Here is a 57,671-nt window from a genome sequence, read left to right as displayed (position 1 = left end):
GGGCCGCGATTGACGTCGAGGCGCATCACCGTGAGCCGCCGGCTGCCGTCATCGGCGGATCGCGCGACATCAGCTGTGTCGTCGGTGGAAGCGTCATCGACGACGACGACCTCCGCCACTTCCGGTTCGCGCAACGCGGACGCGATGGCGACAGCGATTGTCGCTGCCGCGTTTTTTGCCGCGATGATCACACAGACCTCGGATTTCGTCATCGACATGGTCTTGCCTCTCGTACCGGTGATATCGATTTGCCCTCGCCCCATACTCGTTCGACGCCCGATAGAATTGCCATCAGCGCCCAATCTGTCTTCATTCAGCGATTGCCTGGCCGTTCAAAGATGCGGCGGCTGATGTCGGCGGACGCCGCCCAGCCGGCTTCGGCCAGATAGCGGACCGGCGCGCGGCCGCACAGTTCCCACAGCACCGTTCGCCGCTGCGGCCAGCGCAGCGACGGCAGCCACGGCGCTATGACCATGCTGAGCAGATCCTCGTTGCCGATGCGCGACAGGATCCGGGTCGCGCGCTGCGACAGCAGCGTGCCGGCGCCGCCAAGTAGCACATCGGCGGTGCGCAGGCCAAGCAGCAGCGTGTCATCCAGGCCCTGCGCGGCTGCGGCATCAAGCACACGCTGCTGATCCATCTCGTCGAGGCGGCTGGCGCTGGCTCTGATATCGCAGACGTAGCCCGCACAGGGTTCCCGGTTGAAAAGCGCCTTGGCGACACTGATGCAGGACAAAAGCAAAGTGTCTGCGATCGAGGTGAACGGCACTACCCCGCCGGCGATTTCGACCTGCCGTTTGCGCCGGAGAAACCCGTCCGCGTCACGCGGGCTCGGTGAGCCGGGCTGCTGGAGGCGGTAGTGAAGATCGACCGTGGACGGCCTCGGCCCGTCGCCGCGGGTCATATGCTGTTCACCGAGGAAGCGGACCCACCAGACGGAGCGCGACTTGCCCGATACCTCGTAGCCGATTGTGCGAAGCGCATCACGCGCCCTGAAAAACTCGGCCGGCGAAACCAGGATGTCGACATCGCCCGAGGGCTTCATGAAGTGGTCGTCATAGAGCAACTGCTGCTGGAACGGACCCTTCAGAAAGACGAAATCGATGAGGCTGGCACGCAGCACGTCATGGATCGCCATCGAATCCATGATGCAGGACGCGTTCATCGAAACTGTTCTCCTGCGGTAGGTTTCGAGCCACTGGAAAAGCTCCGGCGGCCTTTCCTGTGCGGGTGCGCGCGACAGAACCTTGAGGACAAAGGTCGCGACCTTGTTCAGCCTGGTAATGTCGGCAACGTTGGCACCGCCAAGGCCAGGCATCGACACGTCGCCCGCGGTGGCGCGCGGCCCGGCGAAATACAACCGCAGGCAAGCCTGCACATAGGCCACCTCGCCGGCACAGTCGGCGGTGCGCAACCGTTCGTATGAACCATCCGGCAAGGCCACTTAGCGCACAGTCTCCCAAAGAAAGCGGTTTGCGCGATGCTTATGCTGCAACTGCGAAGCAAGCATCACCAAAAACCTCGATGCCGTAAAGCCTTTCCTTCTGCAGGGCTCAATTCTACAACCATCGCGTTTATCGACATCGGCTGAGAGGTAGTGAAAAACGCAGTTGAAACATCCCCCACCAACGCGTCTTCAATCCATCCTAAGCAAGGTTTGCCAAATAAGACTCTCCGCATTAGTAACGCCTAAAAAAGAGTCGCCTAATAGAACATTATGCAAGCAAAATCAAATTCTTAAGGAATCGACGTCGCCATGACCGTTGTGCCCAAGGAATCAGATCGAAAGAAGTCAGGTTTTAGGCATGGCTCACACATATGGTGACGCCCGCAACCCGTAATTGATTAACGCTTGGTAAATCAGGCTTGACTCATACATGCTGCCATGCAGCTATTGCACTGCAGCATGTACGTGCTGACGGCACTCGACAGGCCGCTTCCAGTCCTTATCGGAGAGTAAAATGGAACAGAATGTTGAAAAGCATGAATACGAAACGCCAAGTCTGACGGTGCATGGTTCGATTGAAACCATCACCCAGGGCGGCGGCGGCAACACGGCGATCGACGCATCGTTTCCCGCGCACACGCCGATCGGCGACCTGACGTTCTCCTGAACCTATCGCAGTTTTCCGGAGTGACGACGTTGGGACTCTGGATCCAAAAAAATAAGAGAGTCGGGGGCAAAGCCTCCGACTCCATTTTCATTGCCTGGAACTGCCCGTGCGCATCGTAAGCGAGGTTTTGGGATGAACTGGAAGCTGTCCGGCCACGATTTGGCCGACCACGATTTGGTGAGTGCGACCAAGGATGCCGTGGCTTGCGAGTTCGGCAATGGCCTGGCGCTGCTGAATCTCAAATCCAACATCTACTACAGCCTGAACGGCGTCGGTGCCTTTATCTGGGAGCTGATCCAGGAACCCAGGTCGATCGCCGACATCCGCGGCGCCGTGCTCGCGCGCTACACTGTCGACCAGGAGCGCTGTCAGGCAGATGTCGACGCATTGCTGAAGGGCCTGGCGGACAACGGGCTTGCGAGGCTGCATCATGAGGCACTTGTCTAAGCCGGTTCCGCACAAGGCCATGGTTTTGCGGCGGGAATCCGCGATGGAAACAAGCCCCAGGCAGACGAAGCGGCGGGGAAGCCGGCGCAGTCTGTTCAGGGTTTTCTCCCTGAGCGGCGCGGAAATGATCTTCCTTGGCCGCTGCCTGCTGGTGGTCGCGGCGGTTCGGCTGGGATTGACGCTGCTCTCCTACCACCGCATTCGCAGCCTGGTGACGCGGTTCGACGCGCATCGATGCGCCTCGATGGGCGAACTGCGGCGTGTCGCCTGGGGCGTTGCCGCCGCGGCCCGTTTCGTCCCTTGTGCCACGTGCCTGACCCAGGCGCTTTCGGGTCAATACATTCTCGCCCGCCAGGGCAATGAATCGAGGATACGCATAGGCATCGAACGCGGCACGGGCGAGCAACTGAAAGCACATGCCTGGCTGGTCAGCGACAACCATATCGTGCTTGGCGGATCGATCGACGGTTTCGCGCATCTCGTCGATCACGGCAGCCGATGAGCGGCGTCGCCGGAATTCTGCTGCGACAAGGACATCCACTGGGACACCCACCGGCGGTTGCGACGGCCGACATCCAGCAGATGCTGACCCGCATGCGACATCGCGGCCCTGACGGCAGTTCGTGGTGGCTGGACGCCAACATCGCGCTTGGCCACGCCTGGCTCAACACCACGGATGAAGCCGGGCCCGGTCCGCTGACGATCGCTGGCGGCAGGCTCGCCATCACCGCCGATTGCCGGCTGGACAACCGCGAGGAACTGCTGGCCAGGCTCGGCATCCGCGACCCGTCGGTCGCAGACGCGATCGTGCTGATGCGGGCCTATCTGCGCTGGGGCGAAGCCTGCACGGAGCATCTGCAAGGCGACTTCGCCTTCGCCATCTGGGACGGCGAGCGGCAATCGCTGTTTTGCGCGCGCGATCATTTCGGCGTCAAGCCGTTCTACTACCACGCGGCGGACCGACGGTTTGTCTTTGCGTCCGAGATCGGGCCGATCCTAGGCGTCGAGGGGGTCGGGGCGCGCGCCAGCGAGCACCAGATCTCCGGTTTTCTGGCCGGGCTTCCCGATGACCCGCAGTCCACTCCCTACAGCGATGTATTCAGCCTGCCGGCCCGCCACAGCCTCACCGTCACCGCGCAACAGGTGATGCTGCGCCGCTACTGGCAGATCGAGCCGTCGGCGCGGCCCTTGCGGTCGGATGCATCGGAGGAATTCGCCCACCTGTTCTCGCAATCGGTGCGCAACCGCATGCGGGGGACCTCGTCGGTCGGCGCGATGCTGAGCGGCGGCCTCGATTCCTCGTCGATCGCCTGTGTCGCCGGCCTGCAGAATGCCGCCGCACGCAGACCGAAGCTGCCCACCTTCTCGCTGATTTTCGAGAAGGGCTCGTCGATGGATGAGCGGCCCTTCATCGATGCCGTCCTCGACCAGCAGCAGTTTGACCCGACGCTGATACCGGTGGGCAACTATGCGCCATTCGCCGAATTCGAACGTGTGCTGGAAGAACAGCACGGAACGTTCCTGGCACCGGGCCTGACGCTCACCCGCGGCATCTACCGGACGGCCGGCGCCAAGGGCATCAAGGTGCTGCTGGACGGCCATGGCGGCGACGAGGTCGTTTCCCAAGGCCACGGCCATCTGCACGAGCTTGCCAATGCCGGCAGATGGATGGATCTGTGGCGCGAGGTGCGCAGCGCCTCCAACACCTATGGCGACAGCACGCTTGGCCTGTATTTCCAGTTCCTGACCCTCTACGGGCCGGCCTGGCGCATCGCCAGGCTGAGACATCTGGCCAACCGTGCCCTGAACAAGGTCCGCAAGCCGACGCAAGCGCCGCGCGGCCGAAGCTGGCGCGACCTGATCAATCCGGACCTGGCCAGGCGCACCGAGCTGGTCGACCGGTTCCATCGGGCCGGCTACATGCCGCCCGGCGTCCAGGCCAGCGACGCCTTGAGCCATCGCTGGATCCTGTCAAACGGATATGTCCCGCATGCTTTCGAGGTTCTCGACAAGGCCGCGGCCAATTTCGGCGTCGAGCCACGCTACCCCTTCTGGGACAAGCCGCTGGTCGAGTTCTGCCTGGCGCTACCGGGTGAGGAGAAGCTGGGCCACGGCTTTGGCCGCTATGTGCTGCGCCGCGCCATGCAAGACGTTCTGCCTGCGGCGGTGCAGTGGCGGCGCGACAAGATCGATTTCACCGCAAATCTCGTCAACGGCATGCTGCGCAACCATCGCGACCTCCTCGAACAGCTGCTGGTCTCGGATGCGAGCCGCATCGCGCCCTACGTCAATCTGCCTCAGGTGAGTGCTGCCTATGCGCGGCTGCTGCGCCAGCCCGATCAGGCAGCACCCCTGGATGTCCAGTATGTCTGGCGCTCGGCCTCGCTGTCGCTCTGGCTACGGCAGCTCCAGCACAGCGGGAGCCCAGCATGATGCCCCGCAACGAGCCGCTCGCCGCACACAGCGACGATCCCCGTCCGCATGGCCGGGTCGTGCGGGAACGCCGCTTCTACCGGGCCTATGGCCTGACCATCGCGTCCGAGGTGACGTTGCCCGAACTGGAGCCGGCGGCGCCGGGCGCGGCGGATGTCGTGATCGCCGTCGGCGCGATCGGCCTGCCAAAGCCCTCGGCCGCGACCGACTTCCGCTTCGAGCCGGACCGGCAATATCTGGCCTGGCATGCCGTCGGCGCGTTCCTGATCAGCGATGGCCGCCGCATCGACATCGAACCGGCGCCGGGCGTCGACGACACGCTGATCGCGTTTCCGCTCTTGGGTCCGGTCATGGCGCTGCTGCTGCACCGGCGGGGTCTGCTCGTCCTGCATGCCAGCGCCATTGCCATCGCCGGCACGAGTGCCATCTTCATGGGCGACAAGGGTGCCGGCAAGTCGACGACGGCAAGCGCGATGATCCGGGCCGGACATCAACTGCTTACCGATGACGTGGTGGCGCTGGACCTCGCCGATCCGGGTGAGCCGATGATCGTTCCGGGATTTCCGCAGATCAAGCTGGCGGCCGACGCGGCGGCGGCGATCTCGCTCGGGGAAGCGGACGTGCGGCCGCAAGTGCATCCGGCGATCGACAAGATGCAGCATCGCCTGAACGGCGGCTTTTCCGGCGACAAGGTGCCGGCGACCAGGATCTATATTCTCGAGCGCGGCGAAGGGGCCGATATCACGCCCTTGCCCGCCATCGCCGCCCTGCCGGCCATCATCAAATTCTCCTATGTGACGCGTTTCGGCCGCGCGGCCCTACCCGACGATTTCGCGGCGGCGCATCTTCGGCAATGTTCATGGATCGCTAACCATGTCGGCGTGTGCCGGCTGGAAGTTCCGACGGGCCTGGACAGGATCGGCGAAGCCGTGGACCTGATCGAAAGGGATCTGGCGGCTGGCAGTCGGCGGTCGTGAGCGCAATCATGTCGAAGTCCCCGATCCTTCGCCTGTCGCTGTTTCGAGACATTGCCGCATTCGGCGCCGCCATTGCCCAGATCGGTGGCCGGCGCGCCTGGACGGCACTGATCTTCCTTATCCTGGGCAGCCTGACCGAGGGTATCTCCATCCTGCTGCTCATCCCGCTGCTGCATCTGGTCGGACGCGCCGACCAGGATTTCGCGGTCAAGCTGCCGAACAATGATTTCGTGCGCTGGCTGGTGCCGGACGGCACGTTGCAACTGACCACGGTGCTCTGTGCACTCGTCGGGCTTGTTGCCGTGCAGGCGGCGTTCAACCGCTTCAAGTCGGTCTACATGGCCAAACTGCTGTTCGACTTCATCAACCGCGTGCGCATGAACCTGTTCGAGAGCATCGGCAAGGCGCGCTGGGGCGTTTTTACGCGCATGCGGAGTTCCGACCTCGATCATGCCCTGACCGGCGACATCGACCGCGTCCAGGGTGCTGCCTTCTCACTGTTGATGCTGGTGCAGATCGCCGTGCTTCTGGCCGGCTATCTGCTGATTTCCATGTTCATCTCACCGGTCATGACACTGTTTGCCATCGTCATCGGCATCCTGATGTTCGTGGCGCTGCAGCCCTTCCGGACGCGGGCCACTGCCTTTGGCCGGGTGCTGACCGCCAACCGTCAGGATCAGTACCGGACGGTCTCGGAATTTCTCGGCGGCATCAAGGTGGCCAAGAGCCTGAACGTCGAAGCCAGCTATTTCGCGCAACTTCAGTCGACACTGGAAAAGATGAAGACCGACAATGTCGACTATGTGCGCAACAGCACCATCGGCACCGCGGTGTTCCAGGTGGCGAGCGTCGTGGGCCTGAGCCTGTTCATCTATGTGGCGCTGGTCCGCTTCAACCTGTCGCTGGCCGAGATCGTCGTCTTGCTCTTGGTCTTCATGCGCATAGCGCCGCGCTTCATGGACATGCAGACGCAGGCTCAGCAGGTACTGATCAATCTGCCCGCCTACACGTCGATGCGCAGCCTGCAGGCACGGTTCGACGCCGAACGCGAGCCAGACGAAGCGGGAGCCGGGGAAGGCGACAAGCTGTCGCTCACCACCGGGCTCAACGTAGGGGACGTTTCGTTCTTCTATGGCGACGACCCCGTCAGGACGGTGGTCACCGGCATCACCTTCGGCCTGCCTGCAGGCAAGGTCACCGCGCTGATCGGCCCCTCCGGATCTGGCAAGAGCACGATCGCCGACATGCTGCTTGGCCTGCTTGAGCCGAGCGCCGGCAAGATGCTGGTCGACGGTGTCGAGATCGATGCGGGCAATCGCCGGCGTTGGCGCGACCAGGTGGCCTATGTGCCGCAGGACGTGTTCCTGCTGCATGACACGATCGCGGCGAACCTGCGCCTTGCCGCGCCGCAGGCCAGCGATGACGAGCTATGGACCGCGCTGCGCTCGGCGCACGCCGGCGAGTTCGTCGAACGGCTCGACCTCGGGCTCGATACGGTGGTCGGCGACCGCGGCGCGCGGCTCTCGGGCGGCGAACGCCAGCGCATCGCGCTTGCGCGCGCGCTGCTGCGCAAGCCGTCGCTGCTCATCCTGGACGAGGCCACCAGCGCCCTCGACTGGCAGAACCAGTCGCTGATTGCCAGGTCGATAGATGGATTGCGCGGTACGATGACGATCCTGACCATTGCGCACCGGCCGTCGATGATCGCCTTCGCCGACTGGGTGGTTGCGATGGAAAACGGCCGTGTCGTCGAGGTCGGCCAATATCAGCGGCTGAAAGAAAAAACCGGTAGCCGGTTGTCGAGGATGCTGTCGGGGGAACAGTCGGAACCCCAACCCGCCAACGTCGCCTGACGCCGGTCGGGCGCTGGTTAGTGCAGGCTGCGCCTGGCGCTGCCCAGCTTCTCGCCTTCGGCGACCTCGGGCGCATTCAGTTTTCGCTCAGCGTCACGAGCCATGTCAGCCCGCGTCGGCGCGCTCCTGGCGATCATGGCATAGATGAGCACGAAATAGCCCGCCTGAATGACCACGGCGCATATGATCACGCGCACCAGTATTGTGCCTATCGACGCGCCGCCCAGCCACGACCAGCAAACGACGATCGCCAAAGCGAAAATCATCCCGAGGATGAATTTTGGAAGTGCCATACCCAACAGCCCATAAACCGGCTCGGGTACATTTAACGATTGCCCCACCCGAGCGCCGTCCCTTGTCATGTGGGCTTGTTAAGGTCGCCCACTCTCGACCGGTTGCTTCCGGCCTTTGATACCTGTCGCTACTCTGACAGGTATAATTTGCAATTCTATTAAGGCGAGCAGTAGGCGGCAAGGGCAACTGCGGATATTTTTGATCGAGCTTTTGCAATCGACTCTGCCATGGTGCAATGCACGCGACCGGATTCAAGCCGATCTCCGGCCATCCGCAGCTTTCAGTAAAATAGGCAATATTAGTAGTATTTTATACGGTTTGTTCCAAGTATCATGGCATGCTAAAGCACTAAAGTTCGCCGCGCCCTGGCAGATAGGTAGGGCTGCCTAAAAATCGCCCTAAAAAGGTCCTTATTTTTTCGACCGAGCCCGTTTGTTGTCACAAATGTGCTAAATATCCCGAAATTTGTGCATGTCTAGCTTATTATTTAGTCAATTCATGACGTGACTATTTCAAAGGGGTGGGAAATTGTGTGTTGCGCTGCAACATTTTTTTGGTATCGTGTGGTGAACCATTCGTTCAACGCATGGAGTTTACGGCATGAGGGACGCTGCCAAGTCGGCCACCGCGAGCTTTTCGCAGGCTGACATCGATTTTCCGCCGCCGATCGGCGGCCTGCTGAAACGCAGCTTCGATATCACCGGTTCACTGATTGGCTTGATCGCCCTCAGCCCGCTGTTTGTCATGATAGCGCTGCTCGTCAAGTTTTCCGACGGCGGCTCGATTTTCTACGGCCACAGGCGAATCGGGCGCGGCGGGCGGATTTTTCCTTGCCTGAAGTTCCGCACCATGGTTCCGGACGGCGACAAGGTGCTGGCAGCCTATCTCGCCACCAACCCGGACGCCAATGCGGAATGGATGGCGACCCGCAAGCTGAAGAACGATCCGCGCGTCACCCGCGTGGGAGCGGTGCTGAGGAAACTCAGCCTCGATGAGCTGCCGCAGATCATCAACATCCTGCAGGGCGATATGAGCCTTGTCGGCCCTCGTCCGGTGGTGCGCGACGAACTGGAGATTTATGGCACATCCGCCGTCTACTACCTGAAATCCCGCCCCGGCCTGACCGGCCTGTGGCAGGTCAGCGGCCGCAACGATGTATCCTATGACAGTCGCGTCGCTTTCGACCGCCACTATGTCGAGAACTGGTCGCTGTTCGAAGACGTTCGCATCATCATCAAGACTGTCCCGGCCGTGTGGATGTCGCGCGGCTCTTACTGATCAAGCCGGCGGCCAATGCCAGACATTGGCGCCGCCATTCGACGCAAGTTCATCGGGCGATGGGGCTAAAGCGGATCGGAACGTTCAGTTGAAAACAGATATGATCGAAGCCTTTCGCAGCGGCCCGGTTTCCGGCCGTCTGCGGCGGGCTCGTTTGCTGGCTACATGCCTTGCCGTGTCGCTCGTCATCCCCCACGTCGCGGCTGCCGGCGACTACCGCCTCGGATCGCAGGACAAGCTGACCATCCGCGTTGCCGAATGGCAGACCGTGGAAGGCACATTTCGTGACTGGTCGGCGGTGAACGGCGAGTACACGGTCGGTCCATCCGGCACGCTGTCGGTGCCCTTCGCCGGCGAGCTGCCGGCATCCGGCAAGACCACGTCTGAAATCGCAACGGCGATCGGCGAGGCTTTGCAGAAAAAGCTCGCTTTGTCGGACAGACCGGAAGCCTCGGTCGAGATGGCACAGTTCCGGCCATTCTACATTTCGGGCGAAGTCCAGAACCCAGGCCAATTTCCTTATGTACCCGACCTGACGGTGTTGAAGGCCATCAGCGTCGCCGGTGGCATCAGGAGAACCGCCGACTACGGCCCTCAACTCGGCAAGGACCTGGTCACCGCCAAGGGCAACTTCGATGTCTCTGACGACCGGCGCATTCGGCTGGTCGTCCGGCGCGCCCGCATCGACGCGGACATGGCCGGCAAGGCGAGTTTCGACGTGCCTAAGGAGGTCGAGGGCGATCCGAGACTGCCAGCCATCGTCGCCGACGAGATGACGATCCTGACGGCGGACCAAACGGCGCTGAAGCTGAAGCTTGAAGCGCTCGACGATCTGAAAGGGGTTTTGGAATCCGAGATCGAATCGCTGCAGAAGAAGATCGTCAACCAGCAGCAGCAGGTCGACCTGTCACAGCAGCAACTCGCCAGCATCGGCACGCTGGCGCAGAAAGGCCTGATCGCCAACGCCCGGCTGCTGGATTCGCGGCAGTCGGTCGCCGACCTGCAGGGCAAGATCCTGGACTACGAGACGGCCATCCTTACCGCCAAGCAGGCGATCAGCAAGGCGAAGCAGGACGCCATCGATGCCCAGAACACCTTGAGTTCAAGTCTCGCCACCGATCGGCAGCAGACCGAGGCCGACCTGAACGAGGCCGCGCTGAAGGCGAATATGCAGAAAGGCCTGATAGCCCAGGCCACCGATCCCGCGACGACGGCCGCCATGACAAATGATCAGCAGCCCACTCTGCTCTATTCACTGGTGCGCAATGTCGACGGCAAGACCAGCGAAATAGCCGCCAAGGAAGACACACTGGTGCTGCCTGGCGATGTGATCAAGGTCAAGCTGGCGCCGCTGGCCAGCCAGTAGCCTCGCGAACCCGGCACCACCCTAGTGTTTCAAACCATCCGGCACGGATGGGTTGGGGTGGTGTCTCTGTTTTAAATCTGAAATCAGCGTCGGCCGATGGTTTCGTCGCCTGTAGCAATGCGCGTGACGCGGACGGCATGCCGATCACGTCAGCGGGGCGCTTCTGGCCGGCATTTAGTGTGGGTACCCCAAAATGATGATGTAGCCAGACGGCTGCGTGAATGGGCCGTTCTCTGGCAGAATATCGCGCGCGGGCTGCCAGATTGCGTTGGCGATCCGACTGCCCTCTTCGGCCAAGCTGTGGAGAAGCGTTTGTTACCGATCAACGTCGTCCGGGCATGTCTCAATAGCATATGGCATGAAACCTCCTATGCTTTGCGGCAAGCATATCGGAGTTCGGCCCAGATCGCGACAAGCGCGGCGTCGCTACGGTTTTGCGAACTTTGACTTCAGCCCGCGAGTTGATCACTCATGACGGACCGGCCGCCGCCGGACGGCCGGCATGCCGGGGCCAGTCAGCCGCGCCCCTGGCCGCCTCCGCCGGCTCCAGGGCCTGCGACCACCGCGTACGAGTAACGGGCAGCCGCGCCAGCTTGAAGAAGCTGAAATACATCAGGAAAGAGCCCATGATGTAGGGATTGAGGATCTCAACCTCGACGAAGGAGCGGATCAGCAGCAGCACCATCACGCCGACGAGGATCACCGAATCCGCTTGCCAGGTCCTGAAGATGACCGCCGAAACGTGGCCGTAGAGCGTGCGCAGCATGATCAGCGATACCAGCGTCGCCCCAACGAAGCCGAGTTCGACGAGGGCCTCGATATAGGTGTTGTGGAAGTGGAAGCCGGTGCGGTTGGTGATGTAGAACTCGTTCCACAGCCGCTCGGCTTCGGCGAAGCCCTGCACCCAATAGGCGGCATAACCGACGCCGAGAATCGGCGATTTCTGCACGGCATTCCAGCCTTGCGCCCACAGATAGGTCCGCCCGGTGAGCGTAGAATCCTTGCCGAAGAGGGCGAGGACGAAGTCCATCAGCCCGAGATTCAAGGCGACGAAGGCAGTTACGACCAGCAGGCCGGCACCGATCAGGAAGATCACCCGGCGATAGCGCCGTGACAGAAGTTTGCTCATGGCAAGAAGCGCCACCAGCGCCAGAACCGCCGGTATCGAGGCCATCGAAGTGGCGGAATGCGAGACGACCAGCACATAGGCCGACAGCAGCACGACGGGCACCGCCAGGATGAGACTCAGCCGGCCGCGCCGGTAAAAGGCAAGGAAGACAAAGCAGAAATAGATGCCGAGAGAGCCGACAAAGCCGATCTGGTTCTTGGAGGCGAAGGCTCCGACGAAGTTGACGGTGCCGTCGAGAACATCCTCGGAATAGTTTCCGACCTTCAGCGAATAGATGAGGACGACGAATATCCCGACCAGCGCGCCTATGGTCAATGTGCGCACGCTGACGGTGCGCGCAGCCACGTAGGCGCAGGCGATATGGGAAAAATACTGGATCGAAGTCCTCGCGGTGACGCCGGGCGCCTGCGACCAGAAAACCGAGAAGCAGACATAGGCCGCAAACAGCAGCGGCAGCCAGGCGCTGGACAGCCGCCGCAGGAACCGCCGGTAATCGACCAGGATGAGCGGAAGCCAGACCGCATAGTAGGCCAGGATCAGCACCTGGCCGAAAATGACCGAATAGGAAAACGCCCAGATCGAGACGGCTACGGCAAAGGCGCCATAGACCGAGTTCTTCTCGGGATCGATCAGCAGGGACTTTGGAATCTTCATCTCAGAGTCCCGCCGACACGACCCGGGGCCGGCAAGCCATGATCCGGCCGGAATTTTCGCAAACATGGGCGTGCAATAAACGGCGTCTCCATTGTGCAGTGCAATATAACCTATCGCGCCCGGCGCTCAATGGCAAATTCGGTCACCTTGTCTTACAGCGAGGCATCTGCGGAGAGATCAGCCACGTCCGAGACGCTACCACAGGGCTCCGCCGGTGATCTGTATGTTTTCCATAGTGATGCCCTTGGCCAGATCAGAGCACAGGAAGACCGCCAGAGCGGCGATCTCCTGAGGCTGCAGCATGCGCTGCTGCGGATTGCCCCTGGCGATCTCGGCCATCGCCTCCTCAGGCGTGCGCCCCTTGCCCTCGCGCTCGACGACCTGCGCCACATTGCGGCGCATCAGTTCGGTCTCGACCCAGGTCGGGCTGATCATGACGCAGGTGACGCCGTGCGCCGCCCCTTCCAGCGCCACGCAGCGTGTGAGGCCGAGAAGTCCGGCCTTGGACGCGCAGTAGGCAGGGTTGTCCTTCCAGCCGACCGAGGCGGCGGTTGAGCCGATATTGACGATGCGGCCCCAGCCGCGCTCGATCATGCTCGGCAGCACGGCACGCGTGACGCGGAAGGCGCCGGTCAGATTGGTGTCGACGATCTTGTCCCACAGCGCGTCGGAATGCCCGCAGACCGGCTGCTCGGCCGTGGTGCCGGCGGCGTTGACCAGAATGTCGGCGGGGCCGATGGCCGCTTCGGCGTTCGTCGCGAAACGGTTGGTGACGTCGCTGTCGCGCACGTCGAGGTGAGCGGCGTGGACCCTGGTTCCGTGGGCTGCAAGAGCCGCACGCACGCGCTCGATCTCGTCCGCACCGGGATAGTAGGCGGCATCTGAACTGTCGGAGCCGACCGGCGCGATGTAGGAGCCGACGGCAACGTTGGCGCCGGCCTCAGCCAGCGCAGTCGCAATGGCAAAGCCCATACCCGAGAAACCGCCGGTGACGATGGCACTGCGGCCGGAAAGGGTGTTCATGGCGCACGGTCTCCGCTTCGTTCCGGGCAGGCAATCAGGCCTTACCGGATTTGGCAATCACACCGGCGCAGGCTCGATCGACAGCGATTCATGGTTCCTAAAGCGGTTTGCCAAGCCATTCGCGATAGAAGCCTTCGAGGTCGGGCTCGAAATCGTGGACTATGGGATAGCCGGGTGCCGCCGCTTCCACCTCATGCAGCGTGCCGCACTGCGGACAGATGAATTCGCGGATTTCCATCCATTCGGGATCGGGGAGATCGCTGTTCGGATAGATCTCGCGCAAAGCCTCCTCGGTGTTGCGCACGTTAATCGCGGCGTTGAGCTTCCAGTTCTTGCGATAGTCGCCGAAGGAATGGCCGCATTCGCAACGGGTGATGCGCTCATCGCCGCTCTGGCAGATGAACAGATGGTCGGAGACCGGCAGCAGGATCGGGTCCTTCCAGGCGATACGGTCCTGATAGACGGCGACCATCTTGAAGAAGCGGTCATCGTCCTTGTAGGCGCTCATGATGCGCCTTGTCTGCGGCCAAGGCAGCTTGCCGGCGGCCAGATCGCCCAGGACTTCCTTGCTGTACGAGGTCATGGCTTTGCTCCCGGCATGAAGATCGATCTGGCGTCGACGTTCCAGAACTCGCTGAATTCCCTGGTGAAGCGCGACGACAGCTTGATTGCGCTGGCGTACATTTTCTTCACCTCTGGGGCGAAGTCGGCCTTTTCGACGCGGCCACGCTCCTTGGCGATCCAGTCCGCCACCGGTATCGCCTTGGCCAGGCGTTGCTTGCGCATCTCAGCGCGACGTTCGACCGTGGCGTCGATATCGGCAACGGGATAGCCGTCTTCATCGTCCTTCAGCACGATGCCGAAAACCTGGTCCGCCGCTTGCCGGGTGAGAAAACCGTTCTCGACATCCCAGGCCGTCTTGATCGGATCGCGCTCCAGCACGTCGCCATAGCCGCCGCCGCCATTGTAGGAATGGCTGAAGATATCGCCGGATTTGTGCGGCGAGGTGATGTAGGGGCCCTCGACCACAACATGGTCGCCGCCGATGTTCTTCTCGTAGTCGGAGACATGCGGGTCGATGCCGGGCGCATGCGCTAGCGGTTCGCCTTTTGCCGCCAGTTCGTGAATGTTGGAATTGCGCACCGCGCGATGCTTCTGGCAGGTCGGCGCGGGATAACCGCCGCACATGCCGCCATTGTCGAACACCCTGGAAGAGTGCTCCGAGGTATGGAGCCGCAGATGCGACGTGTTGTTGATCAGCCAGGTTGAGACGAAGGAACAGCCGCCGCGATATTTGCCGGCGCCGCCGGAATTGGGCATGATCGAGCGGCCGATATAGACCATCGGCATCGACTGTTCCCAGACCTCGATGTTGCCCATGTCGGATTCCGGGTTCCAGCCGACATAAGCGGTGTCGAGACCATCCTTGATGGCGAGCGCGCCGGAACCGGCGGCGGCGCATTCGAAATGCGCCATGCCGAACGGCGTGCCGTACTGGCTTTCGCCACCCATCTCGATCATCGGGCTGTTGACCTGGCCGACAAAGGCTTCCTCGACATAGCCGCGCGCCACGAAGCTGCGCGACAAAAGCCGCTGGAACACGCCATAGGCCGGCAGAAGCAGCGCCCATGAGGTGGCGGTGGCTACCATCTCGTTGTCGGGGTTGGTCCAGGTGCCGTGCGGCAGTTTCAGTTCGGTCGCCATCCAGGCACCGTCATTGACCAGCCCTTCGAAATTCATGTGCTGGGTCAGCGTCACGAACATGCCGCCATCCATGCCGGCCGGCGTGCAGTTCATCGAATGGTAGCCCCAGGGCTGCGTGCCCTCGAAGTCCATGGTGATCTTGCCGTCGGTGGTGATCTCCATCTCGATGGGGATGTTGTAGAGCCAGTCGGGATCGCCGAGCAGCTGGAAGCCGGGCTTTCCCGCCGTGACGTGGCCGTAGAAAGTGTGGCCGCGATAGATGCCGGGCACGGTGAGCTGGCGGGTGCGGGCGAGCTGGGCGCGGCGGCCTTCCTCGATGAACTCCTTCGACACCTTCATCCAGTAGTCGAGGCCGATCTCCGAGATCAGCTGCTTGACGCTTTCGCGCATATCGATGCAGGAGGCGACCTTGGCCTTCTCGTCGAGCACCCAATAGATCGGCATGCGCAGATTGCGCTCGCAGCGGATGACGTAGTCGCGGCGGATCTCATCGTTCTCGCCGATCTTCTCGGCACAGACGAACAGGCCTTCGGTGAAGCGCTCCTGTGCCAGGCACACGTCACCGCCCGGCGTGATGCCGCCGGCTTCCAGCTCGTGGCAGACAGCGCCGGCCCAGCCGACAAGTGTGTCCTCATGGAAGATCGGCACGACGTCCATCACGTCGGGCACCTGCACGGTGCCGATGAAGGCGTCGTTATTGGCGAAGATGTCGCCCTCGCGGATGCGCGGGTTGTCCTCGTAGCCGTTCTTGATCATCCATTTGATGAAGCGGCTCATCGTATGGACATGCACCATGATGCCGTTGGAGAGCGCGATGGCGTCGCCCTCGGGCGTATAGATGGCGACCACCATTTCGCCGACCTCGCGCACGCCGGGCGAGGCCGAGATGCGGCGGGCCATTTCGCGTGCCGAGACGCAATAGGCGCGCAGCTTGGTGTGCAGGGTCTCGAATTTCAGCGGATCCTGGTTGCGCAGCGTGAGTTCCGTGATGCCGTCATAGCAGCCGGTCTCTTCCATCAGCCGCTCGGAATCGAGCAGTCTTTCGCGAAGGCGCAGGGCCGAAGCAGGTTTGTCCAACATGGCGATCGCCCTCTCAAGCATGGGTGTAGTGCAGCAGCGTCCATTCATCGACATGGACGCGGTCCTGCGGATGAACGACGAGCGTGGTGGCGGGATGTTCGATGATGGCCGGGCCGATCACTTCGTGGCCGGGCTGCAGCAAATCCATCTCGTAGAGATTGGCCTTGTGCCAACGCCCACCAATATAGGCCTCGCGCACACCCTTGTGGGCGGCTGCCGGATTGGAGGCGCCGAGCGGCCGCTTGAGCAGCACCGGCTTGACCTTGTCGGCGGTGGCGATCAGCCCGAGTTCGGTGATGGTGAAGCCGGCCTCGCCATAACGCGACACGCGATGGTTGACTTTGGCATAAACCGCCTCGAATTCGTCGATGACTTTGCGCATGTCGTCGGCTGAGCTGACTTCGGCAAGCGGCGCCATGACTTCGACATCCTCGAGTTGGCCGGTGTAGCGCATCATCAGGAACGGCACCGTCTTGATCTTCTCACGCGCATGGCCGTCGGCGATCATCTCGTCGACCGCGGCCTTGGTCAGATCGTTCCACACTGTCGTCACCTTCGCGCCGAAAGCGGCCAGTGTGGTCTCGTCAGCGCGCGAGGGGATGTCGTGCTGCGTGGAGACGGAATGACGGCGCATGAAGTCCGCCGTGGTGCAGCCGAAGGCGGAGAAAGCAGCAGCGAACTGGAAGGTGATGATGTCCTTGAAGCCGATGCCCCTGGAGCAACCGGCCAGATGCAGCGGACCGGAACCGCCATAAGACAGCAGCGTGAATTCGGAGGGGTGGATGCCTTGGCCCGAGATGACACGGCGCAGCGCGTTGTTGGCATCGGACTCCAGCATGTCGATCATGCCTTCTGCGGCTTCCTCCAGTCCGACGCCCAATATGTCGGAGCATTTCTCCTGGAAGGCGCGGCGCGCCTTTTCGACCTGCAGCACGACCTTGCCGCCCAGGAAATAATGCGGGTTCAGGCGACCGAGAATGGCGTCGCAGTCGGCGATGGTGGGTTCGGTGCCGCCACGATCGAAACAGATTGGGCCAGGATCAGAGCCGGCGCTTTCCGGTCCGAGGCTGACCTTCTTGGTCAACGGATCGACCTTGAGGATCATGCCGGCGCCGGCGCCAATGGTGTCGAGATGCAGCGTCGGCACGTTGAGCTTGAAACGGTCCATCAGCGGCTCGTTCTCGATCCGCGTCTGGCCGCGCGTGATGACGCCCATATCGAAGGAGGTGCCGCCCATGTCCGAGCAGATCAGCGAATCATTGCCGATCAGTTTGCCGACATACGCAGCACCCAGGATGCCGCCGATCGGGCCGGAGATCATGGTTTCATGCAGGCGCGGATGGTTGATCGAGGTCAGGCCGCCGAAGGAGAGCAGCGTCTGCACGCCATATTTGAAGCCGCACTTCTTCGAGACGTCCTCGATACCCCTAAGCTGCTTGCGGCCACGCGAGGTGGCGTAAGCTTCGATCAGCACCGAGTTCAGCCGCGACTGCTCGCGGATGACCGGCCGGACCTCATGGCTGGTGTAGACGATGATGTCGGCGCCGGCCTTCTCGACCTCCTCGCGGCAGATCTCGGCGATGCGCTTCTCGTGCACCGGATTGACGTGCGAGAAGATGGTCATGATGCAGATCGCCTCGACCTTGTCGGCGATCAGTTTTTTCGCGGCGGCGGAGACCTCGTGTTCGTAGAGCGGCAGCACGATGTCGCCGAACTGGTCGATGCGCTCGGTCACGCCATGGGTGCGGCGGCGCGGCACCAGCGGATCGGGATGATGGTGGGTGACCGCATGAAGCCGGTCGGCATAGGAATAGTCGGCCCAGGCCTGCAGGCCGCGGCCCATCAGGATCATGTCCTCGAGGCCCTTGGTGGTGATCAGGCCGAGCCGGCGGCCAGTGCGCGACAACAGCGTGTTGAGCATGCCGGTGCCCGAATAGAGTACGACGTTGACGCCTGAGAACAGCGATTCCAGCGAGATGCCCCAGGCATCCGCGGCATCCTCGGCCGAGGCCAGGAAACCCTCGGCTTCGTTCTTCGGCGTGGTCGCCGATTTGCCGATCTTGAAGTGGCCGTCCTGATCGACAAGGATCGTGTCGGTCATGGTGCCGCCGGCGTCGATACCGATGACGATTGGATTGCCAATGATTGGACTGGTCAGGTTTGGCTGGGTCACGGTCGCCTCGGATCTGGTCTAGGTTGACGCAAGGCTAGATTCATTGGGCGGCCTCGCGCCATATGCCTAAAGACACAATGACGGTTGGGCTGAGATCGCCGAGAAAAGGGCATGCGCATGGGGACCATCTGGGCGCCGCTCGCCAACGCGATCGCCGCAATCGGCACGGACAGGCATGTCGACTGCTTGATCGATCTGATCGGCGCCGACATCGAGCACGACCTCGTAACGGTGACGCGCTACTCGGCGACGCAAACGCCAGAGTTCATCAAGCACCGGCGCTTCTCTGACGAGATGGTCCGGCGCTATCTCGACAACTACTATGTCTTCGACCCGTTCTATGCCTCGTGGCGGCGCGAGCGAAGGCTGGGCATCATGCCGCTGAAACGGCTTGCCGACGACGAAGCCAAGCGCGGCCAGTACATTGCCGGCTTCCTGGCGCAGTCGGAGATTTGCGACGAAGTCGGCATCATGCTTGCCGATGGCGGCGACTGGTGCCTCGGCATCTTCCTCGACCGCTCGATCACTTCGTTCAAGGAGAGTGAGATCGCGCTGCTGGATGAGCGGCTGCCGGTGTTCGAGGCGTTGCATGCGCTCGACATCAAGGCGCGCGGAACCGAATTCTCCCGCACATCGGCGCCGACAGGCCCCGGCGCCTCGCCCCGGCAGGAGCCGACCATCCCAGCCAGCCTGTGGCCGGAGCTGTCGCTGCGCGAGCGGGAACTTGTCCAGCTGATCCTTGCCGGCCATCCGACGGCGAACATCGCCGAGCGTCTCGGCATTACAGTCGGCACCGTCAAGAACCATCGCCGGCGCATCTACGAGAAGCTCGACATCACCACGGAGCGGGAATTGTTTTTGCAGTTCTTCCAGCACCTGGTGGATCGCTAGCCGGGGTTCACGCGACCATCCGATTCACGACTCTTTCCCGTGGCAGATTACAGCTCGTCCTCCCAATTGGCCCCGCCATAGAACACGCGGAAAATCACCACTTGGTCGGATTCCACGGTAAAGGTCACCGTCACACGGCGCTCGAAACCGATGACCCGAAGCCCCGGCCGCAGATCGTCACGGCGTGTTCCTCGCTCCGATGCGTGGTCAAGCCCCCGGCAATGGGCTTCGATCCGCTCGATGTAGCGCATTGCCGTGGCGTTGCCGGCGGCCGACGCGATGGTGTCGTATATCCAACGCAAGTCCGCTAGCGCTTCCGGCGACAGAACAACATGCCGACGCTTCACACATCCCCCTTGAGACGGGCAGCGTGATGAGCGCGGATACTGTCAAAACCCTGGTCGGCTGGGATCACTCGGGAAGGATCCGCCTTCCATCTGTCATAGGTCGGCACGACTTCCTCGCGTAGCCAGCGCTCTACGGCAGCGTCGCGCTCTTGCAGGGCGCGAAGCCCGGCGCGGATCACTTCGCTGCTGGTCGCGTAGGTTCCCGTTTTCACGAGATGATCGATGAAAGCAGCCTGCTCTGCTGGCAGGCTGAAGGTGCGTTTTTCGGTAGCGGCCATGATTTCTCCTACAACGTCGGTGTGATTATATCATACCGACGCGGAGTCGCACCTGAAATCTGACGCCGTGATCCGGCGAGGATGCCGACATGCTTGCTTGAGGGTGTTGCTTTCACCGCAATCCGGCATTCGGCTCAAGAGTGAAATGACCTGAATGCAGGCTTCAAAATTCCTCTTGCGGAACGCCGCCGTCCCGGCTTAGTCTCGACTTCGCACTGAAAATGAAATTTAATTCCATTTGTGTGATGCCCGCAAGACAGTGCAGTGCCCCAGGAAAAACAACCCACCGCAATCGACTGAGAAAATATTTGATATATCATCTACCAGAATGGAAATAGCTGACATGGTCCAGCAGACATCGATCCAGCCATCGGCGCCCTGGTTGCGGCTCGACGTCGATGATTCGGACTGGAACGACGCCGAGGTTTCGAGCCTGGTGCGCTGGTATCACCAGATGCTGCTCATCCGCCGTTTCGAGGAAAAAGTGCTCGATCTCGCCAATGCCGGGCTGGTGCATGGTCCGGCACATGCCAGCATCGGCCAGGAGGCGACGGCGGTCGGGGCGATGTCCGTGCTCGGCACCGGCGACCGCATCAATGGCACCCACCGCGCCCATCACCAGGTGCTGGCCAAGCTGGTCAACGCGCAGACGCCAGAGGGCTTCGACCCGCTGCGCGACGCTTTCACTCCGGACATGCAGGGTTCGGTGCGCGGCCTGATGGCCGAGATCATGGGGCTCAAGTCAGGCTATTGCGGCGGCCGTGGCGGCTCGATGCATATGCGCGACGATGCTTCGGGGATTCCTGGCACCAGCGCCATCATCGGTGGCAACCTGCCGCACGCGGCCGGCTACGCGCTCGCTGACAAGCTGCTCGGCACCGGCAATATCTCGGTCGCCTTCTTCGGCGACGGCACGATGATGGCGGGGCCGGCCTATGAGGCGATGAACATCGCCGCGCTCTACCGACTGCCGGTGATCTTTTTCGCCGAAAACAATCTCTATGCCGTCTCGACACACATCAACGAGCAGACACGCGAGACGCGGCTGGCGTCGCGCGGACCCATGCTCGGCTTTCGCGGCATCGAATGCGACGGCATGGATGTGGTGGCGGTTCACCATGCCATGCGCGAGGCGCGCCGGACGATCGAGGAGGACGGAGGCCCGGTGCTGGTCGAGGCGCTCTGCTACCGGTTTTTACATCAGAGCGGCGCCCGCCCGGGCAGCGAATTCGGCTACCGCACGCGCGCCGAGGAAGACGCCTGGAAAGCGCGTGACCCGCTTACCACCATGGCGGCTCGCCTGAAGACGATGGGCATTTTGAACGCTTCCGACCTCGGCACACTCGACCAGCGCGTCATGGAGGTCGTCAACACCGCCGCCGATTCGCTCACCGAAATAAGCGGCAACGCGCTGCGCATTCCCGACCATCTGTGGCCGGACCCAAGCGACGTCGACAACCAGATCCGCGGCGATCTTTCCGAGCTCAGGGATGAGCGCTTCCTCGAGATCGAGGATGTGCCGCCGGCCGACACCAAGCCGGTCAAGTTCATGGTTGCCGCGTCCGAGGTCATCGCTCGCGCCATGGAGCAGGATGCCCGCATCATCATCATGGGCGAGGATGTGCACCGGTTGCGCGGTGGCGTTTCGGGCGCCACAAAGGGCGCGCTGGAACGCTGGCCGGAGCGCGTGCTGGCGATGCCGATCGCCGAGAACGGTTTTGTCGGCGTGGCGCTGGGTGCAGCGCTTTGCGGCTTGCGGCCGATCGTCGAGATCATGTTCGGCGACTTCTGCCTGGTTGCCGCCGACCAGTTGTTCAACGCGGTCAGCAAGGTGCGCCACATGTTCGGCGGCGGCTTTCCGGTGCCGATCGTCGTCAGGGTCCGCGTCTCGCCGCACACCGGCTACGGCTCGCAGCATTCGGGCGATCCGTCCGGCCTGTTCGCGCTCTATCCCGGCTGGCGCATCGTCGCCCCGACGACGCCCTTCGACTATATCGGCCTGATGAATTCAGCGCTGAAATGCGACGATCCGGTCGTCGTCATCGAGCATGTCGAACTGTTCCCCAGTGAAGGGCCCATTCCGACCGATGACCGCGACTATTGCGTGCGGCTCGGCAAGGCGAAGATCGTAAGGCCGGGCAGCGCCTGCACACTGCTCACCAGCGCCAGCATGGTTGCTGTCGCCAGCCAGGTGGTCGAGGAGACCGGCGTCGATGCCGAGATCATCGACCTGCGCAGCCTCGACCCGACCGGGCTCGACTGGGCGCTGGTGGAAGCCTCTATCCGCAAGACCAACCGGGTGGCCGTCGTCGAACAGGTGCAGCGTGGACTGTCGCTTGGCGGACGACTGACACAGGAGATTCAGGATCGCGTGTTCGACTATCTCGATCACGAGATCCTGCATGTGACGGGAAGCCTCTCGGCTCCGGTCGTATCGGCCCCGCTCAACCGCGCCGCACTGGGCGGCGCTGAAAAGCTCAAGGCCGCGCTTCAATCCCTCACTGCCGTGGGTGGATAGAGCGAACGCATTGCCACAAAGATCCGACAAGAAAATGGGAGAACTGACATGACCATCCTACCGAGAAACAAGACCAGGGCGACGATGCTGGCGGCCGTGCTGCTGGCCACCAGCGCCTTCTGGGCACCGGCCACGTTCGCGCAGGACAGCAAGCCGCTGGTCATCGCGCGCAACATCGACCTCAACTCGCTCGATCCGCACCGCGCCTTCTGCGACACCTGCCAGATCTACAATTCCAGCGTCTATGAATCGCTGCTGACGCTGGACAAGGACAACAAGCTGATCCCGTTGCTCGCTTCCAAATGGGAAGGCAATGCCGACCAGAGCAGCTTTACCTTCACGCTCGACCCGGCCGCCAAATTCTCGGACGGTTCGCCGGTCGAGGCCAAGGACGTCAAATGGTCCTGGGAGCGGCTGAAGAACCTCAAGGGCAGCGCCTCGTTCCTGATGGACAATGTGGCTTCGATCGAGACCCCGGACGCGCATACGGTCGTCGTCAAGATGGTCGCGCCGAGCTCCGAATTCCTCAACATCGCGGCGGCGCCCTACGCAGCGGTCGTCAACAGCAAGGTCGCTTCCGAAGCCGGCGCCAAGGCCGATGCGGACGCCTCGACCACGGACAATGCCGAGGCCTGGTTCCTGGCGCATTCGGCCGGTAGCGCGCCCTTCGTGCTGAAGTCCTATGAGCCCAATTCGGAACTGCGGCTGGCGCGAAATGACAAATACTGGCGCACGGCGCCGGCGCTGAGCGAAGTCGTCATCCGCCAGACCAAGGACGCGGTGGCGCAGGCGCAGATGCTGCAGAGCGGCACCGCCGACATCGCCATGCAGATCGACCCGGACACGGCCAAGACGATGACCGGCAGCGACGTCAAGATCGAGACCGTGCCGTCTTACAACTTCATCTATGTGGCGCTGTCGCCCGGCGCCAAGGCCAACAAGGTGCCCCTGACGCCCGAAGTGCGCGAGGCGATCTCGCTCGGCCTCGACCGTCCGAGTATCCTGGACTTCACCATTGGCTCCGAGGGCCAGTTGATCAGCGCGCCGATTCCGCTTGGCTTCCCCGGCGGCTCGGGCTTCGAGGCGCAGCCCTATGACGTCGCCAAGGCAAAGGAACTTCTGGCCAAGGCCGGCCATGCCGACGGTTTTGAGATGGAAGCTGCCTTCCCGGGCATGAACGTCTACGGCGTCGATCTCTCGCTGTTGATGCAGAAGGTCCAGCAGGATCTGGCCAAGATCAACATCAAGCTCGACCTGCAGCCGATCCCCTTCGCCAACTGGCGCGAACGCGTCAATGGCGACGGCATCCCGATGACGGCGGTGTTCTACGCGCCGGACTATTACGGCACGTCGCAATACATCGATTATTTCGCCATGACCAAGGGCAGCCCGTGGTCGCGCCGCGCCGGCGCGGAGCGCGACCCGTCGGTGCTCAATCCGAAGGAAGCTGATATCTACAAGGCAGCCCTTGCGGCAAGCGGCGACGAGGCCGCCAAGCTGTGGCACCAGGCCGGCGAGGAGATGATCAAGGACAGGATCATCCTGCCGCTGATCAGCCCGAACCTGATCCTGGCCTACAAGTCGGACGTCAAGGGCGTGCGCTACAGCGCCTGCTGCAACCTGCCGCTGGCGGAGCTTAGCCACTGAGCGAAAAGATGCGGGAGGCGGCCAGCCGTCTCCCGCATCCTCATCCTGGACGATCAGCAAATCCTGTTCTTTCAGCACCAAAACAAATATATGATATATCAATACGGAGACCTCGCTATGCCTTCCCTGATCAACTCCAAGGACCAGTTGCTGCGCGAGCGTGCGGCCTCGGTCATTCCGGGCGGCATGTGGGGACACATGGCAACGCGCTATCTCGGCTCCGCCTATCCGCAGTTCTTCGAGCGCGCCGACGGCTGCCGGGTCTGGGACGTCGATGGGCGCGAATACATCGACCTGATGTGTAGCTGGGGTCCCAACATTCTCGGCCATCATCACCAGGCGGTCGAAGCCGCAGCCGAGCGGCAGCGTCGCCTCGGCGATGCGATGAACGGCCCGGGCGAGGTACTGGTCGAGCTTGCGGAGTTGCTGGTCAACACCGTCGCGCATGCCGACTGGGCGATGTTGCAGAAGAACGGCACCGACGCCACCACGGCCTGCGTGACGATCGCGCGTGCCGGTACCGGCCGGCGCAAGGTTCTGGTGGCGCGCGGCTCCTATCATGGCGCGGTGCCGTGGTGCACGCCATCACTGGCCGGCGTCACCGCCGAGGACCGCGCCCATCTGATCCATTTCGACTACAATGACGTTGCCGGCCTGGAGGCCGCCGTCGAGCAGGCCGGAGATGATCTTGCAGCGGTCGTCGTCACCGCCTTCCGGCACGACATCGCCCGCGACCAGGAATTGCCGACCGCCGCCTTCGCCAAACGGGCGCGCGAACTCACCACCGCCGCCGACGCAGCACTGATCGTCGACGATGTCAGGGCCGGTTTCCGCATCGATCTCGCCGGCAGCTGGGAGCCGCTCGGCGTACGGCCGGACCTGTCCGCCTTCTCGAAGGCGATCGCCAATGGCTATCAGCTTGCCGCGATCACCGGCACCGACCGGTTCCGCGAGGCCGCGACCAAGGTCTATTTGACGGGGTCGTTCTGGTATGGCGCCGTCGCCATGGCCGCCGCGATCGCCACCATCAACACGCTGCGCGATACCGATGCGATTGCCCGCATGACGCAGGCCGGCGACAGACTGCGCTCAGGCCTCGATGCGGCAGCGAAAAAGCATGGCCTGTCGCTGCGCCAGACCGGTCCGGCGTCGATGCCGATGGTGCTTTTCGATGGCGATACAGAGTTCAAGCTGGCGAGCGCCTTCTGCTCGGCGGCGTTGCGCGAAGGCGCCTATTTCCATCCCCGGCACAACATGTTCCTGAGCGCCGCGCACACCGAAAAAGACATCGATCTCGCCCTGCAGGCTGCCGATGCCGGCATGGTCGCAGCCGCGCAGGTGGCGTGACCGGCGCATGCGGAGGAGGGAAGAAATTCGCTCAGCCGGCGGCCGACACCAGTCGGCCGTTCTGCGCCGCGCGGCGCAGTTCCTCGGGCGTGACCGCACCGTCGTTCAACCGTTCGAGAACCTTGACCAGCAGGCGGCCGCCTTCGATCATGTCCTGCTGAATGCCCTTGCGCACGCCGTTCTCGTCGCGCGCCCGCAGCGCATCGAGGATGTCGAGGTGCCGGTGGCGGCCGTCATAGGTCGGCCTCGCATGCGGGTATTGATAGTTCACCAGCGGTCCGTTGCGCAGCCAGATGCCTTCGATGATCGCCAGCAGCTCCGGCATTTGCGCCGCCTGGTAAATCGAGTGATGGAATTCCCAATTGTCACGGACGGCTTCGAACCAGCGGCCATTGTCCTCGTCGGCGATCAGCCTGTCATGCACGGCCGCCAGGCGGTCGATCTCACGCGGCTCGATGCGGGTCGTCGCCGCGGCACCCGCCATGCCTTCGAGATGCAGCCGGATGCTGCGCAGCTCCAGATACTGGGCCAGCGACAGCTGGGCGACGGTGATCGAGCGGCCGGCCTCCATCTCCAGGCCTTTCTCGCGCACCAGCTGCATCAGCGCCTCGCGCACCGGCGTCTCAGACACCTGAAGGCTGGCGGCGAGGTCGCGGATCTTGAAGCGATGGCCCGGCCAGAAACGGCCTTCCATCATGGCGCGGCGAAGCTCCTCATAGACACGCGTCGTCAAATTGTCGCGCGCGATCGGCGCGATAGAAGCAGTCACATCCGCACTCCGTTCTTGCAACAGCGCAGGCGTCGCCTGCGTCGCGTGGGCTGTGTATATGATACCACGAATGGCCTGACCACCGACATGAGACGAGCAGCCCAGAAACGGCCAGCCATGAGACGGGCCGCATGACCGCGTCGATGCCTTCCCTGCTGTTCGGCGCCATTGCCGACGATCTGACCGGCGGCACCGAGCTGGCGTCGATGCTGGTGGCGCGCGGCATTCCGACGGGATGCACGGTCGGACTGAACGCCCCGATCCCATCAGGCAATCTTGCCCATGTGATCCTGCTGAAGACCCGCGTCATCGCGGCCAGCGATGCGGTGCGTCAGGTGCTCGAAGCGGCTGACCGGCTGGTCGAAGCGGGCGCGCGGCAGATCTTCTTCAAATACTGCGCCACCTTCGATTCGACACCCGCCGGCAATATCGGCCCCTGTGCCGAGGCGCTGCTCGAACGGCTCGGCGGCGGCGTGACGCTGTTCACACCGGCGCTGTGTGAAACCGGCCGCACCGTCTATCAGGGGCATATGTTCGGTGGCGTCCAGTTGCTGGGTGAATCGCCCAAGCGCTTCGATCCGCTGACGCCGATGACCGATTCCAATCTGGTTCGTGTGCTGCAGGCGCAAAGCAAGGGCAAGGTCGGGCTGGTGCCGTACCTGGTCGTAGATTCCGGCGCTGAAACTATACGCAACGCCGTGCGCCAGCAGACCGCGCGAGGCGAGACGCTGCTGCTCACCGACACGATCCGCGAGCGCGACCTGGCGGCGATCGCGGAAGCCGCCTTCGACCTGCCGCTGATGACCGGCAATTCGTCAGTCGCAGCGCATCTGCCGCCGGCCTGGCTGATGCATGGATTGCTGAATTCAGGCGATCTCCTTGCCGCCAGCCTGCCGGCCATCGAAGGGCCAGCGGCGGTGCTGGCCGGCAGCGTCGCCGACCGCACCATCGAGCAGCTCGAACGCTTCGCTGAGAATAACCCATTGCTGACAATCGACCTTGCCAGCGCCTTTGCTGGCGCCGATGTCGTGGCCGAAGCGCGTGCCTTCGCCGAGCGGCATTTGCCCGGCGCGATGATCGCGATTGCCACGACGGCACCGCAAGCGACGGTCGAAGCGCTGCAGCAGGCGCACGGCCGCGATGTGGTGGCGGCGAAAGCAGAAGAGATCCTGGCCGGGATCGCAGAGATCCTGGTGCGCGAACTCGGCGTGCGCCGGCTGGTCGTCGCGGGCGGCGAGACCGCCGGTTCGGTGGTCAAGGCGCTCGGCATCGACCGGATCGCCATGGGCGCCTATGAAGGCCCCGGACTGTCGCGCGCCGTCGCCCACCTCCCCGGCCTGCCATCTGACCCACTGGCGCTGATGCTGAAATCGGGAAAGCTCGGCGGCCCCGACATCTTCACCGAAGTTTTGCAAGACATGACACGCCCGAGCACTATTGCGCCGGCAATCGACACATGGCCCCCTTCAAGGGCCACGACAGGGAAAGTATCGTGATGGATACCGAGACCGCTCGCGCCCGGCTGATCGCCGCGACTGAGACGCTGGACGCCAGCGGGATGAATGTCGGCACCACCGGCAACATAAGCGTACGCACGACAAGCGGCATGCTGATCACGCCGACGGGAATAGCCACGAGCGCCTTGCGGCCGGAGCAGATGGTGGCGATGCAGTTCGATGGATCCTGGGGGGGCGCATTCCGGCCGTCGAGCGAATGGGAGATGCATACCGAGATCTACAAGGCTTTTCCAGAGGCCGGCGCCGTCGTGCATGCCCATCCCGACCATTGCGTGGCGCTGTCGTGCCTGCGCGAGCCGCTGCCGCTGTTCCACTACATGGTGGCGGGCTTCGGCGGCGATGATGTGCGCTGCTCGGACTATGCGCTGTTCGCGTCAAGCGAACTGGCCAGGGTTGCCGTCGTGGCGCTCAAGGGCCGCACGGCCTGCCTGCTCGCCAATCATGGCATGATCGCCTTCGGCGGCGATCTCGACACGGCGCTCGTCCGCACCGTCAAGCTGGAAACCCTGGCGCGGCAGTATCTTCTGGCGCGCAGCGCCGGCACGCCGGTGCTGATCGAGGGCACCGAGCTCGCCGCCATTCGCGGGCGCTACAAGAATTACGGCCAGCAGAAGTAGTGCATGTCGCCCAAAGATGCGCAGCGGTCTTGGGAGAACGATATGCACCGCAAACGACAGCGGCCTGCTCAGTCGACCTGCAGGTGCGACACGAACTTGCTGTTGAGGTAGCTCTCCAGCGCATCGGCGCCGCCCTCGGTGCCATTGCCGGAATCGTTGATGCCGCCGAACGGCACCTCCGGCAGGGCCAGGCCATAATGGTTGATCGACACCATGCCGCTGGCGATGCCGGACGACATCTTTGCCGCGCTCGCCGCCGAGCGGGTGAAGCCATAGGCGGCAAGGCCGTAGTTCAGCCGGTTGGCTTCGGCCAGCGCTTCATCTAGTCCATTGACCGGGGTCATCATCGCCAGCGGGCCGAACGGCTCCTCGTTCATGGCGCGGGCGTCGGTCGACACACCCGACAGGATAGTCGGCTCGAAGAAATAGCCTGAATTGCCGATGCGCTTGCCGCCGATGACGAGTTCCGCACCTTTCTGCACGCCGTCGTGGACCAGTTCCTCCATCGCCTGCACGCGGCGCGGGTTCGCGAGCGGTCCCATGGTCGTGCCTTCGGCAAGACCGTCACCTACCTTGATCTGGCGGATCGCCTCGGCGAAGCGGCCGACGAAATCGTCATAGATCGCATGATCGACAAGAAAGCGCGTCGGCGCGACGCAAATCTGGCCAGCATTGCGGAATTTGGATGCAACCATCGAGCGCGCGGCGCGGTCGAGATCGGCGTCGGGCAGGACAATCACTGGCGCGTGGCCGCCGAGCTCCATCGTCGCCCGCTTCATGTGCAGTCCGGCCAGAGACGCCAGTTGCTTGCCGACCGGCGTGGAGCCGGTGAACGAGATCTTGCGGATCACCGGATGCGGAATGAGATAGGTGGAGATTTCGGACGGCGTGCCATAGACGAGGTTCAAGACACCGTCGGGCAGGCCTGCATCGACGAAGGCGCGCACCAGTTCGGCGGGCGAGGCCGGTGTTTCCTCCGGTCCCTTGATGATGATCGAGCAGCCGGCGGCAATTGCGGCCGACAATTTGCGCACCGCCTGGTTGAGCGGAAAGTTCCACGGTGTGAAGGCGGCCACAGGGCCAACAGGTTCCTTGACCACCGACTGGCTGACACCCTCAAGACGCGCCGGCACGATGCGGCCATAGGAACGTCGCGCCTCCTCGGCGAACCACTCGATGATGTCGGCGGCGGCAAAGGCCTCCATGCGCGATTCGGCGATCGGCTTGCCCTGTTCCAGCGTCATCAGCGTGGCGATGTGCTCGTTGCGCTCGCGCAGGATGATTGCGGCCTTGCGCATCAGCTTGGAGCGGTCGAAGGGCGAGACGCGCCGCCAGGCCTCGAACCCTTTGGCGGCGGCAGCGAGCGCCTCATCGAGATCGTCGATACCAGCATGAGCGAGCGAGCCGAGTTCGGCCTCCGTCGACGGATTGACGATCGCCATGGTGCGGCCGTCTCGGGCCGGGCGCCACGCGCCGTCGATGTGCAGCAGCACGTTCTTGTACATGTCAGGCTCCCTGTAGATCAGGCGGGGATAGGCTCGGCGGCCGGCGTATAGACGCCGACGGCCCCAGTGCCGATCAGTTGGTCGATGGTCTCGGCGCTGTAGCCGAGTACGTCGGCCAGCACGGATTGCGTGTCCTGTCCCAGCATCGGCGGCGCGGTGAAGTCGGCGGTCAACTGCGCGGCCAGCCCCTGTGCCGGGCGCACCATGGCGACGGAGCCGAGATGCGGATGCGGCAAGGTCTGGACGAGGCCACGCTCGCGCACGTTGGGGCTGTCGAAGACTTCCGGTATCGACTTGACCGTGCCGGCCGGCACGCTGGCGGCGGCACAGGCTGCCATCCAGTGGTCGCGCGTCCTGGCCTTGAAGACGGCGGCAAGCTGCGGGATCAGCGCCTCGCGGTTGGTGGCACGCGCCCCTGCCTTGATGAAGCGCGGATCCTTGGCCAGATCTGGCAAGTCCACAACCTGCACGCACAGCGCCGCGAACTGGCGGTCGTTGCCTACGGCCAGAGCGAAGCCGCCATCGGAGGCATCGAATATCTGATAGGGAACAACCGTCGGATGGGCATTGCCGTAGCGGGCGACCTCGCGCCCGGTGTTGAGGTAACCGCTGCCGACATTGATCAGCAGGCTGAGCGCGCAGTCGATCAGCGACAGGTCGAGGAACTGACCCTTGCCGGTCGTCGCGCGCTCGTATAGCGCTGCCAGGATCGACTGCGTGGCGACCATGCCGCAGACGATGTCGGTGATGGCGACGCCGACACGCATCGGTTCGCCATCGCTCTCGCCGGTGATGGCCATCAGGCCGCTTTCGGCCTGCATGACGAAATCATAGCCGGGCCGTCCGGCATCGGGGCCGGTCTGGCCGTAGCCGGAGATCGAGCAGTAGATCAGGCCCGGATTTGAGGCACTGAGTTCCTTAAAACCGACGCCAAGGCGATCGGCGGTGCCGGAGCGGAAATTCTCGACGACGATGTCGGCCTTGGCCGCAAGTTCGCGCACGATCGCCAACCCCTCAGAGCTCTTCATGTCGAGTGCAATGCTCTGCTTGCCGCGATTGGCGCAGAGATAGTAGGTCGAGACACCCTTGTAGCTCGGTACCGACCACGCCCTGGTGTCGTCGCCGCCGTCAATGTTCTCGATCTTCCAGACCTCGGCGCCGAGGTCAGCAAGGCTCATCGTCGCCCATGGACCGGCGAGCACACGCGAGAGATCGAGAACCTTGATGCCTTCGAGCGGCAGGCGCTCGTGGCCTGCCGCACCGGCATTTCTGGGTTGGTTTTCGGTCAAATCAGAATCCTTCACGGGTAATTCGGCTGTTATCTCGCAGGGTTGTCAGACAGCCCTGAAAGTGTTGACCGGCTCCGGAAAATGACAGGCGACGCGATGCGGACCACCAGCCGGATCGAGCGGTGGTTCGACGGCAGCGCAGATCGCCTGGGCCTTGAAGCAGCGCGTGCGGAAGCGACAGCCGGATGGCGGGTTGAGCGGGCTCGGCACATCGCCAGTCAGCACGATCCGCTCGCGCTTGCGCTCCTTCTCGGGGTTGGCGAGCGGCACAGCCGACAGCAGCGCCTGGGTATAGGGGTGCAGCGGCCTGGAATAGAGTTCGGCCGCGGGCGCGATCTCGACGATCTTGCCGAGATACATCACCGCGACCTGATGTGAGATGTGACGCACGACCGAGAGGTCATGGGCGATGAACAGATAGGATGTGCCGAAGGACTGCTGGATATCCTTGAGCAAGTTGAGCACGCCGGCCTGCACCGAAACGTCGAGGGCCGAAACCGGCTCGTCGAGGATCACCACTTGCGGGTTCAGCGCAAGCGCCCGGGCGATAACGACGCGCTGACGCTGCCCGCCGGACAGTTCGTGCGGATAGCGCTTGCCATGCTCAGGATTGAGCCGCACCAGTTCGAGCAGTTCGGCGACGCGCGCGCGGCGGTCGGCCGCCGACATGTCGCTCATGCGCAGTGGCTCGGCGATGTTGTCGGCAATGCGCATGCGCGGATGCAGCGACCCGTACGGATCCTGGAAGACCAGCTGGATGTAGCGCCGCATCAGGCGCATGTCCTCGTGGTTGAGGGCGAGCAGGTTCCGGCCACGGAACCAGCTTTCGCCGCTGGTTGGCTCGATCAGCCGCATCAGGCAGCGCCCGAGGGTCGACTTGCCGCAACCGGATTCACCGACTAGGCCCAGCGTTTCGCCAGGTGCTACGTCGAACGAGACATCGGCGACCGCACGGACATGGGCAACGGCGCGGTCGAAGACGAGGCCGCCGCGAACTGGAAAGTCCTTGACGAGATGGCGAACCGACAATGCCGGCGCCGGTTTGGTTTCTGCCTGGAGTTGCTCCGCTGCGCTCATGGGGCCACGCTTCCACTGTCCAGACTTGCCGCCGCCAGCGAGGCGCTGTGGAAGGGCGGCAAGGTCGTCGCCAAATGACAGGCCGAAAACCGGCCGCCTATATCGTGCAGCGGCGGATCCTCGGTCCGGCAGCGTGCCTCGGCATAGATGCAGCGCGGATGGAAGGCGCAGCCGCCCGGCAAGCGCCCAAGTGCGGGCGGCGAGCCGTCGATCGAAAACAGCCGCTCGCGGCTTTCCTCAAGGTTGGGGATCGAGGCGATGAGGCCACGCGTGTAGGGGTGGCGCGGATCGGCGAACAGCTCGGACACGCCAGCCTGTTCGACGACGCGGCCGGAATAGACGACCGCGACGCGGTCGGCATGACCGGCAACGACGCCGAGATCATGGGTGATCAGCACCAGGCCAAGGCCGAGCCGCTCCTGCAACGAACGCAGCACCGATAGTATCTGCGCCTGCACCGTGACATCGAGCGCCGTGGTCGGCTCGTCGGCGATCAGCAGGTCGGGATCGTTGGCGACGGCCATGGCGATCACGGCGCGCTGGCGCATGCCGCCGGAGAATTCATGCGGATACTGGTTGACCCGGCGCTCCGGCTGCGGGATCGCCACCAGATGGAGCAATTCCACGGCGCGCGCCATCGCCTGTTTGCGCGTCACGCGCTGATGCAGCCTGACCGCCTCGGCGATCTGCGCGCCGACGGTCATCACCGGGTTGAGTGAGGACAGCGGGTCCTGAAAAATCATGGCGATGCGCGCGCCCCTGATCTTGCGCATCTCGCGTGACGATTTGCCGACCAGTTCGTCGCCGTTGAAGCGGACCGAGCCGGTGACCACCGCGTTCTTGGAGGTTAGGCCGAGCGCGGCGAGCATGCCGACGGTCTTGCCCGAGCCGGACTCGCCGACAATGCCGACCACCTCGCCCTTGGCGACATCGAGGTCGATGCCGCGCACCGCCTCGAACTGATCGCCCGCCCGCCGGAACCCGACCCGCAGGCCGCGTATGGACAGCAGCGGCTCGCGGTCACTGGCGCTGTTGATCGCGCCCGGTCGCGCCGAAGATATCTGTGCGCTCATCGCCTAGTCCGACCTTGGATCGAGAATGTCGCGCAAGCCGTCGCCGATGAAGTTGAAGCCGAGCACGATGGTGAGGATGGCGACGCCGGGACCGAAGGCGATCCACCACTGATAGAAATGGACGGCGCCATCGGAGATCATCGAGCCCCATTCGGGCGTCGGCGGCGTGGCGCCGAGACCGATGAAGCTGAGCGATGCGGCAAGCAGCACGACCTGGCCGAGATCCATGGTCGCGCTGATCAGCACGGGGGTCCAGCAAAGCGGCAATATGTGCGTGAACAGCACGCGGCGCGGCCTGGCGCCGGCGGCGATGGCCGCCTCGACATGCTCGCGCTCCTTCACCTCCAGCACCTGCGCCCGCATCAGGCGGGCATAGACCGGCCACCAGACCAGCACCATGGCGATGGCCGCGTTGCCGAGGCCCGGCCCGAGCGAGGCCGCGACGGCCATGGCCAGCAGCATCGGCGGGAACGACAGGGTCACGTCGACAAGCCGCATGATCGCTGCACCGGTCAGGCCGCCGACGAAGCCGGAGATCGCACCGAGCAGCGAGCCTATAACGACGGCCGAGACGACGACCAGAACCGCGATCGGCAGCGAATGCGCCGCCCCGTGCAAGGTGCGGGCCAGCACATCGCGGCCGAGCGCATCGGTGCCCAGCCAGTGCGCCCAGCTCGGCGGCTGCAGCCGGCGCGCCACCATTTCGAGCGGATCGAACTGCACGACCAGATTGGCGAACACGGTCATGAACAGCCAGAACAGGATGACGACCGTGCCGATGACCAAAGGCGCGGTCAGCCATTCGGGAACAGCGTCGGAACGGGATTTGGTTGCGACCGCCGACATCAGCTCAATCTCACGCGCGGATTGGCCACGACATAGAGTATGTCGGTGATGAGGTTGGTGACCAGGAAGGCCAGACCGCCGACGATGGTGACGCCGATGATTGCCGGGAAGTCGAGCGCGCGGGCCGCCTCGACGGCATAGGAGCCCATGCCGGGCCAGGAAAAGATGGTTTCGGTCAGCACCGCGCCGGTGATCAGATAGGCGAAGGAATAGCCGATGACGGTCAGGGTCGGCACCATCGTGTTGCGCAACGCGTGGACAATGACGACGCGAAATTCGCTCGCCCCCTTGGCGCGCGCGGTGAGCACGAACTCGCGGCTCATGACGTCCAGCATGTTGGCGCGCACCAGCCGCGATATGGTGCCCGAAACCGTCCAGCCGAGGACGAAAGCCGGGAGCAGCAGGTGCCAGAGTGCGTCCTTGAAGACGGTCCAGTCGCCAGCCAGCAGCGAATCGATAGTCAGGAAGCCGGTGATGCCGGGCGGCAATGCCAGCCGGGCATCAACCCTGCCCGGCCCCGGCAGCCAGTTCAGCATGACCGAGAAAATGAACAACAGGCCGAGCCCCGACCAGAACACCGGCAGCGACGAGCCGAACAGGGCGAACAGCCGCGCGCCGTGGTCGATCAGGCTGTTGCGGAAATAGGCGGCCAACACGCCAAGCACGATGCCAAGCGTGGTGCCGAAGATCATCGCGGCGAAAACCAGTTCGAGAGTTGCCGGCAAGCGGTAGAGAATGTCGGTGCCGACATTGCGCTTGGTGATGAAGGAGGTGCCGAGATCGCCGCTGAGCAGATTACTGAGATATATCATATAGCGTTCCGGCAAAGGGCGATCGAGACCCCAACGCGCCTTGGCCGCGGCGACCACCTCCGGGTTGCTCATCTGCTGTTCGGCGACAATGGCGGTCAACGGATCGCCCTTGGTCACCGTGGTGATCAGGAAGGCGATCGTGACGATGCCGAGCACCAGAAACGGCATTGCGATAAGCCGGCGCAAAATATAGCGAGACACGTGGCTACCTTCACAAGGAGGGGCTTCGTAAGATGGCACAAGGCGCTGGGACATGCCATCTATGCAAGCATATTGACAGTCCGCGAAAGCCGCTGTCAATATAAATGGAATTTAATTTCATTTTTCAACCAGATACGACAGACCGTGCCGGCGGCACCGGCCCGACAGGCGGACGACGACGCCAGAAAGACCCAGCGTGCGCAAGCGAGCGACCAGGGACGAGACGGAACTTGGAGGCGAAGGCGCGCAGCTTTCGTCGTCGCTGGTGCGCGGGCTCGACATCCTGCGCGCCTTCCGGCCGGGCGACGCCTCGCTCGGCAACCAGGACATCATTGCCCGCACCGGCCTGCCCAAAGCCACGGTTTCGCGCATCACCTATACTCTGAGCGCGCTCGGCTATCTCCTCTACGACAAGGATCTCGGCCGCTACAGCCTGGGGCCGGCCACCGTGGCGCTCGGCTATTCAGCGCTCAGCTCCAGCGCCGTCGTTCACGTCGCCAGGCCGCTGATGCAGCCGCTGGCCGACCTGACCGGTGCGGCGGTGGCGCTCGGCACGCGCGACAGCCTCAACATGGTCTATCTGGCCAATTGCCGGTCGGAGAGCCTTGTTACGCTGCGGCTCAATCCCGGCTCCTATCTGCCGATCTGGAAGACATCGATGGGGCTGGCCTATGCGGCGGCCCTTTCACCCCAGGAGCGCGCCGGCCTTGTGCGGGCTTTGCAGGAGGCGGAGCCGGACAAGGCAGCGATGATCCATGCTGCGATCGACGATGCGATCGCCCAATATGCGCGCCAGGGCTACGTGACGTCGTTCGGCGCCTGGCACAGCTACATCCATGCGGTCGGCGTGCCGTTTCGCCCGCGTGACGGCTCGCCGCTTGTTGCCGTCACCTGCGGCGGCATCGGCGAGATCATCACCGAGGACCGCGCGCATGCCGAGATCGGACCGGCGCTGGTGGCGATGGTGAAAGCGCTGGGCAGTGTGCTCGAGGGAAATCCCGTGTGATCCCGGCACGGGATTGGCCCAGACGATCGGCCTGCATGCCGGCTTGAACTTGCCTGGCGGTGACCGCACAGTCGCCGCCGATGGTATGGTGGCCGTGCGTCGCCATCGTCCATCGGGTTCAGGTGACGGGGGAAATCAGATGCCGATGAATTTTGCAGGACGATTCAGCGATCGGGCGGCGGTCATCACCGGCGGCGCATCGGGCATCGGTTTGGCGGTGGCTCAGAGGATTGTCGAAGAGGGCGGACGGGTTTCGGTCTGGGATCGCGATCCTGCCCAGATCGAACAGGCCAAGGCCGTCATTCCGGGACTGCACGGCGTGGCGGTGGACGTTGCCGATGCGGCGGGGGTTGAAAATGCCGCCGCACGGACGATCGAAGCGCTTGGCGGTGTCGATATCCTGGTCACCAGTGCGGCGATCACCGGCCCCAACATGACGACCTGGAACTATTCGAGCGAGGATTGGCAGAAGGTCATCGACATCAACATCAACGGCGTCTTCTACTGCAACAAGGCGCTCGTGCCGCACATGCTCGAGCGCAACTATGGCCGCATCGTCAACATCGCCTCGATTGCCGGCAAGGAAGGCAATCCCAACGCCTCCGCCTACAGCACGTCCAAGGCCGCGGTGATCGGCCTGACCAAGTCGCTCGGCAAGGAACTGGCCAAGACCAAGGTGACGGTCAATTGCGTCACACCCGCGGCGGTGCGCACCGCGATCTTCAAGCAGATGAGCCAGGAGCACATCGACTTCATGCTGTCCAAGATACCGATGGCGCGCTTTGGCGAGGTCGACGAGGTGGCGGCGCTGATCTGCTGGATCGCCTCGGAGGAGTGTTCGTTCACGACGGCCGCCGTGTTCGACGTTTCCGGCGGCCGCGCCACCTACTGACGCAGAGCGAATCTCAATTCCGCGTGACGATGCAACGGACAGGAGCGGGCGGGCGTATAGTCCCAGACGTCGAATCGATGATGACGCAACAAGGTAGCGGGAAACCATGACACGGGATGCAGCCATCCGGCGGGAGCTTGCTTCTTTTGCTTAGAGCCGAGCCTGCCGCATTGTCCGACGACGAGCTTCTGGAGCGCTATCAGCGCGCCGCCTTCGATTATTTCCTCGAGAATGTGAATCCGGAAAACGGACTGGTCGCCGATACGTCGCGGCCGAATTGGCCGGCCAGCATCGCCGTTGTCGGTTTCGCCCTGTCCTGCTATCCGATCGGCGTCGAGCGTGGGTGGATGATCCGCGAAGCGGCGGTGAAGCTGACGCTTGCCGCGCTGCGCTTCTTCTCGACCAGCCGGCAGGGCAATGGCGACGACGTCACCGGCCACAAGGGTTTCTACTACCATTTCCTCGACATGCGGACCGGCCTGCGCGTCTGGCGCTGCGAACTGTCGATGGTGGATACTGCGTTGCTGATCGCCGGTGTGCTGGTGGCGGCATCCTATTTCTCCGGCGAGGATGAGGAGGAAGCCGAGATCCGGGAACGAGCCGAGGCGCTATACCGGCGCGTCGACTGGCGGTGGGCGCAAGGCTCAGGCCTGACGCTCCGGCAGGGCTGGAAGCCGAAGAGCGGCTTTCTCCACTATGGCTGGGAAGGCTACAACGAAGCGACGATCCTCTACGTCCTGTCGATGGCCTCGCCCGACAGCCCGACCTCGGACGACAGTTACGAGGGCTGGACGGCGACCTACCAGTGGGAAAACATCTACGGCTACGACGTGCTCTATGGCGGTCCGCTGTTCATGCACCAGTTCTCGCATGCCTGGATCGACTTCGCCGGCATCCGCGACGCTTTCATGCGCGAGAAGAACTCGGATTATTTCGAAAACAGCCGCCGCTCGACCTACCTGCACCGCGACTATGCGCGCCACAATCCTTACGGCTATGGCGGCTACGACGAGAATTTGTGGGGACTTTCGGCGGGCGACGGCCCAGGCGGCTTTCGCACCAGCGTGGAGCGACACCGCCGCCGGTTTTCCGGCTATGCGGCGCGCGGCGCGCCGTTCGGGCCGGATGACGGGACGATCGCCCCATGGTCCTATCCGGCGTCGCTGCCTTTCGCGCCGGACATTTGCCTGGCGGCCTTGCGCCATCTTGGAGATCGCTATCCCGAGGTGATCGATAATTTCCGGCTGCCGAGCGGCTTCAATCCGACATTGGCGAACCGGCGGACATTCGGCCGGCACGGCTGGGTGTCGGAAGGCCACTACGGGCTGGACCAGGGCATCGTGGTGATGATGATCGAGAACCATCGGTCAGGGCTGATCTGGAAGCTGATGCGGTCCAATCAGCATATCCGCAACGGCCTGCGCAAGGCCGGATTCAGCGGCGGCTGGCTGTCTCAGCCGGTAAGCCCGGCGTCAGGTGGCGGCGATGGCGCGTGACCGAACCAGGGCTCGCGCCTTCCCCGTCGACAGCAACGACCTCGAACTGATCAAGAGCGCCCATCCGCCGCACTGGCAGAACCCAGAGCCGGACGGTCCCTACAACCTCGTCGTCATCGGTGCCGGGCCGGCCGGGCTGACCGCCGCCCACGAAGCGGCCGGCCTCGGTGCAAAGGTTGCGCTCATCGAGCGCAACCTGATCGGCGGGACCTGTATCAATGTCGGCTGCATCCCGTCGAAATCGATCATCCGCACGGCCAGGCTCTATGCAGATATGCGCGATGCCGAGAATCTCGGCGGTGACACGCCGGACCGTCTTCACGTCGACTTTCAGCGGGCAATGACACGGATGCGGCAAATCCGGCAGCGGATCAGCCGTGCCGATGCCGCCGCAACCATCGCGGCGAAAGGCATCGATGTCTTTTTCGGCGAAGCACAGTTTTCCAGATCGGACGCGGTCACGGTGGCGGGCAAGACGCTGCGTTTCAGGAAGGCGCTGATCGCGACAGGCGCGCGCCCGAGGCTGCCGACGATCCCGGGGCTCGCCGAAGCCGGCTATCTCAGCAACGAAACCATGTTCGATCTCACAGAGTGCCCGAAGCGGCTTCTGGTCATCGGCGGCGGACCGCTCGGTTGCGAGGCGGCGCAGGCCTTCCGTTTGCTGGGTGCGAAAGTCATCCTGGCGCAGCGGGAGCCGATGTTCCTGCCCGGCGAGGAACGCGACGCCGCCCAGATCCTTTCCGACGCGCTGGCGCGCGAGGGGATCGAGGTTTGCCTCAACACCGAGATGGTGGCGGTGCGGACAGCAGGCGGAAAGAAGCTCGCCGACCTGGTACACGACGAGATCACGACGACGATTTCCGTCGACGAGATAATCACCGGCATCGGCCGCTCGCCCAATGTCGACGGTCTCGACCTGGAGAACGCCGGGGTGGCATACGATGCCGACGGCATCAAAGTGGACGATTATCTCCGGACCACCAATCCGCGCATCTATGCGGCGGGCGACGTCTGCCTCGCCTACAAATTTACCCACACCGCCGAGGCGACGGCCCGCATGGTCGTGCACAACGCCTTGTTTCTTGGACGCAGTAAACTGAGCGAACTGGTCATTCCGTGGTGCACCTACACCGATCCGGAGATCGCCCATGTCGGGCTCTATCCGGCGGAGGCGCGCCAGAACGGCATTCCGGTCAAGACCTATACGGTGCTGATGCACGATGTCGCCCGTGCGGTGATGGACGGCGAAGAAGAGGGTTTTGTCAAAATCCACGTCCGGGAGGGGTCCGACCGCATCCTGGGTGCCACGGTCGTCGCCAGCCATGCCGGCGAGATGATCAATGCAGTGTCGCTGGCGATCAAGTCGGGCATGGGCCTGCTCGCGCTGGCCGACGTCATCCATCCCTTCCCGACGCAGGCACAAGGCATAAAGATGGCCGCCGACGCATACAGGCGAACGCGGTTCACATCATTCTGGAGACATGTCACGACGCGTTGGCTGGAGCGGTCCAGAAGATGACGTGTTTGAGACGGAGGCGCATCGCTTGAGCACGACCAAAGTGTTGCACTCGGCACTTGACGAGGACCCTGTTCGGCTAAAGAAGATTGGAATGACATTTTTCGGCCGCGGAACAGTCGATGCAGCCTGTAATAAGGACCGAATATGCAATCGAGCTCTTGGCCAAGGGTTACATTTGCTTGCCGCTCCGGGCCGGCGGCAAACACCTTGATCTCCAGGCGATGGAATACGATCCGCTGCATTTGCAGACCCGGCGAAAAGATTTGAAGGAACTGGCATTCAGATCGATTGCCTTTCAGCTTTCACAAAAGCCGCCGACCTGCGATGACATTGAGCGCTGGTTTCAAAAATTCGTGGGGAATATCGGGATATTGGGCGGATTTTCCAATCTCCTCATCCTCGATTTCGATGACGTTGTCGGCTATCGAAGTTGGACGAGCATGCACATGGAACTCGCCGGCCGCACACCGGTTGCAAAGTCGCCGAACGGATTTCACGTCTATCTGAGGACGCGAGAGCCGATCGTTTCATCCAGTCTGCATTTTGGTCTGCGCCGGATCGGTCACGCCAAGGGGCTCGGTGGCTATGTGGTTGGCAGTCCTTCCGTTCTCAAGGACGGCTCATGCTACAGCTGGTTGAAGAACCAGTCGCCATTCGACATCGAACCCAAGCTGATCGATAGCCTCGCCAGTCTTTCACTCCGACCTGTATCGCCGTTAAAGGATTTCTATAACCGCATGCTGAACCGCGGTTCCTTCGAGCAGAAGTGATCATGGTCGTGCGGGACGTCACTGTCATCATTCCGGCACGGAACGCCGCCGCCACCATTGACGCCACCTTGCGAAGTCTGGTGCCCGACCGTTATCTGATCGGCGAAATTCTTGTCATCGATGACGGCTCCGACGATCAGACCGCGGCCATTGCACTCGACAGCGCCCGAAAATACGGGCTGCCGCTGGAGGTCGTGGTCGTCCGGCTCGGCAGCGCTGGCGCTGCACGCAACGCCGGCATCGCCCGCGCCAGCGGGAAATCCATATTCTTCCTTGATGCCGACGACGAGGTGATGGCTGGAGGGCTGACGCTGTTGCAGGATGCGCTCAAGCGCAATCCCGACGCCGGGCTGTCGATAGGAGCTTGTATTCGCCGGACCAGAGGGCGGCCGGACAAACTCAAGGTGCCGCATGGATACACCGATGACCGGGCCCTGAACGCGCGGCGATACCTTCTCAACGATGTATGGCCTATCGCCATGGGCAGCGCATTGGTCGCAACCTCGGCAACGGCCACCGTCCGCTTTCCGCAGACGACCGGTCTCGACGAGGACACATGCTATTGGGCGGCCCTGCTTGCGCGCTCGAATGTGGCAACCGTCTCCACCCCGGTTCTGCTCTACCATCACGACGAGGCAAGGATGGCCAAGCGTTTCGTCCAGGCGCCGCGCCGCACATTTCTGGCTATAGCGCTCGAACTGGACACGCTTGCCGCTTGCGGGGTGGCGAGGGACGTTCTCCAATGGAGAAAATCCTGGATAGCGCAACGGATTTCAAGGCAACTGATCAAACATAGGATGTTCATGGATGCGGCGGGCATGATGCGTGCCGTTCGTGCACACAACACGATCGGTCGAAGCTGGAAGGCACTGCAATATGACGCCCGGATTCGTGTCGGAACCATGATCGAGAGACCCGCCAGAGTCCCCGTCCCGATCCTTGGGGTAGGGCGCACGCTGGTGTTGTGCCACGATCCAGCCTTCCCCGCTGTCTCGGGCGCTGATCTCAGAAACTTACGCAACGCTGAGGCGGCAGCGGAATTCGGCCCGGTCTGCCTGGTGTCGGTGCGGCCGCAGGCTGCGAAAGCAGCAGATCCGTCGATCCGCATTGAAGCCTTGTCGATCGAGGGGGAGGCCCGATCCGGCTCGATCGGCTGGTGGCGCATAAGGGCGGAGCATCGCATTTCGCGCTCTGCGTTGACGCGGCTGGAGACACTGGTTCGAGACTTCCGCCCGGACACCGTGCTGGTCGAGGGCATCGGCCTGTTCAAGCTGCTGCGGCCTTTGCGGGCGCTTACGGAACAGCTGATCCTCGACATGCACAATGTCGAGTCCGACCTGGCGGAACAGTTGCGGCGCGTCGATGCGAAGCGACCTGCCGTGGCGACGATCACCGCGGGCCTTGGCATCAGGCGCCTGGAGCGAAAGGCGCTTGCCCTTGTCGACAGGGTCTGGGTCTGCTCGGACCAGGATCGCGAAAGGCTGATGGCGCTTTCCCGGCACACCGTGCCGATCGATGTCGTTCCGAACGGAATTCCCCACGCCGGGTACAGTCCCGAAACGCCGCCTGCCGAGCCGGGGACCGGCAACGGCTTTCCGGTGATCCTGTTTATCGGCCATCTCGGCTATCCGCCAAACGTCGATGCCGTCGGGCGGTTGGCCGGCTCCATATTGCCGCGCATCCGACGGGCCTTGCCGGCCGCGACACTGGTTCTCGCCGGACGCAACCCGAAGCCCGCCGTGCGGGCGCTGGCTGGATTGCCTGGCGTGGAGCTCGTCGAAGACCCCGAAAGCGTGGCGCCGCTCCTGTCCAGGGCGCATCTCAGCATCGTGCCGCTTGCGGCAGGCGGCGGCACGCGCATCAAGATCCTGGAGGCGATGGCCTGGGGCGTGCCGGTGATCGCGACGCCGCTGGCGGCCGAGGGTCTGGACCTGATCGACAAGGAGGAGCTGCTGCTGTCGGATACCGATGAGGGGCTTGCCGACCTGGCTGTCGGACTTTGCCTGGACACCGACCGCAGGGCACGCCAGCGCATCCGCGCGCATCAAGCGGTATGGGCAAGGTTCGGCGCGCGCGCCATCCGCAATGCCGTCCGCGACGGGTTGGGACTGGACGAGGCTGGCGCATGATCCCACCGATCCTTCACCAGATGTGGAAGAACGACGTCGTTCCGGCCCGTTTCCAAGCCTATGTCGAGAGCTGGAAGCGGCACAACCCGGACTGGACATTCCTATTCTGGAACGATCGGAAGCTGCTGGAATTCATCGCCGAGCACTATCCGGATTTCCTGCCGACCTTCTGCGGCTACCCGAGCGGCGTGCTGCGCGCCGACGCGGCGCGCTACCTGCTTCTCTATCATTTCGGTGGGGTCTATGCCGACATCGACTGTGAATGCGTCGCCCCTTTCGATCCGATCATGGGCCAGGACCGCATCGTGCTGTGCAAGGAACCCGCTTCGCACACAAGCGTCCAGGCGGAATTCCGCGGCCTGCCCTATCTGCTCTTCAACGGAACGATTGCGAGCCCGCCCAGGCATCCCTTCTGGCTGCATGTACTGTCGCTGTTGCCCGGACTGGCTCAGGCCAAGGACGTGCTCGACGCGACCGGCCCTTGCCTGCTGACATCGGCCCAGCGGGGCTATGGCGACCAGAAGGCCTTCGTCATACATCCCCCGACGCTGTTCTCCCCGGTGGATTCGGCCGGATCGAGAGAGCCAGACACGGGAACAACGCTGTCCATTCATCATTGGGCGGGCACTTGGTGGACACCGGAACCAGCGCCGGGGTGGGGCACCAGGCTGCGCAATCATCTCTACCGTGGCTGGTATCATGTGACGCGAGGCGCCCATCTGGATGAGGCCACGGCAAGGGCAAGTGTCAGCCAGTCGGCGCTTCTGGCATCGTCGCCATCTGGCCAGAACATTGCCGTCCTGGTGCCGCTTCGCGACGCGGCCGAGCATATCCAGCCGTTCCTCGACCTCCTGCAGACGCTGGACTATCCCAAGGACCGGATCAAGCTGGTGTTCTGCGAAGGCGACAGCGTCGACGGAAGCTGGGATAGGCTGCAGGAGGCAACGGCTCGATTGTCCGGCCAATATCGGAGCATTGTCCTGCTGCAGAAACATGTCGGCACCAGCCTCGACAGGACAAAGCGGGCAAAGCCGCGCATGCAGCGCGTCAGGCGCGGCACCATTGCCAAGGTGCGCAACCACCTGATCGATCATGGGCTGGACGCCGACGACGACTGGGCGCTGTGGATTGATGCCGATGTCTGGCGTTTTCCCGGCGATGCCTTGAACCGCCTGATCGCCACCGGACATCGCATCGCGGTCCCCAACTGCGTGAAGATCGCCGGCGGCGCCAGCTTCGATCACAACAGTTTCATCACGACGCGGTCGACAAGGGACTACCGGTACTATCGCCATATGCGCGGCGGGCTTTACCAGCCGCCCCTGCAATCGCAGGGCCGCCTCCATCTCAGCGATGTCAGGCATCTCGACATCATCGGTCTCGATGCGGTCGGCGGAACCATGCTTCTCGTCGATGCCGCTTTGCATCGTGGCGGCCTTCGTTTCCCCGAACTTCCCTACCGCGATCTTATCGAGACCGAAGGCTTCGGCGCCCTTGCCAACGACCTCGGCATCAGGCCGGTCGGCCTGCCCAAGCTGGAAATACTGCATGTCCCCTGGTGAGCTTTGGCCTGCCGACCGTTCGCTCCCGGCCGGCAAGGACGCAGTCAGCCGGCGCTCTCGCTGCGCCGCAACTGGCTGACGATCTCGCCGGCCGCGTCGGCGATGTGTTTTCTCAACAAGCGCGCGGTCTCGGCGATGTCCCTCCCGCGATAGGCTTCGAAGAGCTGGCGATGCTCCTGCAGGGCTTTGGCCTGTGCCTTGGCGGGCTCGATCTGCAGACGCAAATAGCGGTCGGCGGAGTTGTAGAGCGTCTGGACGACCGCCATCGACCGCGGCCGCATCGACGGTTCGAGCAATGCGGTGTGGAACGCCCAGTTGAGACGGCTGAGATCCTTGGGATCATCGCCTCGGGCGATGGCAGCCTCATAGGCGCGCATCGATTTTTCGATGGCGGCAATGTCCTGGTCCGAGGCGTGCGCGATCGCCTTTTCGACCAGGAAAGGCTCAAGCAACAGGCGCGCATCGAAAAGGTCGATCGCATCGTCGGCGGACAACTCCGACACGACCGCACCGCGATGCGTCCTGATGACGACCAGGCCGTCCGCCTCCAGTTGCAGAAGCGCCTCGCGCACCGGGATCCGGCTCACGCCAAGCTCGGCGGCGATGGCTTCCTGGCGGATCTGATGTCCGCCCGGGTAATCGCCGCCGATGATCCTGGCGGCGATGTACTGGGCGACCATTGCCGTCACGGTCTGGCGTTGCAGCAGCGGCTTGTCGGTGGTGGCCATGGGCGTCCCGTGTTCAGTCCTGCTGCCTGAGCTTTTCGATCGCCGCCTCGATGACGGCGGTGACGCGCGCGCGCTCTTCGCCAACCAGAGGCAAGCGTGGCGCGCGGGTCCACTCCGGCGCGCCATAGACGAGATGCTCGGCCATCTTGATGTACTGGACCAGCTTGACATGCGTGTCGAGATGAAAGGACGGCGTCATGATGCGGTAGAGATCGCGCGCGGCGGCGAAATCGCCGGCCGCGCACAAATTGAAAATGCGGACGCATTGCTCCGGCCACGCATTGGTCATGCCGGACACCCAGCCGGTGGCGCCGAGCGCCATGCTCTCGACGATCTGGTCGTCGACGCCGCAGAAGATATCGAAGCGATCGTCGAGTTCGATGATCATGTCGGTGACCCGGCGCACATCGCCGGTCTCTTCCTTCACGGCAACAATCGTCGGGCAGTCCGCCAGCACCTTCAGGATGGCGGGGGTGACGTCGACGCCATAGGCGATCGGGTTGTTGTAGATCATTATCGGCAGGTCGCTGGCATTGGCGATCGCCTTGTACCACTCAGCGGTCTCGCGCGGGTCGGTCTTGTAGCCAAGGCTGGGGAACACCATCAGGCCTTCGGCGCCGAAATCCTGGTACTTGCGCGCGGCTGCGGTTGCGTTTGCCGTCGAAATCTCGGCAAGGCCGGACAGAAGCGGGACACGTCCGGCCACCACGTCTTTCGCGGCCCGGATGACCGCTTCCCGCTCCTGCGGCTGCAGTGACGCATTCTCGCCAAGCATCGGCAGGACGATGACGCCCGACACGCCATTGGCGATCAGGCGATCGATGCTTGCCTGCGTCGCCTCGATGTCGATCGAACCATCCTGGTTCAGCTTGGTCGTGACCGCCGGGAACACCCCTTGCCAACGCGTCATCGTTCGGTCTCCTCTTTGAATCCATATTGTATGATTGGATCCAATCCAACAATATGTGAACGAGCAAGGTCCAGGGCAATTGCCGCGCCCCATTCACGGCGCGGTCGGATAACCCGACGGCGCGCGTGGCAAGTCTTCAAACAGCGACTGTCGTAAAGGTCGAAGTGCTCGCGGTTCAGCGCAAGACCGCACGCCTCAATCGTGCAATTCCCGCGATATTGGCGGCTCCACCGAAAAGCCGGAGAATGTAACCTCGAACCCCTCGCGCTGCGGGGAACAGCACATCATGCCGACATCGACTGCTTTCGAGATCGGGAAATAGGCAAGCCGCACCGGCTTCCAGTGGCCGTCGGAAGCATCGAGATACTGGACCCTGATCGCCTCGGCGTGACGGGTCAGACGGATGCTGATGCCGTTCGGGTCGGCAGGGATGGCGATCAGCGACCAGTCGGACGTGTCGTTGGTGACGACGACGGAGAAATAGGAAAGGCCGTCGGTGTATTCGATACCGGCCTTGATCCAGTGCGTTTCGCTGAGCCGAACCATCAGCCCGGCTTGATCGTAAAGCACCTTGTAGTCGCCTTTGACCGTGACTTCGGCGGTGAAATCGCCCTCGACCGGCCGGTACAGGAAGTGACCGTTGTCACGCCAGAAACCGTAGAAGGTCTCGCGCCAGAAATCGGTCTCCTTGCCGGTGCGCACACGAACGCTATCGCCGTCGATGGCGTGGTGCGGCGGCGGGTTAAGCCAGGTCAGATTCTGCACTGTCATCCCTTCGCGCCGCTCCAATCCAGATGTGTGACGGGTTGCCAGCCAATCAGCCGGCGCCCGATCAGCCCGGCATGATCGGCCGACGGCCGATCAGCCAGCGAATGTATAGGCGGTCTTTACCGTGGTGTAGAATTCCGCCGCGTAGCGGCCCTGTTCGCGCGGGCCGTAGCTCGAGCCCTTGCGGCCGCCGAAGGGAACGTGGAAGTCGACACCCGCCGTCGGCAGGTTGACCATTACCATGCCGGCTTCCGAATTGCGCTTGAAGTGGGTGGCGTGCTTTAGGCTCGAGGTGCAGATGCCCGAGGTCAAGCCGAAGGGCGTGTCGTTGGCGACGGAAAGCGCTTCGTCATAGTCCTTGACGCGTATGACGCTGGCGACAGGTCCGAAAATCTCCTCGCGCGAACTGCGCATGGCGTTGGTGGCCTCAGTCAGCAATGCCGGCTGCAAGTAGAAGCCCGGCGTCTTGCGATCGAGCCGCTCGCCACCGAAGGCGAGCGTGGCGCCCTCCCTGACGCCGATGGCGATGTAATCCTCGTCCTGCTTCAGCTGCGTCGCATCGACGACCGGGCCGATCTGAGTCTGCGCGTCGAGCGCATCGCCGATGACCAGCTTGCTCATGCGATCCTTGAGGGCATCGACGAAACGATCGTGGATGCCGTCGGTCACGATCAGCCTGGACGAGGCGGTGCAGCGCTGGCCGGTCGAGAAGAAGGCGCCATTGAGCGCGCAATCGACGGCGACCGCGAGATCGGCGTCGTCGAGCACGACCAGCGGGTTCTTGCCGCCCATTTCAAGCTGGAACTTGCGCATGTGCTCGATGCTTGCCGCGGCGACGCGCTTGCCTGTGCCGACCGAGCCGGTGAAGCTGATGGCGTTGACATCGGGGCTGTCGAGCATCGCCTGACCGACGACCGAGCCCTTGCCCATGACGAGATTGAGCACGCCCTTGGGCAGGCCGGCGCGATGCAGGATGTCGATGATGGTCCAGGCGCTCTCGGGAACCAGTTCAGCCGGCTTGAAGACGACGGTGTTGCCGTGGGCCAGTGCCGGGGCGATCTTCCAGGCCGGGATGGCGATCGGAAAATTCCACGGCGTGATGATGCCGACCACGCCGACCGCCTCGCGCGTGATCTCGACGCCGACGCCCGGCCGCACGCTCGGCACGACATCTCCGGTCAAACGCAACGTTTCGCCGGCAAAGAAATCGAATATCTGGGCGGCGCGAATGGTCTCGCCGATGCCCTCGGCCAGCGTCTTGCCTTCCTCACGGGCCAAATTGCGGCCGATCTCGTCCTTGCGCGCCAGGATCTCATCGGAGGCTTTTTTCAGGACCGCGTGGCGCGCCAACGGACCGGAGCGAGACCATGCCGGAAACGCCGCCTTGGCTGCGGCGATCGCCTGCCCCGCCTGCTCGGCTCCCGCCGAGGCATAGTCGCCGACGATATCGCCGGTATCCGAGGGGTTGATGTTGCGCGAACCGGCCTCGCCGACCCATTCGCCATCGATAAGATTCTGTCGAAACAGCGTCATGTCGTTTGTTCCTGCTGGTTGGCCGCGCGGGCATCTGTCTGAACTTGTATTTGCCAGACAATTGCCTTGCGGGAAAGCAAACACTGAACCAGCAGCCGCGACAAAAATCCCCTCGCTTGCGACCGCGCTGATGGCGTGGCGGCGACAGCGCCCGATCGAGCCTCAATCCGGCTAACATCCGAGATGCATCATTCGGTCAGGGTTGAATTGCCCTGTACAGTCATGTCCATAGCCTTGATTTGCCTGAGGCAGCATGTCATGCGTCGTGTTGATGGCAGCTCTCGAAACGACGATTCAGCGCGCCGGCGCCACCGGCAACATCAAGGCCACGCGCGAAGATTGGCTGAAGCTAGCGCTTGAAACGTTGATCTCGGACGGTGTCGAACGCGTCCGCGTGCTGACGCTGGGCCAGAAGCTCGATGTGTCGCGTTCCAGCTTCTACTGGTATTTCAAGAGCCGGCAGGATCTGCTCGACCAGTTGCTGGATTATTGGCGGCAGACCAACACCAGGTTCATCGTCGAACGCGCCAGGCGGCCTTCCGCGACCGTCATCCGCGGGGTGATGAGCATTTTCGAATGCTGGGTGGACGAAAGGCTATTCGATCCCCAGCTGGATTTCGCGATCAGGGCCTGGGCCCGTCGTTCGCCTACCATCCGGCGCGCGCTCGACGAGGCTGACGAGGAGCGCGTCAACGCCATTCGCGACATGTTCATGCGTCATGGCTATGATGAGGTGGATGCGTTCGTACGGGCCCGCGTGCTCTATTTCATGCAGATCGGCTATTACTCGCTCGAACTCAACGAGCCGATGAGCAGCCGCCTGGCTCAAGTTGCCTCGTATCTGCGCAGTTTTACCGGCCAGGAGCCGTCGCCCCAGGACGTCGAGGATTTCTCGCGCTACGTCGAGGAGACGATTTCGCGAAAGCGCTGACGCCATCAACCGTACGCAAGACTGCATCCATTACTAGACATACGTGTACAACACGAATACGCTTTGCCTCGAAAAATCAGGCCTGTCCGGCACGCCATGACCACACGCTATTCCGCTTTATCGCTGTTTAGAGAAGGCCTGGCCGGCCAGACCGGCTGGCAGCCGGCATGGCGCTCGCCCGAGCCGAAGCCGTCCTATGACGCGATCGTCATTGGCGGCGGCGGCCATGGGCTGGCGACGGCTTACTACCTTGCCAAGAACCAGAACATCGCCCGAGTTGCTGTGCTGGAAAAAGGATGGATCGGGGGCGGCAACACAGGCCGCAACACGACCGTGGTGCGCTCCAACTATTATTATCCGGAAAGCGTCGAGCTCTACGGGTTGGCACACCGGCTCTATGAGGGGCTGTCCAAGGATTTGAACTACAATGTGATGCTGTCGCAGCGTGGCATGGTCAATCTGTGCCACTCGACCGCCGAGATGGAGATCGGCGCGCGCACCGTCAACGCCATGCAGATCAACGGCATTGATGCCGAGCTGTTTTCACCTGAAGATGTGCGCCGGGTGGCGCCGATCTACAATTTTTCGCCGGATGCGCGCTTCCCGGTGTTTGGCGGCATCTGGCAAGGCAGGGCCGGAACGGCGCGCCATGACGCGGTCGCCTGGGGCTATGCGCGCGCGGCAAGCCGGCTCGGCGTCGACATCATCCAGAACTGCGAGATCACCGATTTCATCATCGAGGGCGGCCGCTGCCGTGGCGTCCAGACTTCGCGGGGCGCGATCCGGGCCGAGCGCATCGGCATGGCGGTGGCCGGGCACTCCTCGGTGCTGGCGGCCAAGGCCGGCTTCCGGCTGCCGATCAATTCCTATGCGCTGCAGGCCTGCGTTTCCGAGCCGGTCAAGCCGATCCTCGATACGGTGGTGCTGTCGCCGGGCTGCGGCGTCTATGTCAGCCAGTCGGACAAGGGCGAGATCGTCATCGGCGGCGGGCTCGACCGCATCCCCTCCTATGCGCAGCGCGGCAATCTGCCGACGCTGGAGACGGTGATTGCCGGGGTGCTGGAGATGTTCCCGATCTTCGGCCAGCTCAAGCTGATGCGGCAATGGGCGGGTATTGTCGATGTCGTGCCGGACTCCTCGCCGATCATCGGCGAATCGCCCCTACCGGGACTGTTCCTCAATTGCGGCTGGGGCACGGGCGGCTTCAAGGCCATTCCCGCCGGCGGCACGCTGCTGGCAAACTTGCTGGCGACCGGCAAGCACAACGACATCAGCCGCCCCTTCGACCTCGATCGCTTCGCCACCGGGCGGCTGATCGACGAAGCGGCCGGCTCCGGCATCGCGCACTAGAGGCAATCATGCAGTTGTTCCCTTGCCCATTCTGCGGCTCGCGCGACGAGACCGAATTCCACTATGGCGGCGATGCCGGCAACATCAGGCCTGATGGCGCCGAGGTGCCGATCGATCGCTGGGCTGATTACCTCTATTTGCGCACCAACCCGAAAGGCACGGCGCGCGAAATCTGGGTTCACATGAACTGCGGCGAGTTCTTCGTCATGGAACGTGACACGGTCACCCACAAGGTGCTGTCCTCGGCTGCTCTCGGCGGGGAGCACGCGGCGTGACCGCCTCGCGTCTTGCCACCGGCGGCAGCGCCATCGACCGCTCCCGCCCGATCCGCTTCAGCTTCGACGGCGCTACGGTGCACGGCTATGCCGGCGACACCATCGCCTCGGCGCTGCTGGCAGGCGATGTCGCGGTCGTCGGCCGCAGCTTCAAATATCATCGGCCTCGCGGCATCTGGAGCGCCGGCGTCGAGGAACCGAACGCGCTGGTCGATGTCGGCGGTAGTGTGCCGACGACGCCGAACACGCGGGCCACGACCGAGCCGGCGCGCGACGGGCTGGTGGCGAGAAGCGTCAACGCCGCGCCCAGTGCACTGGCCGACCGCAACGCCTTCCTCGACCGTTTTGCGCGCTTCATTCCGGCGGCGTTCTACTACAAGACCTTCATGTGGCCGGACTGGCACAGGTTCGAGCCACGCATCCGCGCCATGGCGGGGCTGGGCAAGGTCGATGCGGGCTGGACCTCGGCGGGCACAGCCGACCAGATCAACCATCATTGCGACGTGCTGGTGGTGGGCGCGGGACCGGCAGGACTGGCGGCGGTACGGCTGGCGTCTGGTGCTGGTCTTTCTGTCATGCTGGTCGACGACCAGCCTAAGCCAGGCGGATCGCTGGGCCATCGCGCCGGTGAGATCGACGGCAAGCCGGCGGCCGCCTGGATCGCGGAGACGGTTGCAGAGCTTGCCGCTGCCGGTCAGCTGATCCTGCCTTCGACCACCGCCTTCGGTATCTACGACCACAATCTGGTCGGGCTGAACCAGCGCCATTGCGACGGCCGGCCGGATACGCTGTGGCGGGTCAGGCCGCGCCAGATCGTGCTGGCGACCGGCGCCATTGAGCGGCCGCTGCCCTTTGCCAACAACGACCTGCCGGGCATCATGTCGGCGGATGCAGCGCTCGCCTATCTCAGGCGCCACGCGGTCCTGGTCGGCCGCCGCATCGTCCTCGCCACCAACAATGACAGTGCCTACGAAGTTGCCACGGCGCTGGCCGAGGTGGGGGCCGATGTTACCCTTGTGGACATTCGCCGTGATGGCACGCCCCCCACGCCGGCCAATGTGGGGCTGGTCAAAGGCCGAGCCCTCACCTCCGCCACCGGCAAGCTGCGCGTCGACGGCGTGACGCTCGACGACGGCACGAGGTTGGGTACCGATTGCGTGCTGATCTCGGGCGGCTGGACGCCGACCATCCATCTGTTCGGCCAGGCCAAGGGCAAGCTTGCCTGGAGCGAGGCGCGTGCCGCCTTCCTGCCGGGCGATCCGGTGGATGGCATTGCTGTTGCCGGCGCGGCTGCGGGCGCGGTTTCCTTGTCGGAGGTGTTCGCAGGTGCCGGCAACGCCGTTACATCTTCTGGTCAAAAGAAAGCGGCGATACCGCACAGCACCGGACTGGAAGCGACAGGAGGCATAACGGCCGCATGGCCGATGCCGGGTTCGAAGGGACGCATCTGGATCGACTACCAGAACGACGTGACGGTGAAAGATGTCGAGCTTGCGGCGCGCGAAAACTTCGTCTCGGTCGAACATTTGAAGCGCTATACCACGCTCGGCATGGCGACCGATCAGGGCAAGACCTCCAATCTGCCGGGCCTGGCGCTGATGGCCGGCATCACCGGCCGCACGGTGCCGGAGGTCGGCACCACCACCTATCGGCCGCCGTTCACGCCGGTGCCGTTGGCAAGCTTTGCCGGCGCGCGCGTCGGCGAATTGATGGCGCCGGTGCGGCGGCTGCCGCTGGAGACTATCCATCGCGCCAATGGCGCGGTCTTCCAGGAATATGGCGGCTGGCTGCGCCCGGCCCACTATGGCGGCAACGCGGACGCGGAGCGTTCGATCGCGGACGAGGCGCGGCGCGCCCGTCAATCTGTGGCGCTGTTCGATGGTTCGACGCTCGGCAAGATCGAGGTGATCGGACCGCAGGCGGCCGCATTTGTCGATTTCCTCTATTACAACACTATGTCGACGCTGAAACCGGGCCGCTGCCGCTACGGCTTCATGCTGTCGGAGAATGGCGTGGTCTTCGACGACGGCGTTCTGGTGCGGCTCGACGAGCAGCGCTTCGTCGTGTCGTGCTCCTCCTCGCACGTCGCTGCCGTGCACGCCCGGCTGGAGGAATGGCGCCAGGACCGCTTCGGACGCGGTGCGGTCTACATCCACAACGCCACATCAGACATGGCGACACTGACCGTGTCCGGACCGAACGCCCGAAAACTGCTCGAAACTCTGGATCTCGGCCTCTCGCTCGACGATTCCGACCTGCCGCATATGGCGGTTGGTCATGGCACCTATGCCGGCGACGAGGTCCGCGTCGCCCGCGTCAGCTTCACCGGCGACAGGAGCTATGAAATCTCGATCCGGGCCGATCGCGCCGAGCCGCTATGGGCGCAACTGCGCCGGGCCGGCCAGGCGTTCGATGTCGTCGTCATCGGCTTGGAAGCGCTGATGATCCTGCGCGCCGAGAAAGGCTTTATCGTCATCGGCAAGGACACTGACGGCACCACGCTGCCGCACGATCTCGGCGTCGACGGCCCGCGCGCCAAGCGCCAGAGCGAGTTCGTCGGCCGCCGCTCGCTGTTTACCGAAGAGGCCGCGCGTGACAACCGCATGCAGCTTGTCGGATTGGCGGTGCCACAAGGCGAAGCGCCGCTGGCCACCGGTGCGCATGGCATCAAACGGATTGACGGCGGATTGCGCAGCCAGGGCTTTGTCACATCGAGCTACCAGAGCCCGACGCTCGGCCGCCCGGTTGCGCTTGGCCTGATCGAGCGCGGCGCGGCCCGCCACGGCGAGACGATCGAAATCCAGCATCTCGGCAAGATCCGGACGGCGACAATCGCCCCACCTTGCGCCTTCGACCCAGCAGGAGACCGGCTGCATGCGTGATCTCGCGGAGAAATGGTCCGTTGCGCCGGACTGGCAAAGTGCGGTTATCACCGCGCCCGGCCTTGCGGTGCGCGCGATCTCGGGTCTTACCCAGTTGATGGTCAGCGGCGATCTCGACGCGTGGGCGCGAGTATCTGGCGTGGACCGCACTGGTGTTGGAGCCTTTGGTACCGCGCAGGGCGACCGCTATGCGGCGCGGCTGGCGCGCGACCGGCTGCTTGTCGTTTCGAACAGCCCGCTTGCCATCGCCATGGGCTGGCATGCAGACGGGTTCGCGGTGACGGCGATCAGCGCCGGGCTGCAGGTGTTCGAGGCCGAGGGCACGGCGCTCGACGCTTTCATCGCGCGCGGGACAGCGCTCGATCCCAGCCAAGCGAGTGCCAGCGCAGCGCTTTCCTTCGCCGGCATCAGCGCCATCGTCTATCGCCATGACGGCAAGCTGCGCGTCCATGTCGATCGCGGTCTTGCGGCCTATCTCTGGACATGGATGGAAACAGCCGCCTGCAACATCGCCGCCGAATCAGCCGATTAGCCGGCGACACGTCAGAGCGTGAACGACCAGAACAGGCAGGCCAGTGTCGCGGCGGCAAAGACCACGAAGAACAGGCTGCGCAGCAGGACGTTGCGGCGCAGCTCATTCATGACGAAGTGACAACCGACGATCGCCGCGGCAAAAAGGAACCGCCAGTTCAGCAATGCCCACACGGCGCTGCCCTGGCCGAAAGCCCATCTGGCTACCAGACAGCCGACAATGGTCGCAAACAGCGCGATCACCGTCCAGAAGAGGGCGTCGGCGGCATGGGTCAGGACAATGCCGGCCGCCCTGATCGGCAGGATCATCATCAGCATCGCGCTGAAGAAATAGACCGCGGCAATCGGGATGAACACGCCAGCGTCGGCAATGCCGTCGAGGCGCCTGACGCCGATCGCGCCATAGGGATAGCCGTGCCTGGCCACAGCCAGGCTCAACGCCATGAGCAAGGCGGTCAGCACGGCGACCAGTGCGAAGGATGTAAGGGCTTTGCTCATGACGTTCCTGTCCCAGACGAATCAGACAGGAACGTTTTTAGCGGGCGGTCGTAAATTGCGCGTAAGCGAGATTGCCCGCCACGCTGATTTGGACCTTGGCGCAACAAGCGCGCCGAACGCGGCGCTCGTCGAGATGGCGGAAGGCCGTGCCGATCGGCGACATCGGTCATGCCCGGCTTAGGTACTTTCTGATTTACATTCCAATGTAATCTGACCATTTCTGGTGAACGAAGACGCGGATTTTCCCATGGACCTCGATCCTTCGACTCTCAATCGGGCTCTGCCGCTCCGCGATCAGATCTATCACCAGATTCGCAACCTTATCGTCGTCGGACAGATGAGGCCCGGGGAAGTGATCAACGAGGTGGCCATCGCGGAAGCGCTCGGTGTTTCGCGTACCCCGGTGCGCGAAGCGGTCAAGCGCATCAGCGACGAGGGTCTGGTCACCATCCTGGCGCAAACCGGCACCTATGTCGCCCCGATCAGCCGGGCCGACCTGGAGGAAGCCTATGTCATCCGCCGGGCGCTGGAAATGGAAAGCGCCAGGCGCGCGGCCGACAAGTTCTCACCGGCAGCCGGCGAATTGCTGAAGGACAATGTGGCGGCGCACCGGCTTGCCATATCGCAGGGCAGATATGCCATCGCGATACAGCTCGACGATGTCTTTCACCGCACCATCGCCGAAATCTGTGGCCTGCCGATGATCTGGAGAGCCGTCGACATCTCGAAGGCGCAGATGGATCGCGGCCGCCATCTCGTCATCCCGAAGCCCGGCTATGGCGAACAGACGATCGAGCAGCATGAAGCCATCTTCGAGGCTTTGAAACATCACGACGCCGAGGGCGCCGCGCAGGCGATGGAACGCCATCTCGAGACGTCGTTGCGCAACACGCTCGAAGTCGCGGCCGACCTTCTCGGCTGAAGCCGCCAGGGCCCGCTGCCAGGGTCGCGTGTCGGGCGGACGACCTATTAGCGGGAATTGCCGTTCAGCCCGGCAACCGGCCGAGGCCAGCCGCAAAGCGCGCCACCATCGCCAGGCCAACCTCGCTTGGCCGCATCGCCGGAGCCCGGTCGTGTATCGGGATGCCGGTGCGAGCGCCGAACAGCCGCTTGCCGTAACAGATCAGGTTTTCGATGCCCTGCATGACGAAGACCGCTGCCGGCAGCATTCTTGCATACTCGGCCTCGACCGTTGCTTCGTCACCGGCCCGGAACGCATTGTAGGCGCGCACGGCGAGGTCGATGCTATCCGGCGCCAGGATCATGCCGCGGCAGCCGATGCGGAAATTGTCGATCAGCTCCAGGCCGCCACGTCCGTTGAAAACCGGTATCCGGCCTTCCGTGCGCTCGATCAATCCGGCAATGTCGGTGACCGGCCCTTCGCCCTTGATCAGCCTTATGCTGGGATGAAGCGTGACGAGTTCGCGGATTTCGTCTGAGGACAGGCCGCGCCCGAAAAAGGCCGGCGCGTTCTGGATCGCCACCGGCAGGTCGGTCGCCTCGGCGACGCGGCCGAAGAACTTGATGTATTCCGGCGCGCCATAGGACCCGACCGGCGGCGGCTGCAGGATCACCCAATCCGCTCCCACGCTTTCAGCATGGCGAATCTGGGCCACCTGTTCGGCCACCGAAGCGCCGAAGATGGTGAAGGCGAGCGGCACTTTTCCGGCGGTGTCTTCCGCCGTCCAGTCCATGATCGTCTGGCGCTCGGCCTCTGTCAGCTTGGCGACTTCCGTCGCCAGGCGGAGTGCGGCCATGCCGTGCACGCCGGTCGCCAGGCAGATCTCGACCTGCTTGCTGGCTGCGATGGCGCGTGAGGACCAGCACTGCCGTCTGCTCATGTCAGTGCCTGGTGTAGGCACTGTCACAGCCACCGCCTTTGCATCAGCCGTGGAGGATCCGGCGAACTTCAGGAACTCGCGCGCCGTGGGCGCATGGGTAGGCCTGACCCCGAGGCGCTACCAGTCCGGCGAGGTCGATAATGACGGGCATATCTCGCGCCGTGGCGACAATCAGTTGCGCGGACTGCTGTATGAGGCGGCCGCGGTCATCCTGAACCGGTCGACGGATACCAGCACCCTGCGAACCTGGGCATTGGAGCTCAAAGATCGGCTCGGCTTCAAGCGAGCGGCCGTGGCCCTGGCGCGCAAGCTGGCAGTGATCATGCATGCGATGCTCCGGACGGGCGAGCTGTTCGATCCGCACGGAGGAATGCCCGCCGCCTGATACCTGCAGACGCTCCCTGCGACGATTCTGTCAGGCCATTCAACCAACAGCGTTCTTACAGGACGCACCGAGCCGTCCCTGCCGGGACGTGGCTGAGATCATTCCGCGAAGCGGGAAGCAACTGCCTCGTTTAGCAGATTGCGTAACGAACATAGGAAGATCTCACCTGCGAAACTCATCCTGCGGCGATCAGCTTTGCATCGACCGCGTAGACGACCCTGTACCCGGCATGCGGACGAACGAGAATCGACAGAAAGGACGACGGCCTTGCACTCACCCCCTTGACGGTCGAGCGATTAGACGACCCGCTGCGCGGGAGGGGCGCCTGCGGTTGAGGTAGAGATCAAGAACCGGTCGTCGCGCTCGCGTTGAGCGTCGTTCGGCTCGAGCAGAGCATGGCGGGCTT

At 63.4% G+C, this 57,671-nt stretch carries 50 protein-coding genes and 1 pseudogene (1 of these 51 running past the window's edge); 28 read left to right on the top strand and 23 right to left on the bottom strand.

Going from position 1 to position 57,671, the window contains the following annotated elements; translation table 11 throughout:
* Together ASD12_RS20170 and ASD12_RS20165 are read right to left on the bottom strand one after the other, a co-directional pair.
* Positions 1-218, bottom strand: partial view of a glycosyltransferase gene (locus ASD12_RS20170; protein ID WP_082525550.1) — the start only. The gene continues 805 nt to the left of window position 1, outside the view; the window shows 218 of its 1,023 coding nt (coding positions 1-218); its start codon is at positions 216-218; its stop codon lies beyond the left edge, outside the window.
* 95 nt (positions 219-313) lie between these two features.
* Positions 314-1,444, bottom strand: a complete 1,131-nt coding sequence (locus ASD12_RS20165) for a nucleotidyltransferase family protein (RefSeq protein ID WP_056589913.1) — start codon at positions 1,442-1,444, stop codon at positions 314-316.
* 517 nt (positions 1,445-1,961) lie between these two features.
* On the opposite strand from ASD12_RS20165, the gene ASD12_RS33300 reads away from it, so the two are divergent.
* The 6 genes from ASD12_RS33300 to ASD12_RS20140 all read left to right on the top strand — a co-directional run bounded on the left by ASD12_RS33300 (position 1,962) and on the right by ASD12_RS20140 (position 7,824).
* A complete protein-coding gene (locus tag ASD12_RS33300; protein ID WP_013891488.1) occupies positions 1,962-2,114 on the top strand; it encodes a lasso peptide in 153 nt (50 codons plus the stop codon).
* A 132-nt stretch (positions 2,115-2,246) separates the two neighbouring features.
* A complete protein-coding gene (locus tag ASD12_RS20160) occupies positions 2,247-2,561 on the top strand; it encodes a PqqD family protein (RefSeq protein WP_056589910.1) in 315 nt (104 codons plus the stop codon).
* 43 nt (positions 2,562-2,604) lie between these two features.
* Entirely contained in the window at positions 2,605-3,063 is a 459-nt protein-coding gene (locus ASD12_RS20155; RefSeq protein ID WP_244482907.1) for a lasso peptide biosynthesis B2 protein, read from the top strand.
* Positions 3,060-4,994, top strand: a complete 1,935-nt coding sequence (locus tag ASD12_RS20150; protein WP_056589904.1) for a lasso peptide isopeptide bond-forming cyclase — start codon at positions 3,060-3,062, stop codon at positions 4,992-4,994. Before ASD12_RS20155 ends, ASD12_RS20150 begins: the two co-directional genes overlap by 4 nt.
* Positions 4,991-5,971, top strand: a complete 981-nt coding sequence (locus tag ASD12_RS20145) for a serine kinase (RefSeq protein WP_056589901.1) — start codon at positions 4,991-4,993, stop codon at positions 5,969-5,971. The genes ASD12_RS20150 and ASD12_RS20145 overlap by 4 nt, the downstream gene beginning before the upstream one ends.
* A gap of 8 nt (positions 5,972-5,979) precedes the next feature.
* Positions 5,980-7,824, top strand: coding sequence for an ABC transporter ATP-binding protein (locus ASD12_RS20140; protein ID WP_056589899.1), 1,845 nt, complete (start codon positions 5,980-5,982; stop codon positions 7,822-7,824).
* A 17-nt stretch (positions 7,825-7,841) separates the two neighbouring features.
* On the opposite strand, the gene ASD12_RS20135 is transcribed toward ASD12_RS20140, so the two are convergent.
* Positions 7,842-8,186, bottom strand: coding sequence for an exopolysaccharide production repressor exox (locus ASD12_RS20135; protein ID WP_244482906.1), 345 nt, complete (start codon positions 8,184-8,186; stop codon positions 7,842-7,844).
* A 532-nt stretch (positions 8,187-8,718) separates the two neighbouring features.
* On the opposite strand from ASD12_RS20135, the gene ASD12_RS20130 reads away from it, so the two are divergent.
* Together ASD12_RS20130 and ASD12_RS20125 are read left to right on the top strand one after the other, a co-directional pair.
* A complete protein-coding gene (locus ASD12_RS20130) occupies positions 8,719-9,396 on the top strand; it encodes a sugar transferase (RefSeq protein ID WP_056589893.1) in 678 nt (225 codons plus the stop codon).
* A gap of 100 nt (positions 9,397-9,496) precedes the next feature.
* Positions 9,497-10,762: a polysaccharide biosynthesis/export family protein gene (locus ASD12_RS20125; RefSeq protein ID WP_056589890.1), complete on the top strand. Its 1,266-nt coding sequence runs from the start codon at positions 9,497-9,499 to the stop codon at positions 10,760-10,762.
* A gap of 469 nt (positions 10,763-11,231) precedes the next feature.
* Here ASD12_RS20125 and ASD12_RS20120 read toward each other — a convergent pair whose 3' ends face one another.
* The 5 genes from ASD12_RS20120 to ASD12_RS20100 all read right to left on the bottom strand — a co-directional run bounded on the left by ASD12_RS20120 (position 11,232) and on the right by ASD12_RS20100 (position 18,495).
* Positions 11,232-12,545 carry an O-antigen ligase gene (locus ASD12_RS20120; RefSeq protein ID WP_056589887.1) on the bottom strand — a complete coding sequence of 438 codons (1,314 nt, stop codon included), beginning with the start codon at positions 12,543-12,545 and terminating at the stop codon, positions 11,232-11,234.
* A 195-nt stretch (positions 12,546-12,740) separates the two neighbouring features.
* Entirely contained in the window at positions 12,741-13,568 is an 828-nt protein-coding gene (locus ASD12_RS20115) for an SDR family NAD(P)-dependent oxidoreductase (protein ID WP_056589883.1), read from the bottom strand.
* Positions 13,569-13,665: 97 nt separating this feature from the next.
* Complete coding sequence (locus tag ASD12_RS20110) at positions 13,666-14,151, bottom strand: acetone carboxylase subunit gamma (RefSeq protein WP_056589880.1); 486 nt, start codon at positions 14,149-14,151, stop codon at positions 13,666-13,668.
* Positions 14,148-16,352, bottom strand: coding sequence for a hydantoinase B/oxoprolinase family protein (locus tag ASD12_RS20105; protein WP_056589877.1), 2,205 nt, complete (start codon positions 16,350-16,352; stop codon positions 14,148-14,150). The genes ASD12_RS20110 and ASD12_RS20105 overlap by 4 nt, the downstream gene beginning before the upstream one ends.
* Before the next feature lie 13 nt (positions 16,353-16,365).
* Positions 16,366-18,495, bottom strand: a complete 2,130-nt coding sequence (locus ASD12_RS20100; RefSeq protein ID WP_156398624.1) for a hydantoinase/oxoprolinase family protein — start codon at positions 18,493-18,495, stop codon at positions 16,366-16,368.
* Between the two features lie 141 nt (positions 18,496-18,636).
* Between ASD12_RS20100 and ASD12_RS20095 the strand changes: the two genes are divergently transcribed.
* Complete coding sequence (locus ASD12_RS20095; RefSeq protein ID WP_056589874.1) at positions 18,637-19,416, top strand: helix-turn-helix transcriptional regulator; 780 nt, start codon at positions 18,637-18,639, stop codon at positions 19,414-19,416.
* 47 nt (positions 19,417-19,463) lie between these two features.
* Here the strand turns inward: ASD12_RS20095 and ASD12_RS20090 are convergent, their stop codons facing one another.
* Positions 19,464-19,718 carry a type II toxin-antitoxin system RelE/ParE family toxin gene (locus tag ASD12_RS20090; protein ID WP_320410750.1) on the bottom strand — a complete coding sequence of 85 codons (255 nt, stop codon included), beginning with the start codon at positions 19,716-19,718 and terminating at the stop codon, positions 19,464-19,466.
* Positions 19,719-19,759: 41 nt separating this feature from the next.
* A complete protein-coding gene (locus tag ASD12_RS20085) occupies positions 19,760-20,041 on the bottom strand; it encodes a type II toxin-antitoxin system ParD family antitoxin (protein ID WP_056589867.1) in 282 nt (93 codons plus the stop codon).
* A 343-nt stretch (positions 20,042-20,384) separates the two neighbouring features.
* On the opposite strand from ASD12_RS20085, the gene ASD12_RS20080 reads away from it, so the two are divergent.
* From ASD12_RS20080 to ASD12_RS20070, 3 genes are all read left to right on the top strand, one after another.
* Positions 20,385-22,559 (top strand): alpha-ketoacid dehydrogenase subunit alpha/beta, encoded by a 2,175-nt coding sequence (locus tag ASD12_RS20080; RefSeq protein ID WP_056589864.1) that lies wholly within the window; start codon positions 20,385-20,387, stop codon positions 22,557-22,559.
* 84 nt (positions 22,560-22,643) lie between these two features.
* On the top strand, positions 22,644-24,206 hold the full coding sequence (locus ASD12_RS20075) for an ABC transporter substrate-binding protein (RefSeq protein ID WP_162252264.1): 1,563 nt from the start codon (positions 22,644-22,646) through the stop codon (positions 24,204-24,206).
* 117 nt (positions 24,207-24,323) lie between these two features.
* Entirely contained in the window at positions 24,324-25,553 is a 1,230-nt protein-coding gene (locus tag ASD12_RS20070) for an aminotransferase class III-fold pyridoxal phosphate-dependent enzyme (protein ID WP_082525547.1), read from the top strand.
* Between the two features lie 31 nt (positions 25,554-25,584).
* Here the strand turns inward: ASD12_RS20070 and ASD12_RS20065 are convergent, their stop codons facing one another.
* Positions 25,585-26,322, bottom strand: coding sequence for a GntR family transcriptional regulator (locus ASD12_RS20065; protein ID WP_082525546.1), 738 nt, complete (start codon positions 26,320-26,322; stop codon positions 25,585-25,587).
* Between the two features lie 131 nt (positions 26,323-26,453).
* On the opposite strand from ASD12_RS20065, the gene otnK reads away from it, so the two are divergent.
* Together otnK and ASD12_RS20055 are read left to right on the top strand one after the other, a co-directional pair.
* Complete coding sequence (gene otnK / locus ASD12_RS20060; protein WP_082525545.1) at positions 26,454-27,818, top strand: 3-oxo-tetronate kinase; 1,365 nt, start codon at positions 26,454-26,456, stop codon at positions 27,816-27,818.
* On the top strand, positions 27,818-28,456 hold the full coding sequence (locus tag ASD12_RS20055) for a class II aldolase/adducin family protein (protein WP_056589855.1): 639 nt from the start codon (positions 27,818-27,820) through the stop codon (positions 28,454-28,456). The genes otnK and ASD12_RS20055 overlap by 1 nt, the downstream gene beginning before the upstream one ends.
* Positions 28,457-28,524: 68 nt before the next feature.
* On the opposite strand, the gene ASD12_RS20050 is transcribed toward ASD12_RS20055, so the two are convergent.
* From ASD12_RS20050 to ASD12_RS20025, 6 genes are read right to left on the bottom strand one after another with little or no spacing between them, the layout of a single operon-like run.
* A complete protein-coding gene (locus ASD12_RS20050; RefSeq protein WP_056589852.1) occupies positions 28,525-29,961 on the bottom strand; it encodes an NAD-dependent succinate-semialdehyde dehydrogenase in 1,437 nt (478 codons plus the stop codon).
* 17 nt (positions 29,962-29,978) lie between these two features.
* Positions 29,979-31,250: a CaiB/BaiF CoA-transferase family protein gene (locus tag ASD12_RS20045; RefSeq protein ID WP_056589849.1), complete on the bottom strand. Its 1,272-nt coding sequence runs from the start codon at positions 31,248-31,250 to the stop codon at positions 29,979-29,981.
* 45 nt (positions 31,251-31,295) lie between these two features.
* A complete protein-coding gene (locus ASD12_RS20040) occupies positions 31,296-32,327 on the bottom strand; it encodes a dipeptide ABC transporter ATP-binding protein (protein ID WP_056589846.1) in 1,032 nt (343 codons plus the stop codon).
* On the bottom strand, positions 32,324-33,400 hold the full coding sequence (locus ASD12_RS20035) for an ABC transporter ATP-binding protein (protein WP_082525544.1): 1,077 nt from the start codon (positions 33,398-33,400) through the stop codon (positions 32,324-32,326). The genes ASD12_RS20040 and ASD12_RS20035 overlap by 4 nt, the downstream gene beginning before the upstream one ends.
* 3 nt (positions 33,401-33,403) lie before the next feature.
* Positions 33,404-34,246 carry an ABC transporter permease gene (locus ASD12_RS20030; protein ID WP_082525543.1) on the bottom strand — a complete coding sequence of 281 codons (843 nt, stop codon included), beginning with the start codon at positions 34,244-34,246 and terminating at the stop codon, positions 33,404-33,406.
* Positions 34,246-35,259 carry an ABC transporter permease gene (locus ASD12_RS20025; RefSeq protein ID WP_056589841.1) on the bottom strand — a complete coding sequence of 338 codons (1,014 nt, stop codon included), beginning with the start codon at positions 35,257-35,259 and terminating at the stop codon, positions 34,246-34,248. Before ASD12_RS20025 ends, ASD12_RS20030 begins: the two co-directional genes overlap by 1 nt.
* A gap of 196 nt (positions 35,260-35,455) precedes the next feature.
* On the opposite strand from ASD12_RS20025, the gene ASD12_RS20020 reads away from it, so the two are divergent.
* The 7 genes from ASD12_RS20020 (at position 35,456) to ASD12_RS19990 (ending at position 44,633) form a co-directional block, all read left to right on the top strand.
* The gene (locus tag ASD12_RS20020; RefSeq protein WP_056589837.1) at positions 35,456-36,265 is read left to right on the top strand and encodes an IclR family transcriptional regulator; all 810 of its coding nucleotides are present in this window, start codon (positions 35,456-35,458) and stop codon (positions 36,263-36,265) included.
* A 139-nt stretch (positions 36,266-36,404) separates the two neighbouring features.
* Positions 36,405-37,157, top strand: a complete 753-nt coding sequence (locus ASD12_RS20015; protein ID WP_056590162.1) for an SDR family NAD(P)-dependent oxidoreductase — start codon at positions 36,405-36,407, stop codon at positions 37,155-37,157.
* A 146-nt stretch (positions 37,158-37,303) separates the two neighbouring features.
* On the top strand, positions 37,304-38,653 hold the full coding sequence (locus ASD12_RS20010) for a glucoamylase family protein (RefSeq protein WP_082525563.1): 1,350 nt from the start codon (positions 37,304-37,306) through the stop codon (positions 38,651-38,653).
* On the top strand, positions 38,643-40,172 hold the full coding sequence (locus ASD12_RS20005) for a mercuric reductase (protein WP_056589831.1): 1,530 nt from the start codon (positions 38,643-38,645) through the stop codon (positions 40,170-40,172). Before ASD12_RS20010 ends, ASD12_RS20005 begins: the two co-directional genes overlap by 11 nt.
* 158 nt (positions 40,173-40,330) lie before the next feature.
* Entirely contained in the window at positions 40,331-40,942 is a 612-nt protein-coding gene (locus ASD12_RS20000) for a bifunctional DNA primase/polymerase (protein ID WP_244482905.1), read from the top strand.
* A gap of 2 nt (positions 40,943-40,944) precedes the next feature.
* On the top strand, positions 40,945-43,071 hold the full coding sequence (locus ASD12_RS19995) for a glycosyltransferase (protein WP_056589825.1): 2,127 nt from the start codon (positions 40,945-40,947) through the stop codon (positions 43,069-43,071).
* On the top strand, positions 43,068-44,633 hold the full coding sequence (locus tag ASD12_RS19990; protein ID WP_056589822.1) for a glycosyltransferase: 1,566 nt from the start codon (positions 43,068-43,070) through the stop codon (positions 44,631-44,633). Before ASD12_RS19995 ends, ASD12_RS19990 begins: the two co-directional genes overlap by 4 nt.
* A gap of 44 nt (positions 44,634-44,677) precedes the next feature.
* On the opposite strand, the gene ASD12_RS19985 is transcribed toward ASD12_RS19990, so the two are convergent.
* The 4 genes from ASD12_RS19985 to ASD12_RS19970 all read right to left on the bottom strand — a co-directional run bounded on the left by ASD12_RS19985 (position 44,678) and on the right by ASD12_RS19970 (position 48,572).
* Positions 44,678-45,361, bottom strand: a complete 684-nt coding sequence (locus ASD12_RS19985; RefSeq protein WP_056589819.1) for a GntR family transcriptional regulator — start codon at positions 45,359-45,361, stop codon at positions 44,678-44,680.
* 13 nt (positions 45,362-45,374) lie between these two features.
* The gene (locus tag ASD12_RS19980) at positions 45,375-46,271 is read right to left on the bottom strand and encodes a dihydrodipicolinate synthase family protein (protein WP_056589816.1); all 897 of its coding nucleotides are present in this window, start codon (positions 46,269-46,271) and stop codon (positions 45,375-45,377) included.
* A gap of 195 nt (positions 46,272-46,466) precedes the next feature.
* Positions 46,467-47,042: a DUF1349 domain-containing protein gene (locus tag ASD12_RS19975; protein WP_056589813.1), complete on the bottom strand. Its 576-nt coding sequence runs from the start codon at positions 47,040-47,042 to the stop codon at positions 46,467-46,469.
* 90 nt (positions 47,043-47,132) lie between these two features.
* On the bottom strand, positions 47,133-48,572 hold the full coding sequence (locus tag ASD12_RS19970; RefSeq protein ID WP_056589810.1) for an aldehyde dehydrogenase family protein: 1,440 nt from the start codon (positions 48,570-48,572) through the stop codon (positions 47,133-47,135).
* A 271-nt stretch (positions 48,573-48,843) separates the two neighbouring features.
* Between ASD12_RS19970 and ASD12_RS19965 the strand changes: the two genes are divergently transcribed.
* The 5 genes from ASD12_RS19965 to ASD12_RS19945 all read left to right on the top strand — a co-directional run bounded on the left by ASD12_RS19965 (position 48,844) and on the right by ASD12_RS19945 (position 54,542).
* On the top strand, positions 48,844-49,503 hold the full coding sequence (locus ASD12_RS19965) for a TetR/AcrR family transcriptional regulator (protein WP_056590159.1): 660 nt from the start codon (positions 48,844-48,846) through the stop codon (positions 49,501-49,503).
* Between the two features lie 96 nt (positions 49,504-49,599).
* Complete coding sequence (locus tag ASD12_RS19960; RefSeq protein ID WP_056589807.1) at positions 49,600-50,853, top strand: sarcosine oxidase subunit beta; 1,254 nt, start codon at positions 49,600-49,602, stop codon at positions 50,851-50,853.
* Positions 50,854-50,861: 8 nt separating this feature from the next.
* Positions 50,862-51,128, top strand: a complete 267-nt coding sequence (locus tag ASD12_RS19955; RefSeq protein ID WP_056589804.1) for a sarcosine oxidase subunit delta — start codon at positions 50,862-50,864, stop codon at positions 51,126-51,128.
* Positions 51,125-54,010 carry a sarcosine oxidase subunit alpha family protein gene (locus ASD12_RS19950; RefSeq protein WP_056589801.1) on the top strand — a complete coding sequence of 962 codons (2,886 nt, stop codon included), beginning with the start codon at positions 51,125-51,127 and terminating at the stop codon, positions 54,008-54,010. Before ASD12_RS19955 ends, ASD12_RS19950 begins: the two co-directional genes overlap by 4 nt.
* Complete coding sequence (locus ASD12_RS19945) at positions 54,003-54,542, top strand: hypothetical protein (RefSeq protein WP_056589798.1); 540 nt, start codon at positions 54,003-54,005, stop codon at positions 54,540-54,542. Before ASD12_RS19950 ends, ASD12_RS19945 begins: the two co-directional genes overlap by 8 nt.
* 11 nt (positions 54,543-54,553) lie before the next feature.
* Here the strand turns inward: ASD12_RS19945 and ASD12_RS19940 are convergent, their stop codons facing one another.
* Positions 54,554-55,039, bottom strand: a complete 486-nt coding sequence (locus tag ASD12_RS19940; protein WP_023811545.1) for a hypothetical protein — start codon at positions 55,037-55,039, stop codon at positions 54,554-54,556.
* A gap of 247 nt (positions 55,040-55,286) precedes the next feature.
* On the opposite strand from ASD12_RS19940, the gene ASD12_RS19935 reads away from it, so the two are divergent.
* Entirely contained in the window at positions 55,287-55,961 is a 675-nt protein-coding gene (locus ASD12_RS19935) for a GntR family transcriptional regulator (RefSeq protein WP_056589796.1), read from the top strand.
* Between the two features lie 64 nt (positions 55,962-56,025).
* Here ASD12_RS19935 and ASD12_RS19930 read toward each other — a convergent pair whose 3' ends face one another.
* Positions 56,026-56,880, bottom strand: coding sequence for a dihydrodipicolinate synthase family protein (locus tag ASD12_RS19930; protein WP_056589793.1), 855 nt, complete (start codon positions 56,878-56,880; stop codon positions 56,026-56,028).
* On the opposite strand from ASD12_RS19930, the pseudogene ASD12_RS19925 reads away from it, so the two are divergent.
* Positions 56,837-57,265 (top strand): annotated as a pseudogene (locus ASD12_RS19925) (transposase); the annotation flags it as partial. The gene ASD12_RS19930 and the pseudogene ASD12_RS19925 sit on opposite strands and share 44 nt — an antisense overlap.
* Positions 57,266-57,671: the final 406 nt, after the last annotated feature.

Origin of the sequence: Mesorhizobium sp. Root102 (assembly GCF_001425625.1) — a bacterium.
Classification (GTDB): Bacteria; Pseudomonadota; Alphaproteobacteria; order Rhizobiales; family Rhizobiaceae; genus Mesorhizobium.
The sequence above is the reverse complement of the archived record's forward strand: the minus strand, read 5'-3'. Positions and strand labels throughout refer to the sequence as shown.

What these genes read in the sequence shown, in the direction of transcription:
- ASD12_RS33300 (WP_013891488.1), top strand. Translation starts at nt 1,962, where the DNA reads ATGGAACAGAATGTTGAAAAGCATGAATACGAAACGCCAAGTCTGACG.
- ASD12_RS20160 (WP_056589910.1), top strand. Translation starts at nt 2,247, where the DNA reads ATGAACTGGAAGCTGTCCGGCCACGATTTGGCCGACCACGATTTGGTG.
- ASD12_RS20155 (WP_244482907.1), top strand. Translation starts at nt 2,605, where the DNA reads ATGGAAACAAGCCCCAGGCAGACGAAGCGGCGGGGAAGCCGGCGCAGT.
- ASD12_RS20150 (WP_056589904.1), top strand. Translation starts at nt 3,060, where the DNA reads ATGAGCGGCGTCGCCGGAATTCTGCTGCGACAAGGACATCCACTGGGA.
- ASD12_RS20145 (WP_056589901.1), top strand. Translation starts at nt 4,991, where the DNA reads ATGATGCCCCGCAACGAGCCGCTCGCCGCACACAGCGACGATCCCCGT.
- ASD12_RS20140 (WP_056589899.1), top strand. Translation starts at nt 5,980, where the DNA reads ATGTCGAAGTCCCCGATCCTTCGCCTGTCGCTGTTTCGAGACATTGCC.
- ASD12_RS20135 (WP_244482906.1), bottom strand. Translation starts at nt 8,186, where the DNA reads ATGACAAGGGACGGCGCTCGGGTGGGGCAATCGTTAAATGTACCCGAG.
- ASD12_RS20130 (WP_056589893.1), top strand. Translation starts at nt 8,719, where the DNA reads ATGAGGGACGCTGCCAAGTCGGCCACCGCGAGCTTTTCGCAGGCTGAC.
- ASD12_RS20125 (WP_056589890.1), top strand. Translation starts at nt 9,497, where the DNA reads ATGATCGAAGCCTTTCGCAGCGGCCCGGTTTCCGGCCGTCTGCGGCGG.
- ASD12_RS20120 (WP_056589887.1), bottom strand. Translation starts at nt 12,545, where the DNA reads ATGAAGATTCCAAAGTCCCTGCTGATCGATCCCGAGAAGAACTCGGTC.
- ASD12_RS20115 (WP_056589883.1), bottom strand. Translation starts at nt 13,568, where the DNA reads ATGAACACCCTTTCCGGCCGCAGTGCCATCGTCACCGGCGGTTTCTCG.
- ASD12_RS20110 (WP_056589880.1), bottom strand. Translation starts at nt 14,151, where the DNA reads ATGACCTCGTACAGCAAGGAAGTCCTGGGCGATCTGGCCGCCGGCAAG.
- ASD12_RS20105 (WP_056589877.1), bottom strand. Translation starts at nt 16,352, where the DNA reads ATGTTGGACAAACCTGCTTCGGCCCTGCGCCTTCGCGAAAGACTGCTC.
- ASD12_RS20095 (WP_056589874.1), top strand. Translation starts at nt 18,637, where the DNA reads ATGCGCATGGGGACCATCTGGGCGCCGCTCGCCAACGCGATCGCCGCA.
- ASD12_RS20085 (WP_056589867.1), bottom strand. Translation starts at nt 20,041, where the DNA reads ATGGCCGCTACCGAAAAACGCACCTTCAGCCTGCCAGCAGAGCAGGCT.
- ASD12_RS20080 (WP_056589864.1), top strand. Translation starts at nt 20,385, where the DNA reads ATGGTCCAGCAGACATCGATCCAGCCATCGGCGCCCTGGTTGCGGCTC.
- ASD12_RS20075 (WP_162252264.1), top strand. Translation starts at nt 22,644, where the DNA reads ATGCTGGCGGCCGTGCTGCTGGCCACCAGCGCCTTCTGGGCACCGGCC.
- ASD12_RS20070 (WP_082525547.1), top strand. Translation starts at nt 24,324, where the DNA reads ATGCCTTCCCTGATCAACTCCAAGGACCAGTTGCTGCGCGAGCGTGCG.
- otnK (WP_082525545.1), top strand. Translation starts at nt 26,454, where the DNA reads ATGACCGCGTCGATGCCTTCCCTGCTGTTCGGCGCCATTGCCGACGAT.
- ASD12_RS20055 (WP_056589855.1), top strand. Translation starts at nt 27,818, where the DNA reads ATGGATACCGAGACCGCTCGCGCCCGGCTGATCGCCGCGACTGAGACG.
- ASD12_RS20050 (WP_056589852.1), bottom strand. Translation starts at nt 29,961, where the DNA reads ATGTACAAGAACGTGCTGCTGCACATCGACGGCGCGTGGCGCCCGGCC.
- ASD12_RS20040 (WP_056589846.1), bottom strand. Translation starts at nt 32,327, where the DNA reads ATGAGCGCAGCGGAGCAACTCCAGGCAGAAACCAAACCGGCGCCGGCA.
- ASD12_RS20035 (WP_082525544.1), bottom strand. Translation starts at nt 33,400, where the DNA reads ATGAGCGCACAGATATCTTCGGCGCGACCGGGCGCGATCAACAGCGCC.
- ASD12_RS20030 (WP_082525543.1), bottom strand. Translation starts at nt 34,246, where the DNA reads ATGTCGGCGGTCGCAACCAAATCCCGTTCCGACGCTGTTCCCGAATGG.
- ASD12_RS20015 (WP_056590162.1), top strand. Translation starts at nt 36,405, where the DNA reads ATGCCGATGAATTTTGCAGGACGATTCAGCGATCGGGCGGCGGTCATC.
- ASD12_RS20005 (WP_056589831.1), top strand. Translation starts at nt 38,643, where the DNA reads ATGGCGCGTGACCGAACCAGGGCTCGCGCCTTCCCCGTCGACAGCAAC.
- ASD12_RS19995 (WP_056589825.1), top strand. Translation starts at nt 40,945, where the DNA reads ATGGTCGTGCGGGACGTCACTGTCATCATTCCGGCACGGAACGCCGCC.
- ASD12_RS19990 (WP_056589822.1), top strand. Translation starts at nt 43,068, where the DNA reads ATGATCCCACCGATCCTTCACCAGATGTGGAAGAACGACGTCGTTCCG.
- ASD12_RS19985 (WP_056589819.1), bottom strand. Translation starts at nt 45,361, where the DNA reads ATGGCCACCACCGACAAGCCGCTGCTGCAACGCCAGACCGTGACGGCA.
- ASD12_RS19980 (WP_056589816.1), bottom strand. Translation starts at nt 46,271, where the DNA reads ATGACGCGTTGGCAAGGGGTGTTCCCGGCGGTCACGACCAAGCTGAAC.
- ASD12_RS19975 (WP_056589813.1), bottom strand. Translation starts at nt 47,042, where the DNA reads ATGACAGTGCAGAATCTGACCTGGCTTAACCCGCCGCCGCACCACGCC.
- ASD12_RS19970 (WP_056589810.1), bottom strand. Translation starts at nt 48,572, where the DNA reads ATGACGCTGTTTCGACAGAATCTTATCGATGGCGAATGGGTCGGCGAG.
- ASD12_RS19965 (WP_056590159.1), top strand. Translation starts at nt 48,844, where the DNA reads ATGGCAGCTCTCGAAACGACGATTCAGCGCGCCGGCGCCACCGGCAAC.
- ASD12_RS19960 (WP_056589807.1), top strand. Translation starts at nt 49,600, where the DNA reads ATGACCACACGCTATTCCGCTTTATCGCTGTTTAGAGAAGGCCTGGCC.
- ASD12_RS19955 (WP_056589804.1), top strand. Translation starts at nt 50,862, where the DNA reads ATGCAGTTGTTCCCTTGCCCATTCTGCGGCTCGCGCGACGAGACCGAA.
- ASD12_RS19945 (WP_056589798.1), top strand. Translation starts at nt 54,003, where the DNA reads ATGCGTGATCTCGCGGAGAAATGGTCCGTTGCGCCGGACTGGCAAAGT.
- ASD12_RS19940 (WP_023811545.1), bottom strand. Translation starts at nt 55,039, where the DNA reads ATGAGCAAAGCCCTTACATCCTTCGCACTGGTCGCCGTGCTGACCGCC.
- ASD12_RS19935 (WP_056589796.1), top strand. Translation starts at nt 55,287, where the DNA reads ATGGACCTCGATCCTTCGACTCTCAATCGGGCTCTGCCGCTCCGCGAT.
- ASD12_RS19930 (WP_056589793.1), bottom strand. Translation starts at nt 56,880, where the DNA reads ATGAGCAGACGGCAGTGCTGGTCCTCACGCGCCATCGCAGCCAGCAAG.